This is a genomic window from Kitasatospora sp. NPDC022785, from assembly GCF_055561295.1.
The window spans coordinates 1,396-59,066 of record NZ_JBVHHB010000028.1; the positions used below are offsets into that span (position 1 = coordinate 1,396).

At 73.4% G+C, this 57,671-nt stretch carries 44 protein-coding genes and 1 tRNA gene (1 of these 45 running past the window's edge); 33 read left to right on the forward strand and 12 right to left on the reverse strand.

Going from position 1 to position 57,671, the window contains the following annotated elements; all coding sequences use genetic code 11:
• Positions 1 to 428 precede the first annotated feature (428 nt).
• Entirely contained in the window at positions 429 to 1,295 is an 867-nt protein-coding gene (locus ACZ3YO_RS32420; RefSeq protein ID WP_465576767.1) for a tetratricopeptide repeat protein, read from the forward strand.
• 145 nt (positions 1,296 to 1,440) lie between these two features.
• Here ACZ3YO_RS32420 and ACZ3YO_RS32425 read toward each other — a convergent pair whose 3' ends face one another.
• Positions 1,441 to 2,811, reverse strand: a complete 1,371-nt coding sequence (locus ACZ3YO_RS32425; protein WP_465576533.1) for a DUF1015 family protein — start codon at positions 2,809 to 2,811, stop codon at positions 1,441 to 1,443.
• Positions 2,812 to 2,904: 93 nt separating this feature from the next.
• Between ACZ3YO_RS32425 and ACZ3YO_RS32430 the strand changes: the two genes are divergently transcribed.
• Together ACZ3YO_RS32430 and ACZ3YO_RS32435 are read left to right on the forward strand one after the other, a co-directional pair.
• Positions 2,905 to 3,630, forward strand: a complete 726-nt coding sequence (locus ACZ3YO_RS32430) for a tetratricopeptide repeat protein (protein ID WP_465576535.1) — start codon at positions 2,905 to 2,907, stop codon at positions 3,628 to 3,630.
• Positions 3,631 to 3,642: 12 nt separating this feature from the next.
• Complete coding sequence (locus tag ACZ3YO_RS32435; RefSeq protein ID WP_465576538.1) at positions 3,643 to 4,686, forward strand: HAD-IIA family hydrolase; 1,044 nt, start codon at positions 3,643 to 3,645, stop codon at positions 4,684 to 4,686.
• A 56-nt stretch (positions 4,687 to 4,742) separates the two neighbouring features.
• On the opposite strand, the gene ACZ3YO_RS32440 is transcribed toward ACZ3YO_RS32435, so the two are convergent.
• Positions 4,743 to 5,090: an SCP2 sterol-binding domain-containing protein gene (locus tag ACZ3YO_RS32440; RefSeq protein WP_465576541.1), complete on the reverse strand. Its 348-nt coding sequence runs from the start codon at positions 5,088 to 5,090 to the stop codon at positions 4,743 to 4,745.
• Between the two features lie 159 nt (positions 5,091 to 5,249).
• Between ACZ3YO_RS32440 and ACZ3YO_RS32445 the strand changes: the two genes are divergently transcribed.
• The 4 genes from ACZ3YO_RS32445 to ACZ3YO_RS32460 all read left to right on the forward strand — a co-directional run bounded on the left by ACZ3YO_RS32445 (position 5,250) and on the right by ACZ3YO_RS32460 (position 8,332).
• Positions 5,250 to 6,248: a hypothetical protein gene (locus ACZ3YO_RS32445; protein ID WP_465576544.1), complete on the forward strand. Its 999-nt coding sequence runs from the start codon at positions 5,250 to 5,252 to the stop codon at positions 6,246 to 6,248.
• Positions 6,241 to 6,477 (forward strand): hypothetical protein, encoded by a 237-nt coding sequence (locus ACZ3YO_RS32450; protein ID WP_465576546.1) that lies wholly within the window; start codon positions 6,241 to 6,243, stop codon positions 6,475 to 6,477. Before ACZ3YO_RS32445 ends, ACZ3YO_RS32450 begins: the two co-directional genes overlap by 8 nt.
• Positions 6,478 to 6,530: 53 nt before the next feature.
• The gene (locus tag ACZ3YO_RS32455) at positions 6,531 to 7,337 is read left to right on the forward strand and encodes a TlyA family RNA methyltransferase (protein WP_465551446.1); all 807 of its coding nucleotides are present in this window, start codon (positions 6,531 to 6,533) and stop codon (positions 7,335 to 7,337) included.
• A 92-nt stretch (positions 7,338 to 7,429) separates the two neighbouring features.
• Positions 7,430 to 8,332 (forward strand): NAD kinase, encoded by a 903-nt coding sequence (locus ACZ3YO_RS32460; protein WP_396325819.1) that lies wholly within the window; start codon positions 7,430 to 7,432, stop codon positions 8,330 to 8,332.
• A gap of 33 nt (positions 8,333 to 8,365) precedes the next feature.
• On the opposite strand, the gene yczR is transcribed toward ACZ3YO_RS32460, so the two are convergent.
• Positions 8,366 to 9,877 carry a MocR-like transcription factor YczR gene (gene yczR, locus ACZ3YO_RS32465; protein ID WP_465576550.1) on the reverse strand — a complete coding sequence of 504 codons (1,512 nt, stop codon included), beginning with the start codon at positions 9,875 to 9,877 and terminating at the stop codon, positions 8,366 to 8,368.
• Between the two features lie 134 nt (positions 9,878 to 10,011).
• Between yczR and yczE the strand changes: the two genes are divergently transcribed.
• The 3 genes from yczE to ACZ3YO_RS32480 all read left to right on the forward strand — a co-directional run bounded on the left by yczE (position 10,012) and on the right by ACZ3YO_RS32480 (position 13,859).
• Complete coding sequence (gene yczE / locus ACZ3YO_RS32470; RefSeq protein WP_465576552.1) at positions 10,012 to 10,701, forward strand: membrane protein YczE; 690 nt, start codon at positions 10,012 to 10,014, stop codon at positions 10,699 to 10,701.
• A gap of 75 nt (positions 10,702 to 10,776) precedes the next feature.
• Positions 10,777 to 12,510 (forward strand): DNA repair protein RecN, encoded by a 1,734-nt coding sequence (recN, locus tag ACZ3YO_RS32475; protein ID WP_465576770.1) that lies wholly within the window; start codon positions 10,777 to 10,779, stop codon positions 12,508 to 12,510.
• 167 nt (positions 12,511 to 12,677) lie between these two features.
• A complete protein-coding gene (locus ACZ3YO_RS32480; protein ID WP_465576554.1) occupies positions 12,678 to 13,859 on the forward strand; it encodes a glycosyltransferase family 4 protein in 1,182 nt (393 codons plus the stop codon).
• 39 nt (positions 13,860 to 13,898) lie between these two features.
• Here ACZ3YO_RS32480 and ACZ3YO_RS32485 read toward each other — a convergent pair whose 3' ends face one another.
• Positions 13,899 to 15,896 carry a glycoside hydrolase family 15 protein gene (locus ACZ3YO_RS32485; protein ID WP_465576557.1) on the reverse strand — a complete coding sequence of 666 codons (1,998 nt, stop codon included), beginning with the start codon at positions 15,894 to 15,896 and terminating at the stop codon, positions 13,899 to 13,901.
• A 780-nt stretch (positions 15,897 to 16,676) separates the two neighbouring features.
• Between ACZ3YO_RS32485 and ACZ3YO_RS32490 the strand changes: the two genes are divergently transcribed.
• The 10 genes from ACZ3YO_RS32490 (at position 16,677) to ACZ3YO_RS32535 (ending at position 30,320) form a co-directional block, all read left to right on the forward strand.
• On the forward strand, positions 16,677 to 18,317 hold the full coding sequence (locus ACZ3YO_RS32490) for a CTP synthase (protein WP_396325824.1): 1,641 nt from the start codon (positions 16,677 to 16,679) through the stop codon (positions 18,315 to 18,317).
• A 92-nt stretch (positions 18,318 to 18,409) separates the two neighbouring features.
• The gene (locus ACZ3YO_RS32495) at positions 18,410 to 19,048 is read left to right on the forward strand and encodes an NUDIX domain-containing protein (protein ID WP_465576560.1); all 639 of its coding nucleotides are present in this window, start codon (positions 18,410 to 18,412) and stop codon (positions 19,046 to 19,048) included.
• A gap of 163 nt (positions 19,049 to 19,211) precedes the next feature.
• A complete protein-coding gene (locus ACZ3YO_RS32500; RefSeq protein ID WP_465576562.1) occupies positions 19,212 to 21,467 on the forward strand; it encodes an AAA family ATPase in 2,256 nt (751 codons plus the stop codon).
• A 261-nt stretch (positions 21,468 to 21,728) separates the two neighbouring features.
• The gene (gene ald, locus ACZ3YO_RS32505; protein ID WP_396325827.1) at positions 21,729 to 22,844 is read left to right on the forward strand and encodes an alanine dehydrogenase; all 1,116 of its coding nucleotides are present in this window, start codon (positions 21,729 to 21,731) and stop codon (positions 22,842 to 22,844) included.
• A 519-nt stretch (positions 22,845 to 23,363) separates the two neighbouring features.
• Complete coding sequence (locus ACZ3YO_RS32510) at positions 23,364 to 24,431, forward strand: ParA family protein (protein WP_374106126.1); 1,068 nt, start codon at positions 23,364 to 23,366, stop codon at positions 24,429 to 24,431.
• On the forward strand, positions 24,428 to 25,108 hold the full coding sequence (locus ACZ3YO_RS32515) for a hypothetical protein (RefSeq protein WP_465576566.1): 681 nt from the start codon (positions 24,428 to 24,430) through the stop codon (positions 25,106 to 25,108). Before ACZ3YO_RS32510 ends, ACZ3YO_RS32515 begins: the two co-directional genes overlap by 4 nt.
• Positions 25,109 to 25,497: 389 nt before the next feature.
• Positions 25,498 to 26,484: a segregation and condensation protein A gene (locus ACZ3YO_RS32520; protein ID WP_465576569.1), complete on the forward strand. Its 987-nt coding sequence runs from the start codon at positions 25,498 to 25,500 to the stop codon at positions 26,482 to 26,484.
• A gap of 347 nt (positions 26,485 to 26,831) precedes the next feature.
• Positions 26,832 to 27,425: an SMC-Scp complex subunit ScpB gene (gene scpB, locus ACZ3YO_RS32525; protein WP_396325842.1), complete on the forward strand. Its 594-nt coding sequence runs from the start codon at positions 26,832 to 26,834 to the stop codon at positions 27,423 to 27,425.
• A gap of 64 nt (positions 27,426 to 27,489) precedes the next feature.
• Positions 27,490 to 28,962, forward strand: a complete 1,473-nt coding sequence (locus ACZ3YO_RS32530; protein ID WP_465576572.1) for a pseudouridine synthase — start codon at positions 27,490 to 27,492, stop codon at positions 28,960 to 28,962.
• A 374-nt stretch (positions 28,963 to 29,336) separates the two neighbouring features.
• The gene (locus ACZ3YO_RS32535) at positions 29,337 to 30,320 is read left to right on the forward strand and encodes a TrmB family transcriptional regulator (protein WP_465551393.1); all 984 of its coding nucleotides are present in this window, start codon (positions 29,337 to 29,339) and stop codon (positions 30,318 to 30,320) included.
• 153 nt (positions 30,321 to 30,473) lie between these two features.
• Here the strand turns inward: ACZ3YO_RS32535 and ACZ3YO_RS32540 are convergent, their stop codons facing one another.
• From ACZ3YO_RS32540 to ACZ3YO_RS32550, 3 genes are all read right to left on the reverse strand, one after another.
• Complete coding sequence (locus tag ACZ3YO_RS32540; RefSeq protein WP_465576576.1) at positions 30,474 to 30,836, reverse strand: DUF952 domain-containing protein; 363 nt, start codon at positions 30,834 to 30,836, stop codon at positions 30,474 to 30,476.
• A 103-nt stretch (positions 30,837 to 30,939) separates the two neighbouring features.
• Positions 30,940 to 32,487 carry a mucoidy inhibitor MuiA family protein gene (locus ACZ3YO_RS32545; protein WP_465576578.1) on the reverse strand — a complete coding sequence of 516 codons (1,548 nt, stop codon included), beginning with the start codon at positions 32,485 to 32,487 and terminating at the stop codon, positions 30,940 to 30,942.
• A 3-nt stretch (positions 32,488 to 32,490) separates the two neighbouring features.
• Complete coding sequence (locus ACZ3YO_RS32550) at positions 32,491 to 34,692, reverse strand: DUF4139 domain-containing protein (RefSeq protein WP_465576581.1); 2,202 nt, start codon at positions 34,690 to 34,692, stop codon at positions 32,491 to 32,493.
• Positions 34,693 to 35,112: 420 nt separating this feature from the next.
• On the opposite strand from ACZ3YO_RS32550, the gene ACZ3YO_RS32555 reads away from it, so the two are divergent.
• The 3 genes from ACZ3YO_RS32555 (at position 35,113) to der (ending at position 38,945) form a co-directional block, all read left to right on the forward strand.
• Complete coding sequence (locus ACZ3YO_RS32555; protein ID WP_465576584.1) at positions 35,113 to 36,198, forward strand: prephenate dehydrogenase; 1,086 nt, start codon at positions 35,113 to 35,115, stop codon at positions 36,196 to 36,198.
• A 332-nt stretch (positions 36,199 to 36,530) separates the two neighbouring features.
• Positions 36,531 to 37,244, forward strand: coding sequence for a (d)CMP kinase (gene cmk, locus ACZ3YO_RS32560; RefSeq protein WP_465576587.1), 714 nt, complete (start codon positions 36,531 to 36,533; stop codon positions 37,242 to 37,244).
• Positions 37,245 to 37,490: 246 nt separating this feature from the next.
• Positions 37,491 to 38,945 carry a ribosome biogenesis GTPase Der gene (gene der, locus ACZ3YO_RS32565; RefSeq protein WP_465551383.1) on the forward strand — a complete coding sequence of 485 codons (1,455 nt, stop codon included), beginning with the start codon at positions 37,491 to 37,493 and terminating at the stop codon, positions 38,943 to 38,945.
• Positions 38,946 to 39,133: 188 nt separating this feature from the next.
• Here the strand turns inward: der and ACZ3YO_RS32570 are convergent, their stop codons facing one another.
• Positions 39,134 to 39,883 (reverse strand): hypothetical protein, encoded by a 750-nt coding sequence (locus ACZ3YO_RS32570; RefSeq protein WP_465576591.1) that lies wholly within the window; start codon positions 39,881 to 39,883, stop codon positions 39,134 to 39,136.
• A gap of 204 nt (positions 39,884 to 40,087) precedes the next feature.
• Positions 40,088 to 40,954, reverse strand: a complete 867-nt coding sequence (locus ACZ3YO_RS32575) for a hypothetical protein (protein ID WP_465576593.1) — start codon at positions 40,952 to 40,954, stop codon at positions 40,088 to 40,090.
• Positions 40,955 to 41,694: 740 nt separating this feature from the next.
• On the opposite strand from ACZ3YO_RS32575, the gene ACZ3YO_RS32580 reads away from it, so the two are divergent.
• From ACZ3YO_RS32580 to ACZ3YO_RS32610, 7 genes are all read left to right on the forward strand, one after another.
• The gene (locus tag ACZ3YO_RS32580) at positions 41,695 to 42,489 is read left to right on the forward strand and encodes a transglycosylase family protein (protein WP_465576596.1); all 795 of its coding nucleotides are present in this window, start codon (positions 41,695 to 41,697) and stop codon (positions 42,487 to 42,489) included.
• Positions 42,490 to 42,873: 384 nt separating this feature from the next.
• Positions 42,874 to 43,242 carry a transglycosylase family protein gene (locus ACZ3YO_RS32585; protein WP_465576599.1) on the forward strand — a complete coding sequence of 123 codons (369 nt, stop codon included), beginning with the start codon at positions 42,874 to 42,876 and terminating at the stop codon, positions 43,240 to 43,242.
• A gap of 49 nt (positions 43,243 to 43,291) precedes the next feature.
• Entirely contained in the window at positions 43,292 to 43,975 is a 684-nt protein-coding gene (locus tag ACZ3YO_RS32590; protein WP_465576775.1) for an alpha-ketoglutarate-dependent dioxygenase AlkB family protein, read from the forward strand.
• A 227-nt stretch (positions 43,976 to 44,202) separates the two neighbouring features.
• Positions 44,203 to 45,063: an acyl-CoA thioesterase gene (locus ACZ3YO_RS32595; protein WP_396323578.1), complete on the forward strand. Its 861-nt coding sequence runs from the start codon at positions 44,203 to 44,205 to the stop codon at positions 45,061 to 45,063.
• Between the two features lie 225 nt (positions 45,064 to 45,288).
• The gene (locus tag ACZ3YO_RS32600) at positions 45,289 to 46,080 is read left to right on the forward strand and encodes a DUF1684 domain-containing protein (protein ID WP_465551372.1); all 792 of its coding nucleotides are present in this window, start codon (positions 45,289 to 45,291) and stop codon (positions 46,078 to 46,080) included.
• 306 nt (positions 46,081 to 46,386) lie between these two features.
• Positions 46,387 to 47,697, forward strand: a complete 1,311-nt coding sequence (locus ACZ3YO_RS32605; protein WP_465576603.1) for an MFS transporter — start codon at positions 46,387 to 46,389, stop codon at positions 47,695 to 47,697.
• Positions 47,698 to 47,831: 134 nt separating this feature from the next.
• A tRNA-Pro gene (locus tag ACZ3YO_RS32610) sits at positions 47,832 to 47,905 on the forward strand.
• A gap of 353 nt (positions 47,906 to 48,258) precedes the next feature.
• Here the strand turns inward: ACZ3YO_RS32610 and ACZ3YO_RS32615 are convergent.
• Positions 48,259 to 49,344, reverse strand: a complete 1,086-nt coding sequence (locus ACZ3YO_RS32615; protein WP_465576606.1) for a tyrosine-type recombinase/integrase — start codon at positions 49,342 to 49,344, stop codon at positions 48,259 to 48,261.
• Positions 49,345 to 50,207: 863 nt separating this feature from the next.
• Between ACZ3YO_RS32615 and ACZ3YO_RS32620 the strand changes: the two genes are divergently transcribed.
• From ACZ3YO_RS32620 to ACZ3YO_RS32630, 3 genes are read left to right on the forward strand one after another with little or no spacing between them, the layout of a single operon-like run.
• Positions 50,208 to 50,390: a transposase gene (locus ACZ3YO_RS32620; protein WP_465576609.1), complete on the forward strand. Its 183-nt coding sequence runs from the start codon at positions 50,208 to 50,210 to the stop codon at positions 50,388 to 50,390.
• A 27-nt stretch (positions 50,391 to 50,417) separates the two neighbouring features.
• Complete coding sequence (locus ACZ3YO_RS32625; RefSeq protein ID WP_465576611.1) at positions 50,418 to 50,558, forward strand: hypothetical protein; 141 nt, start codon at positions 50,418 to 50,420, stop codon at positions 50,556 to 50,558.
• Positions 50,555 to 50,911 carry an IS3 family transposase gene (locus ACZ3YO_RS32630; RefSeq protein WP_465576614.1) on the forward strand — a complete coding sequence of 119 codons (357 nt, stop codon included), beginning with the start codon at positions 50,555 to 50,557 and terminating at the stop codon, positions 50,909 to 50,911. The genes ACZ3YO_RS32625 and ACZ3YO_RS32630 overlap by 4 nt, the downstream gene beginning before the upstream one ends.
• A gap of 95 nt (positions 50,912 to 51,006) precedes the next feature.
• Here the strand turns inward: ACZ3YO_RS32630 and ACZ3YO_RS32635 are convergent, their stop codons facing one another.
• Together ACZ3YO_RS32635 and ACZ3YO_RS32640 are read right to left on the reverse strand one after the other, a co-directional pair.
• Entirely contained in the window at positions 51,007 to 54,054 is a 3,048-nt protein-coding gene (locus ACZ3YO_RS32635) for a pPIWI_RE module domain-containing protein (RefSeq protein ID WP_465576617.1), read from the reverse strand.
• An 81-nt stretch (positions 54,055 to 54,135) separates the two neighbouring features.
• Positions 54,136 to 57,671, reverse strand: partial view of a pPIWI_RE_Z domain-containing protein gene (locus ACZ3YO_RS32640; protein ID WP_465576620.1) — the 3' portion only. The gene runs 232 nt beyond the window's last position; the window shows 3,536 of its 3,768 coding nt (coding positions 233–3,768); the start codon falls outside the window, past its right edge; its stop codon occupies positions 54,136 to 54,138.

A 57,671-nucleotide genomic window follows, 5' to 3' on the forward strand; every position in this document is an offset into this window, starting at 1 on the left:
GCCGTGACGACCGTCCCTCCGGTGGCGGTTACAACCGTGACCGTGACGACCGTGGTGGTTTCCGTCGTGACGACCGTCCGTCGGGTGGCGGCGGCTTCCGCCGTGACGACCGTCCCGGTGGCTTCAACCGTGACCGTGACGACCGTCCGCGTCGTGACGACCGCCCCTCCGGTGGCGGCTTCCGCCGTGACGACAGTCCCTCCGGTGGCGGTTACAACCGCGACCGTGACGACCGCGGTGGCTTCCGTCGCGATGACCGTCCGTCGGGTGGCGGCTTCAACCGCGACCGTGACGACCGCGGCGGCTTCCGCCGTGACGACCGTCCGCGTCGTGACGACCGCCCGTCGGGCGGCTACAACCGCGACCGCGACGACCGCGGTGGCCGGGACTACGACGACCGCCGGGGCAACTACGAGCCCGTCAAGCGTCTGCCGATTCCGGAGGACGTCACCGGCTTCGAGCTGGACGCGGACGTCCGCCAGGAGCTCAAGAGCCTGCCCAAGACGCTCGCCGACGATGTCGCCCGCAACCTGGTGATGGTCGCCCGTCTGCTGGACAGCGAGCCGGAGGAGGCCTACCAGTTCTCGCGCGTCGCGCTGCGGCTGGCCTCCCGCGTGGCCGCCGTCCGTGAGGCGGCCGGCTTCGCGTCCTACATGACGCAGCGCTACTCCGAGGCGCTGACCGAGTTCCGCGCCGCCCGCCGGATGACCGGCCGGGCGGACCTGTGGCCGGTGATGGCCGACTGCGAGCGCGGTCTGGGCCGTCCGGAGCGGGCGCTGGCGATGGCCGGCGAGCCCGAGGTGAAGCAGCTGGACAAGGCCGGCCAGGTCGAGATGCGCCTGGTCGCGGCCGGTGCCCGCAGTGACATGGAGCAGTTCGACGCGGCCGTCGTCACCCTGCAGAGCCCCGAGCTGGCCTCCAGCTCGGTGCAGCCGTGGACCGCGCGTCTTCGGTACGCCTACGCCGAGGCGCTGATCGCGGCCGGCCGTGCCGACGAAGCCCGTGAGTGGTTCGCCAAGGCGGCCGAGGCCGACAGCGAGGGTGCGACCAACGCCTCGGAGCGACTGGCCGAGATCGACGGTCTGGAGTTCGTGGACGCGCTCGACCCGGAGCTGGACGAGGACACCGAGCAGGTCGAAGCCCCGGCGAAGCCGCGTGGCGGCGGTGTGGCGGACGAGCGGGAGATCTTCGAGGACGAGGAAGACGTCGAGGAGTTCTACGACGAGGACGACCTGGAGATCGACGAGGACTTCGACGGCGTGGCGCCGGAGCGGTCCACCGACGCCAAGGCCTGAAGCCCTGAGGCCTGAGGCCTGAGGTCGAGCGGTACTGACTGAGTGAGGCCCTGCCTCGCCCCGGGATCTCCCGGGGCGAGGCAGGGCCTCACTGCTTTCTGAGCGGCTTAGGACCGGCTCGGACCGGCTCGGACCGGCTTTCGGGTCAGCCCAGTTCGAGGCTGCGCAGGACCAGCCCGGTGGCCGGCTTCGGGCCGAAGGAGGTGGACTTGCGCGGCATGGTGACGCCCTGCTCGGCGAGCCGGCGGACCACGCTCTCGCGCACCGGGTGCAGCAGGACCGCGGTGCCGCCGCTGCGGGCGGCCTCACGCTCGGCGGCCACGGCGGTGTGCAGGTAGCCGATGTCGTCCGGGCCGTCGGGGACGCGCCAGGTGTGGTCGAGCAGGGTGGCATGCAGGACGGTCGCGTCCAGGTGGCGCCACTCCTCCGGCCGGTCCTGCGGCACGGTGGCGTCGAGCAGGTCCTCGTCGGGTTCGCCGACCAGCCAGAACACGCCCGCGCCGCCGGTCAGCAGGAAACTGCTGCCGCCGTGCCGCTTCTGCTCGGCGAGGGACTGCAGCGCCGTGTCCAGCGGGCCGGGCACCTCCTTGACCTGCCAGCGGTCGCCGAGCTTCTCCAGCGCCTCGGTGACCGGCAGCCGGTACAGCACCCGGTGGATCGCCCGGACCTTCAGCGGGTAGCGGGCGGTGTCGACCAGCAGCACCAGGCCGCGGTCCCACGGGCTGCGCGGCAGGTGCCGGTGCTCGCGCTGGAGCCGCAGGTACATCTCCCAGCGGTGGTGGCCGTCGGCGATCAGCGCCCGGCAGGTGGCCAGGTCGCGGCCGATCTCGGCGATCTCGGCGGGGTCGGTGACGGCCCAGAGACGGTGGTGGGTGCCGTCGGTGGTGGTCGTGGTGAGCAGCGGCTCGCCCTGGACGGCGCGTTCGACCACGCCGGCCGCGCCGCCGTTGCCCCGGTAGGTGAGCAGCAGCGGTTCGAGATTGGCGCGGGTGGTGCGCATCAGGCCGACCCGGTCGGCGACCGGCCGGGGCATCACGTCCTCGTGCGGGAGGACGACGCCGGCCTCGCTTCCGCTGACGGCGAGGGCACCGATCAGGCCGCGCTGGAGCAGCTCCGGGGAATCGCCGCCGGCGGGCACGCGCTGCTCGTAGACGTACAGCGCGGGCTCCGGGTCGGCGGCCAGGACGCCTTCGCGCTGCCAGTCGCTCAGCAGCCGGGCGGCGTGCCGGTAGCGGGTGTCGCGGTCGGGGCGGTCGCCGGCGTCGTCCGGTTCGGGGCGCGGCAGGATCAGCCGGACCACGTTGTGCGGGTCGGCCGTCTCCAGGTCGAGCCGGCGGCCGGGGTCGACGACGTCGTACGGGGGCGAGGTCACCGCGGCCAGGGTGCCGACCCGGTCGGGGACGTATCGGAGGCCACGGAAGGGGGACAGGGACAGACCTGCGGTGGCGACGTGACCGGGATCGCCGGGGCCGCCCTGCGGAGACTCCGCTCCGCTTTCTGCACTGGGGGTGCTCATTCTGGGCATCGTAACCGGGTACGCGTTGTTCAGAGATCGGAACACCCGTGCTGGTCGGTGGGGCGGGTGTCGTGACCGAGGGCGAGGTACGGCGTGAGCGAGCGCAGCGGCGGGCAGGAGCGGGTGGACGGCGGCAGCGGGGGCGCGGAGGGCTCCCCGGGCGGATTCGCGGGCGATGAGGGATCCGACGGGGGCGGGGTCCCGGCGCAGGGACAGGCGGGGGAGCCCGTGGGGGACGTGTACGAGTGGTTCCGCCGGGGCGGGAAACTGCTGGCGCAAGGGCACCCGGCCGCCGCCGAGCAGCTGCTGGCACGGGCGGCCGCGGCGGAGCCGCACTCGCGCAGCATCCGGGAGACGTTGGCGAGAGCGCAGTTCGACGCGGGTTCGTACGCGGCGGCGCTGGAGAACTTCCGGGCCGTCGCCCTGGCCGATCCGTCGGACGACTACGCTCAGTTCGGGTGGGGCGTCGCGGCCGCGCGGCTGGGCGACTTCGAGACGTCCGCCGAGCACCTGGCGTTGGCCGTGGCGATGCGACCGGAGGCCGACCACTACCGGGCCGCGCTGCGGCAGACCCGGGCGACCCTGGCGGCGCGCGCTGGCGCGTTCGGACCGCTGCTGCCCGGGGCACCGGGGTACCTGGAGCCCCCGCGGGCCGGTGACGGCTCGCAGGCCGTGCCCGGCCCGGACGACTCGGGTGGCTCGGGCGGCTCGGGCAACCCGAACGACTCGGGCGGCCCGGACGCCACGGGCGGGCGGCGCGGCACGCATGGCACGCATGGCACGGATGACACGGATGACGGCGATCGACGCAGTGAATGAGGTAGAGCAGGCATGACCGAGACGGCCACCACCGCGCGACGGACCGCCCCTGGCGGGAGCGGGCTCCCGCTGACCGAGGCGTACGACACGGCGCTGCTGGACCTCGACGGTGTGGTGTACGCCGGGCCGCACGCGATCGAGCACGCGGTGGCGTCGCTGGCCTCCGCGCGGACGGCCGGGATGCGGCTGGCGTACGTGACCAACAACGCCTCCCGCCCGCCCCGGGTGGTGGCCGCGCACCTGACCGAGCTGGGCGTGCCCGCCGAGCCCGCGGACGTGATCAACTCGGCGCAGGCGGCCGCCCGAGTCGTCTCCGAGAAGGTCCCGGCCGGGTCGAAGGTGCTGGTCGTGGGTGGTCCGGGCCTGGAGGAGGCGCTGGCCGAGCGTGGCCTGGTGGCCGTCCGGACGCTGGCCGAGGAGCCGCTCGCGGTGGTCCAGGGCTTCGACCCCTCGGTGGGGTGGCAGCACTTGGCCGAGGCGTCGTTCGCGATCCAGAGCGGGCTGCCGTGGGTGGCGTCCAACCTGGACCTGACGGTGCCGCAGGCGCGCGGCATCGCGCCGGGCAACGGCACGCTGGTCGCGGCGGTGCGGGCGGCGACGGGCGTGGAGCCGGAGGTGGCGGGCAAGCCGCTGCCGCCGATGCACCGGGAGACGGTGCTGCGGACGGGGGCGCGGCGGCCGCTGGTGGTCGGGGACCGCCTGGACACCGACATCGAGGGCGCGTTCAACGGCGGGGTGGACAGCCTGCTGGTCTTCACCGGGGTGACGACGGCCGCGCAGCTGCTGGAGGCCCCGGTGGAGCATCGGCCGACCTACCTGTCGGCGGACCTGCGCGGGCTGCTGGCCCCGCACCCGGAGGTGGCCGGGCAGCCGGGCGGCGGCTTCGGCTGCGGCGGCTGGGTCGCGGCGGTGCAGGACGGCGAGCTGCGGTTCGCGGCCACCGGCGAGGACCGCTGGGACGGGCTGCGGGCGCTGTGCGCGGCGGCCTGGACGGCTCTGGACGCCGACGGCGGGCCGGCGGACGGCCGGAAGGCGCTGGCCGAGCTGGGCTTCTGAGGGCCGTCCGGCAGATGCCGGGCCCCTGAGGCCGCGGCTGGGGCCCGGGGGCCGGGTCAGAGCAGGGTGCGCAGCCGCAGCAGGTCGCGGAAGCCCGCCTCCAGCTTGACCCGGCCGCCGGCCCAGGCGGACGCGAAGTTGAGCCGGCCGTCGACCATGGCGACCAGGTCGTCGCTGCTCATGGTGAGCCGGATCTCGGCCTTCTCCGTGGGGGCGCCGGGGGCCTCGGTGATGTCCTCGATGCGGCCGCCGCGCAGCCGGCCGGTGAAGGTCAGGTCGAGGTCGGTGATCCGGCAGGTGAGCGAGCGGTCGAGGGCGGCGGCCTTGCGGACGTCTCCGGTTGACTTCGCCATGTTCCGGCTGAGCTGTTCCAGTGCCGCGCGGCACTCCTCGGCGTTGGCCATGGCGGCTGGTCCACTCCCTGTACGGCGGCGACTGCGGTGACTGCGGGGTCACGGTACCGCAGGAGGGTTTTGGCGGTAGCGTCGTCTGTGGGGTGCCCGGAACGGTCCGGGCACCGACGGCGACGAAGCAATGCGCGCAGGCGCTAAGGAGGCACCCGGATGCTGCCGAAGACGGTGCGGGGAGCGGTGGAGGTCGCCGCCGGGCTGGTGGAGGAGGTCGGCAAGCGGGTCGTCGGGACGGCGGCCGGGTTGCTGGAGAAGGGCGGGCTCGACGTCGCCGAGCTCGAGCGCCGGCTGGGTGGGCAGTTCCCGCCGTCCGCCGAGTCGCTGCAGACGCTGGCCGAGGAGGCGTTGACCGCCGGGCGGGCCGGGGTGGACCTGGCCGTCGGGGTGGCGCGTGGCGAGGTGGAGAAGGCCTTCGAGCGGGTCGGTGACCAGGTGACCAAGGTCGGCGTGGTGCTCGCCTACCTGGAGAGCAAGCTGCGCGAGGTCGAGGAGGAGGGCGTCGCGCCCGCGCCGAAGCCGGGGGCCGGGGCGGAGGAGCCCGGGCCGGCGCCCCGGGCCGACGGGCTGTTCGGGCAGGGCTGGGAGCGTGAGGACGAGCCGGCGGCGCCCGCGGCCCGGGCGGTCGGTGAGCCGATAGTGGCCGAGCGGGTTGAGGTCGACGCGCCGGTCGAGGTCGATCCCCCGGTGCCGCCGGTGCGTGCGGGGCGGGCGGTGCAGGAACCGGTGGCGGAGAGGCCCGCGAGGAAGGCCCCGGCGAAGCCTGCGGACGCCCCCGAGCCCGCGTCCAGGGCCACGTCCAAGGCCGTGTCCAAGGCTGCGTCCAAGACGCCCTCGAAGCCCGCCCCGAAGCCCGCCCCGAAGCCCGCGGCGAAGCCCGCCCCGAAGCCCGCGGCGAAGAAGGCGACCGCGAACAGGACGACCGCGACGAAGGCGACCGCGAAGAAGGCGGCCACGAAGAAGGCGGCCACGAAGAAGGCTGCCGCCGACAAGACCACGGTCCGGAAGCCGGCCACCAAGGCCGCGGCCACGGAGAACGCGGCCACCAAGGACGCGGCGGCCAGGAAGGCCGTCACCAGGAAGGCGGCGGTGAGGAAGACCGCGGCCGTCAGGAAGACCGGCGGCGCGAAGAAGCCCGAGCAGTCCGATGCCTGACCTCGACCCGGCCGTCGCGGCTCTCGCCCCCGCCGCGGGCACGCCCGGCGCCGTGGGTGAACCGCTCCCGCTGGGCGTCGAGCTCACCCCGACCGGCCACCCGGCCGTGGACGCCGGGCTGGCCCGGCTGGAGGCGCTGGACGGGGTACCGACCGACGCGCACGTCGCGGTGTACGAAGATGTTCACCAGCGGCTGACCGACACGCTGGCCGCGCTCGACCGGGAATGACCCGCCGGGGATGACCCGCAGAACCACCTGTAGGAGCTGAAACACCAGTGGCAGTGGCACGACGCCGTCTCGACGCGGAGCTGGTCCGCCGCAAGCTGGCCCGGTCGCGCGAGCACGCGTCCGAGCTGATCGCGGCCGGCCGGGTGACCATCGGCGGCACCACCGCGACCAAGCCGGCCACCCAGGTGGAGACCTCGGCGGCGGTCGTGGTGGCCAAGGACGAGAACGACCCGGACTACGTCTCGCGCGGCGGCCACAAGCTGGCCGGCGCCTTCGCCGCCTTCGTGCCGCAGGGCCTGGTGGTCGAGGGCCGCCGGGCGCTGGACGCGGGCGCTTCCACGGGCGGCTTCACCGACGTGCTGCTGCGCGCCGGGGCGGCAAACGTGCTGGCGGTGGACGTCGGCTACGGGCAGCTGGCCTGGTCGCTGCAGAGCGACGACCGGGTGACGGTGATGGACCGCACCAACGTGCGCGAGCTGACCGTGGACCTGATCGGCGGCACGCCGGTCGACCTGGTGGTCGGCGACCTCTCGTTCATCTCGCTCGGCCTGGTCCTGCCCGCGCTGGCCGGCTGCGCCGCCGAGGACGCCGACCTGGTGCTGATGGTCAAGCCGCAGTTCGAGATCGGCAAGGAGCGGCTCGGCAGCGGCGGGGTGGTGCGCAGCCCGCAGCTGCGTGCCGAGATGGTGCGCCAGGTCGCCGGGCAGGCCTGGGAGCTCGGGCTGGGTGTGCGGGCCGTCACGGCGAGCCCGCTGCCGGGGCCGTCCGGGAACGTCGAGTACTTCCTCTGGCTGCGCCGGGACGCCGAGCAGTTGGACCCGGCGGAGGCGGACCGGGCCGTCGCGGAGGGCCCCCGATAGGGTGCTCTGCGGACGTCCGGTCCGTCATGCTGGGTGACGCGGCCGAACCGGGCCAAGGGCGACCCGGCAGCCGTAGGGAGAGGGCAGCGGGCATGAATGATGAACGTACGGTCTTCCTGATCGCGCACACCGGCCGGGAGGCGGCGCTGCGCAGTGTCGAGGGGCTGGTGCACGGCCTGCTGAAGGCGGGGATCAGAATCCGGCTGCTGGCGGCCGAGGCGGTGGACCTGGATCTGCCGGACGGGGTCGAGCGGGTGGCCGGGGGGCCGGGTGCGGCGGACGGTTGTGAGCTGATCCTGGTCGCGGGCGGGGACGGGACGCTGCTGCGCGGTGCGGAGCTGGCGCGCGAGCACGGGCTGCCGATGCTGGGCATCAACCTCGGCCGGGTGGGCTTCCTCGCCGAGGCCGAGCGGGACGATCTCGCGGTGGTGGTCGAGCGGGTGGTCGACGCCGACTACGAGGTCGAGGAGCGGATGACCCTCGACGTGATCGTCCGGACCAACGGTGATGTGGTGCACCACGACTGGGCGTTGAACGAGGCGTCGATCGAGAAGGCGTCCCGGGAGCGGATGCTGGAGGTGGTGACCGAGGTGGACGGCCGCCCGGTCTCCAACTTCGGCTGTGACGGGGTGGTCTGTGCGACGCCGACCGGCTCGACGGCGTACGCGTTCTCCGGCGGCGGGCCGGTGGTCTGGCCGGAGGTGGAGGCGCTGCTGATGGTGCCGATCAGCGCGCACGCGCTGTTCGCCCGGCCGCTGGTGACCTCGCCGGACTCGGTGCTGGCGGTGGAGGTGCAGCCGAAGACCCCGCACGGGGTGCTCTGGTGCGACGGCCGTCGTTCGGTCGAACTGCCCGCCGGGGCACGGGTGGAGGTCCGCCGGGGCCAGACGCCGGTGCGCCTGGCGCGGCTGCACCGGGCGCCGTTCACCGACCGTCTGGTGGCCAAGTTCGCGCTGCCGGTGACGGGTTGGCGCGGGCGGGCGGAGACGCACTGAATCCACCGCAGGCCACGGTGAACTGACTCTTCGTCAGACCGCCAGTGGCTGGCTGTCGTCGGCGGCCTCGCTCCACCGGCCGCCGGCGGCCGCCCGGGTGGCGAGCGCCGCGAGGCGTTCGACGGCGGCCGGCACGGCCGGGGCCGGCAGGGTGAGCGGGATCCGGATGTGGTGCTCGAACGCGCCGTCCGAGCCGAAGCGGTTGCCCGCGGCGATCCGGACGCCACCGTGCTCGCCCGCCAGGGCCAGCGCCGCGCCGGAGACGCCGCCGGTGGAGACCCAGAGCACGAGCCCGCCGGGCGGGGCGGCGTAGCGCCACTCGGGCAGGTGGGCGGGCAGTGCGCGGGCGAAGGCGTCGGCGGTGGCCCGCATCCGGTCCAGCTGATGGGCGCGGACGGCGGCCAGCGGCTCGCCCAGCAGCTCGGCGGCGATCAGCTGGTCCAGCACCGGGGCGCCGACATCGCTGTAGACGCGCTCGGAGGCCAGCCGGCGGACCAGGGCGGGGGCGGCCCGGACCCAGCCGATCCGCAGGCCGCCCCAGAGCAGCTTGCCGGCCGAGCCGACCGTGACCACCTGGGCCGAGCGGTCCAGCGCGGCCATCGGGCGGGGGAGTGCGGCGTCGTCCGGGACGCCCCAGCCGAGTTCGGCGGTGGTCTCGTCGACCAGCACCACGGTGCCGGCGGCGCGGGCGGCGGCCAGCAGTTCGCGGCGCTGCTCCTCGGAGACGAGGGCGCCGGTCGGGTTGTGGAAGTCCGGGATCACGTAGGCGACCTTGGGCGCGGCGCCGTGCAGCACCCGCCGCCACTCGGGGAGGTCCCACTCGGGCTGCCGGGCCGCACCGCCGGGCCAGGCGTACGGGACGGGGACGAGGCGGGCCTCACCCCGCCGCAGTGCTTGCAGCGTGTGTGCGTAGCTGGGCGCCTCGACGGCGACCCGGTCGCCGCGGCCGATCAGCGCCCGCTGGACGAGGTGCAGGCCGCCCATCGCGCCGATGGTGATCAGGATCTGGTCGGGGGTGGTGGGTAGTCCGCGCTCGGTGAAGCGGCGGGCCACCGCCTCGCGCAGCACCGGGACGCCGGTGGGGAAGTGGCCGTGCCCGGCGGCGTACGCGGGCAGCTGCTCGACGGCCCGGGCGGCGGCCGCGCCGAGGAAGGGCTGCGGGGCGGGCAGCGCGGCGACGCCGAGGTCCAGGGTGTGGCCCTGCTCGTCCGGCGGCACCGGCTGCAGTGCGTCGCCGGGCGGCGGCGCACCCTCGGGCAGGGCGGTCCAGCTGCCGGATCCGCGCCGGCTGCGCAGGTAGCCGTCGGTGCGCAGGGCCTCGTACGCGGTGGCCACGGTGGTGCGGCTGAGCCGCAGGGCGAGGGCCAGTTCGCGTTCGGCGGGCAGCCGGGCGCCGACCGGCAGTCGGCCTTCGGAGACCAGCAGCCGGATCTGCCCGGCCAGGGTGCGGTAGGCGGGCCGGCGGGAGGCCGGCTCGGGCAGCCGGGCGGTGGAGAGCAGCCGGGCGAGTGCGGCGGCGGTGACGGTGGTGTGCCAGTCGGCCATGCTGATCAGTCCACTTGCTTGGAATTGGCCCTGGAGTGGGCTGCATTGGCCTGCCCATCATGGCAGGGCGGCCATGGAGTCCGCCACCGCCGGCGGCGAGGCCCCGGGGTGCAGCACCACCCGCAGGAGACCCGATGGCCACCACCACCACGCCCACGCCCGTCCCCGCTCCCGTCACCGCCGGGACCTCCCTCGCCGTCCGCCTGCTCGGCGACACCCACGCGCTGGGCCGCCGGCTCCCGCAGCTCGCCGTCGGCCTCTGGCTGTACGGGACGAGCATGGGGCTGATGCTGCGCTCCGGGCTCGGTCTCGACCCCTGGGACGTCTTCCACCAGGGCCTCCAGCGCACCGCGGGCCTCTCGGTGGGCACCTGGGTCACCATCTGCGGCGCCCTCGTCCTGCTGCTCTGGATCCCGCTGCGCCAGCGCCCCGGCCTCGGCACCGTCGCCAACGTGCTGGTGCTCGGCGCGGCGATGGACGTCACCCTGGGGGTGGTCGGCACACCCGGCCCGCTGCCGGCCCGGATCGCCCTGATGACCGCCGCGATCCTGCTGAACGGCCTGGCCACCGGCCTCTACATCGGCGCCCGCTTCGGCCCCGGCCCGCGCGACGGCCTGATGACCGGCCTGCACCGGCGTACCGGCCGCTCGCTGCGGTTGATCCGGACCGGGATCGAACTGGCCGTGCTGGCCGCCGGTGTCCTGCTCGGCGGTACCGCCGGCGTCGGCACCGTCGCGTACGCGCTGGCCATCGGCCCGCTCGCACAGTTCTTCCTGCGGTGGTGCACCGTCCCCACCAGTGCGCAAACTTCCCGGAAGGGATGAACTTGCGGGCGCAGAGTTGCCGCTCGTCGCGCGGCGGGGGTGGAACCTCGTAAGGTCGTCACCGTGTTGGACGAGATGCGGATACGGGATCTTGGGGTCATCGACGACGCGGTGGTCGAACTGGCCCCCGGCTTCACCGCCGTGACCGGTGAGACCGGCGCCGGCAAAACGATGGTGGTGACCAGCCTCGGGCTGCTGCTCGGCGGCCGCGCCGACCCGGGCCTGGTGCGCAACGGCGCCGGGCGCGCGGTCGTCGAGGGCCGCCTCGAGCTGCCCGCCGGCTCCCCGGTGGCCGCCCGCGCGGTCGAGGCCGGCGCCGAACTGGACGACGGCGCGCTGCTGATCAGCCGGACCGTCTCCGCCGAGGGCCGTTCCCGGGCGTACGTCGGCGGCCGGGCCGTGCCGGTCGGGCTGCTGGCCGAACTCGGCGAGGACCTGATCGCCGTCCACGGCCAGACCGACCAGCAGCGGCTGCTCCGCCCGGCCCGCCAGCGCGGCGCCCTGGACCGCTACGCGGGCGAGGCGGTGGCCGAGCCGCTGGCCCGGTACCGCGAGGTCTACCGCCGGCTGCGCGAGGTCTCCGCCACCCTGGAGGAGCTGACCACCCGGGCCCGCGAGCGCGCCCAGGAGGCGGACCTGCTCCGCTTCGGCCTGGACGAGGTCGCCGCCGCCGAGCCGGTGGCCGGCGAGGACGCCGAACTGAGCGCCGAGGCCGAGCGGCTCGGCCACGCCGACGCGCTCTCCTCCGCCGCCACCCTCGCCCACGCCGCCCTGGCCGGCGACCCGGCCGACCCGGAGGCGCTGGACGCCGGCACCCTGCTCGCCCAGTCCCGCCGCGCCCTGGACGCCGTCCGCCACCACGACGAGCGGCTCGCCACCCTCGCCGACCGGCTGAACGAGGTCGGCTACCTGCTCGCCGACGTGGCCGGCGACCTGGCCGGCTACGCCGACGACCTGGACGCCGACCCCGTCCGGCTGGCCGCCGTCGAGGACCGCCGGGCCGTCCTGGCCCAGCTGCTGCGCAAGTACGGCGGCCCGGAGAACTCCCTGGCCGAGGTGCTGGCCTGGGCCGAGACCGGCTCCGCCCGGCTCCTCGAGCTCGACGGCGACGACGAGCGGATCGACGAGCTGGGTGCCCGGGAGACCGCGCTGCGCGCCGAGCTGGCCGAGCTGGCGGCCGAGGTCTCGGCCGCCCGGCACGCCGCCGCCGGCCGCTTCGCCGAGGCCGTCTCCGCCGAGCTGGCCGAACTCGCCATGCCGCACGCCCGGGTCACCTTCTCGATCAGCCAGGTCGACGACCTGTCCGGGATCGAGATCGAGGGCCGCACCGTCGCCTACGGACAGCACGGCGTGGACGAGGTCGAGGTACTCCTCGCCCCGCACCCCGGCGCCCAGCCCCGGCCGATCGCCAAGGGCGCGTCCGGCGGTGAGCTGTCCCGGGTGATGCTCGCCGTCGAGGTGGTCTTCGCCGGCGCCGACCCCGTCCCCACCTACCTGTTCGACGAGGTGGACGCCGGCGTCGGCGGCAAGGCCGCGGTCGAGATCGGCCGCCGCCTCGCCAAACTGGCCGAATCCGCCCAGGTCGTGGTGGTCACCCACCTCCCGCAGGTCGCCGCCTTCGCCGACCGGCACCTGGTGGTCGAGAAGACCAACGACGGCACCGTGACCCGCAGCGGTGTCAAGGTGCTGAACGACGAGGAGCGGGTGCGCGAACTCTCCCGGATGCTGGCCGGACTCGAGGATTCCGAGCTCGGCCGTGCCCACGCGGAGGAGCTGCTGGCCGCCGCCAGGGCGCCGCGCCACCGGTAGCCGGCGCCGGCGGCCCCCTGCGGACCGACGGCGACGCGCCCTGGTGGCGCCGACTGTCCAAGAGGGCCGCCGACCTGGCATGGTGGCGGCTGGACACTGGCTTTCCAGTCCCGAGCGTCGCTGGCGGGAAATCCTCGCACCGCGGCGCGCGAACCTGATCGAGTCGGATGCGAGACGACGTGGACCATTCCGCCGCCCGGGCCGCCGCGGCCGCCCCAGAACCGGGTCAGCTGCACGTGGTGCTCGTCCTGGCCGCCAGTACCGGCGGCATCGGTGCGCACGTGCGCTCGCTGGCACAGGGCCTGGTCGCGCACGGAGTGGCCGTGACGGTGTGCGCGCCCGCAGGCACGGACGCGCTCTTCGGCTTCTCCCGCACCGGCGCCAGATTCCACCTGGTCGACATCACCCCCACCGCGGGAGCCCGCAGCGACGCCGCCGCGATCGGCGAGCTGCGCCGGGCCTTCACCGGCGCCGACGTGGTGCACGCCCACGGCCTGCGCGCCGCGCTCCTCTCCGACCTGGCGCTGCGCACCGCCGGCCGCTTCCCGGGCCTGCGCCCGGAGACCCCGCTGGTGGTCACCTCGCACCACGCGCTGCTGGCCACCGGCATGGAGCGGCGGCTCCAGCGGCTGATGGAGCGCCGGGTGGCTCGCGCCGCCGACCTGGTGCTCGGCGCCTCCTCCGACCTGGTGGCCCGCGCCCGCGAGCTGGGCGCCACCGACGCCCGCCTCGGGCCGGTCGCCGCCCCGCCGATGCCGGAGGGCCGGCTGGAGCGGGCCGAGGCCCGGGCGGCGCTGCTCGGCGACGGCCCGGACCGCCCGCTGCTGCTGGCGGTCGGCCGGCTCGTCCCGCAGAAGGCCTTCGGGCTGCTGCTGGACGCCTGCCGGGAGCTGGCCGCGCTGGACCCGGAGCCGCTGCTGCTGCTCGCCGGGGACGGCCCGGAGGCCACCCCGCTGCGCGAGCGGGTGGCCGCCGAGAAGCTCCCCGTCCGCCTGCTCGGCTACCGCACCGACGTACCGGACCTGCTGGCCGCCGCCGACGTGGTGGTCGTCTCCAGCCGCTGGGAGGCCCGTTCCCTGGTGGTCCAGGAGGCGATGCGGGCCGGCGTGCCGGTGGTCGCCACCGCCGTCGGCGGCGTCCCCGAACTGGTCGGGGACGCGGCCGTGCTCGTCCCGCCCGGCGACGCTGCCGCGATCGGCCGCGCCGTGCGCGAGCTGCTGGCCGACCCGGCCCGCCGCGAACGGCTGGTGGCGGCCGGCCGGCAGCAGGCCGAGACCTGGCCGGACGAGGCCGCCACCGTCGCCCAGGTGCTCAGCACCTACGACGAGCTGGTCCAGCGCACCGGCTAGGTCCCGTCCGCCGGGATCGACCGGACGGGACCCGCCCGCTCAGACGGTGGCCTGCTCGGCCCGGTCGGCGGCCAGGCCGTCCGGCTGGGCGGAGAGGTAGGCACCGCCGCAAGCCGTGAGCCGCAGCGCGGTGTCGATCAGCGGGACGTGGCTGAAGGCCTGCGGGAAGTTGCCGACCTGGCGCTTCTCCCGCGGGTCCCACTCCTCGGCGAGCAGCCCGATGTCGTTGCGCAGGGCCAGCAGCTTGTCGAAGAGCTCGCGTGCCTCCTGCACCCGGCCGATCATGGCGAGGTCGTCGGCCAGCCAGAACGAGCAGGCCAGGAAGGCGCCCTCGTGGCCGGAGAGGCCGTCGACGTTGTTGCCGCTCTCGTCGTGCGTCGGGTACCGCAGTACGAAGCCGTCCTCGGTGGAGAGCTCGCGCTGGATGGCCTCGATGGTGCCGATCACCCGCTTGTCGTCCGGCGGGAGGAAGCCCACCTGCGGGATCAGCAGCAGCGAGGCGTCCAGCTCCTTGCCGCCGTAGTACTGCGTGAAGGTGTTGCGCTCCGGGTCGTAGCCCTTCTCGCAGACGTCCCGGTGGATGGTCTCGCGCAGCTCGCGCCAGCGCTCCAGGTGGCCGTCGGAGGGCGCGTCCTCGGGGGTCTGCTCCAGCAGCTTGATGGTGCGGTCGACGGCGACCCAGGCCATCACCTTGGAGTGGACGAAGTGCCGGCGCGGGCCGCGGACCTCCCAGATGCCCTCGTCCGGCTCCTGCCAGTGGTCCTCCAGGTACTCGATCAGGCGCAGCTGGAGGTGGTGGGCGTGGTCGTTGCGGACCAGGCCGGTCATGTGGGCCAGGTGCAGGGCCTCGACCACCTCGCCGTAGACGTCCAGCTGGAGCTGGCCGGCCGCGCCGTTGCCGACCCGGACGGGCTGGGAGCCCTCGTAGCCGGGCAGCCAGTCGAGCGAGGACTCGGTGAGCTCGCGCTCGCCGGCGATGCCGTACATGATCTGCAGGTTCTCCGGGTCCCCGGCGACGGCGCGCAGCAGCCACTCGCGCCAGGCCTTGGCCTCGTCGCGGTAGCCGGTGCGCAGCAGCGAGGAGAGCGTGATCGCGGCGTCGCGCAGCCAGGTGTAGCGGTAGTCCCAGTTGCGCTCGCCGCCGATGTCCTCGGGCAGCGAGGTGGTGGGGGCGGCGACGATGCCGCCGGTGGGGGCGTAGGTGAGGCCCTTGAGGGTGATCAGCGAGCGGATCACGGCCTCGCGGTAGGGGCCCTGGTAGGTGCACTGGCCGGCCCAGTCGTGCCAGAAGCCGGCCGTGGCGTCGAGCATCTCCTCGGCGTCCGGGGCGGTCGGCGCCTCCAGGTGGGAGGCCTGCCAGGTGAGCGCGAAGGCGATCCGCTCGCCGGCCGTGACGGTGAAGTCGGCGTAGGTGGTGAGGTTGCGCCCGTACGTCTCGGCCTCGCCGTCCAGCCAGACGGAGTCGGGGCCGGCCACGGCGACGGTGCGGTGGCCGCCGTCGGCCTGCTCGACCCGGTGCACCCAGGGGACGATCCGGCCGTAGCTGAACCGCATCCGCACCGCCGAGCGCATCCGGACCGTGCCGGACAGGCCCTCGACGATCCGGATCACCTGGGGGACGGAGTCCCGGCCGGCCAGCGGGCGCGGGGGCATGAAGTCGATCACCCGGACGCTGCCGCCCCGGCAGTCCCACTCCTGCTCCAGGATCAGCGAGTCGCCCCGGTAGCGGCGCCGGTCGGCGGGGACGGCCGGCGCGGCCGCGGTGGGCGGCGGGACGCGGAGGTCGCCGGTGTCGGTGAAGCGCGCGCGCGGTGCGGCCGGGGCCGGGGCGGCCGCCGGGGCGGGCAGCTCGGTGTCGACCACTTCGGCCGGGCCGATCCGCCAGAAGCCGTGTTCATCGGTGCCGAGCAGGCCGGCGAAGACCGCCGGCGAGTCGAAGCGGGGCAGGCACAGCCAGTCGACCGCCCCGTCCCTGCTGACCAGGGCGGCGGTCTGCATGTCCCCGATGAGTGCGTAGTCCTCGATACGGCCGGCCACGTGGATCTCCAGTTCGCAATGTGGTCACGACGCATCGGCGATCCGGGGAGAGCCAGCGGGTCTGCGGGGCCGGGGCCGCCCCCGGGACGTCCGGCCTGCCGATGGGTGCCGGCGGGCCTTGCTGGAGTGTCCGCGCGAGGCTCGGTCGAGACCCCGGAGTGGGTGGGGAGGGGCTCGAATACGGGGAGGTCCGGTCGCGCATCGGGGACCGAGAGGTTTCCTGACCCTCCCACGCCCTCCGCGTGCTCGTGCTGTCGGCGATGCGTCCGTGCAGCTTACGACGGACGAAAGGGGCGAAGCACGCGGGCGCAGCCCCGTGTGGCGCCACAATTCGGCGGAAATGCCGTGCATCGCGGGGGTGGCGGGCAGGATGGCCCGGAAGGATCACCACCGGGTGGCCCGTCGGGAGGGCTGGTCATGGCCCGGACGAGTGCCGCCGGGTGGCCCGCCCGGGCCGGTCGTGAAACCGGTGTGACCCATGCGCCGTATGGTGCGCCTGTTGTGCGCCCGGTGGTGCGCCGGGCGTGCGGTCCGAGGACACCGGGAGTGCCCGGAACGCGTCCCGGCCGGGTCACTGTTACCCTGGTATCCCGTGGACCGGTGGGATCAAACGCCCCGGACCAGCCGAACCGACGACCCCGCGAGCGACGTGCACCGCACCCCGCTCCGGTCGGTTCAGGCGAGCCGCGAGCCTCCCGCCCACGTCACCTTCGACACGCGACCCACGGGAGCCCCCTCTTGGCACAGCCCCATTCCGGCAAGGCATCGAACGGCCGCGCCGTGACGACCAAGCACCTCTTCGTCACCGGGGGTGTCGCCTCGTCGCTCGGCAAGGGCCTCACCGCCTCCAGCCTGGGCGCCCTGCTCAAGGCCCGCGGCCTGCGTGTGACGATGCAGAAGCTCGACCCGTACCTCAACGTGGACCCGGGCACCATGAACCCGTTCCAGCACGGTGAGGTCTTCGTCACCGACGACGGCGCCGAGACCGACCTCGACATCGGTCACTACGAGCGGTTCCTCGACACCAACCTGCACGGCTCGGCGAACGTCACCACCGGCCAGGTGTACTCGACCGTCATCGCCAAGGAGCGCCGCGGCGAGTACCTGGGCGACACCGTCCAGGTGATCCCGCACATCACCAACGAGATCAAGTCCCGGATCCGCCGGATGGCGACCGAGGACGTGGACGTGGTGATCACCGAGGTCGGCGGCACCGTCGGCGACATCGAGTCGCTGCCCTTCCTGGAGGCCGTCCGCCAGGTCCGCCACGAGGTCGGCCGGGACAACGTCTTCTTCGTGCACGTGTCCCTGCTGCCCTACATCGGCCCCTCGGGCGAGCTGAAGACCAAGCCCACCCAGCACTCGGTGGCCGCGCTGCGCAACATCGGCATCCAGCCGGACGCCATCGTGCTGCGCGCCGACCGCGAGGTCCCGCAGGCCATCAAGCGCAAGATCTCGCTGATGTGCGACGTGGACGAGGAGGCCGTGGTCGCGGCCATCGACGCCAAGTCGATCTACGACATCCCCAAGGTGCTGCACGGCGAGGGCCTGGACGCCTACGTCGTCCGCCGCCTGGACCTGCCGTTCCGCGACGTCGACTGGACCACCTGGGACGACCTGCTGCGCCGCGTCCACGAGCCGCAGCACATCGTCAAGGTCGCGCTGGTGGGCAAGTACATCGACCTTCCGGACGCCTACCTGTCGGTGACCGAGGCGCTGCGCGCCGGCGGTTTCGCCAACAACGCCCGGGTCGAGATCAAGTGGGTCACCTCGGACGACTGCACCACGCCCGAGGGCGCACAGGAGCACCTCGGCGACGTGGACGCGATCTGCATCCCCGGTGGCTTCGGCGACCGCGGGGTGGACGGCAAGGTCGCCGCGATCACCTACGCCCGCGAGAACAGGATCCCGCTGCTCGGCCTCTGCCTGGGTCTGCAGTGCGTGGTCATCGAGGCCGCCCGCAACCTGGCCGGCCTGCCCGAGGCCAACTCGACCGAGTTCGACGCGGCCGCCAAGTACCCGGTCGTCTCCACCATGGCCGAGCAGCTGGCGATCGTCGACGGCAAGGGCGACCTGGGCGGCACCATGCGCCTGGGCCTCTACCCGGCCAAGCTCGCCGAGGGCTCGATCGTCCGCGAGGTCTACGGCGGCGAGCAGTACGTCGAGGAGCGCCACCGCCACCGCTACGAGGTCAACAACGCGTACCGCGCCGACCTGGAGAAGACCGGCCTGCAGTTCTCCGGCCTCTCCCCGAAGGGTGACCTGGTCGAGTACGTCGAGTACCCGCGCGAGGTGCACCCCTACCTGGTGGCCACCCAGGCCCACCCGGAGCTGAAGTCCCGCCCGACCCGCCCGCACCCGCTCTTCGCGGGCCTGGTGAAGGCGGCCATCGAGATCAAGACGGCGGACGCCTCGGAGTAGGCCGTCACCGTTCACCGAACGGCGGCCCCGCGATTCCCGCGGGGCCGCCGTTCGGCGTTAGATTGTGTCGTACTGACGAAAAGGGGAGACTGATGGACGACCAGGGCATCTTCGACGTGGCGGAGGAGTGGGAGGTCCGGGAGAGCGACACGCCGTTCCAGGGCAAGGTCACCGGCGTGCGCACCGAGGAGGTCCGGATGCCCGACGGCAGCTGGGCCCGCCGCGACTATCAGACCCACCCCGGCTCGGTCTCCGTCCTCGCGCTGGACGACCAGCAGCGGGTGCTCATCCTGCGCCAGTACCGCCACCCCGTCCGCCAGCGGCTCTGGGAGCTGCCGGCCGGCCTGCTCGACGTGCCCGGCGAGAACCCGCTGCACGCCGCCCAGCGCGAGCTGTACGAGGAGGCGCACTGCAAGGCCGGGGCCTGGCGGGTGCTGGTCGACTTCTACACTTCGCCCGGCGGCACCGACGAGGCGCTGCGGCTCTTCCTCGCCACCGACCTCGCCGAGGCCGAGGGCGAGCGCTACGAGGCGCACGGCGAGGAGCTCGAGATCGAGACCGCCCGGGTGCCCGTCGCGGAGCTGGTCCGCCTGATCCACGCCGGCGAACTGCACAACCCCACCCTGATCACCGGCACCCTCGCCGTGCACGCGGCGCTCGCCGGCCCCGGCGGCCTGGACGCGCTGCGGCCCGCGGACTCGCCCTGGCCGGCCCGGCCCTTCGAGGCCTGATTCCGGGAGCCGCGCCCCGCGGTTGATCCGCAGGGGTGATTTACCGGTTCGTACGACCGGATGTCACCTCGGCCGAGCCGGACGGCCGAACTACGCTTCGCAGACAGGGCGCCCCTGCCGGGCCGCCTCCGCTGAGCACTGGGTGACGTCGGGAGTGGCACGGGTGGCGAGAAAGACGGCGACCATGGAAGCGGGCTCCGGCGCACCCGCCCCGGGCGTTCCCGGGTTGGACCGGCTGCCCGCCGGGCCTGCCCTGCTCGTCGGCAGGCGCGCCGAGCTGGCCGCGCTGCGGGCCGCCGCCGCGCGGCCAGCCGAGGGCCGCAGCCCCGTCCTGGTGCTGGCCGGCCGCCCCGGTTCCGGCCGGACCACACTGGCGGCCCGGTTCGCCGTCACCGTCGCCGCCGACTACCCCGACGGCGTGCTCTTCGCCCGCCTCTCCGCCCCCGACGGCGGCCGCGTGCCGCCCGCCCGGGCCGCCCGGCGGCTGCTGGAGCAGCTCGGTGCCGACGGTGCCGGCGTGCCGCTGCCCGGCGCCGTCGAGGACGGGAGGGACGAGCCCGCCTGCGTCGCGCTGCGCGAGGCGCTGGCCGGGCGGAAGGTCCTCATGCTGCTGGACGACGTCCGGGACGCCGGGCAGGTCTGGCCGCTGCTCGCGGACGAGCCGGGCTGCCTCGTCCTGGCCACCACCGCCGGGCCGCTCACCGGGATCGAGGACATCGACCCGGTCATCCTCGGCGGGCTCGACCGGCAGGCCTCGGGCGAACTGCTCGGCGACCTGGTCGGCGGCACCAGGATCAGCTGCGACCCGGTCGGCGGGGCCGACCTCGCGGAGGCCTGCGCCTCCCGGCCCGCGGCGCTGCGGCTGATGGCCGGGTGGCTGCGGGGAAACCCCGAGCTGGCCGTCACGGACGCGGCGCGGGAGCTGGCCCGGGCGGTGCGGGAGGCGGACGGGACGGTGGCAGGCCAGGCGGCGGGGACTGCGGCGGCCAAGGCGGCGGGAAAGGCGGCGCAGGGGGCGGGGAAGGAGGGGAGGCCGGACGGGATGGGTGCCCCGGCGAAGGACCTTGCGGCCGGCGGGCAGGACGCCCCGGTCAAGGACTCCCCGGCCATGGACGTCCGGGCGGGGAAGAACGGGAAGCGCCCGTCGGCGGAGGAGCGGGCCGGACGGGGGAAGCGGCCGGCCGCCGGGGGCGGGAGGTCCGCGGACGCCGAGGCCGGGAAGCCGGCCGACAAGCCCGTCGACAGGCCGCTCGACAAGTCACTCGACAAGCCGCTCGACAAGCCCGCCGTGCCGCCGACCGACCCGGCGGCCTGGGTGAAGCCCGGGCCCGAGCCCGCCGAACCCGTCCCCGTCCCGGACAACGACCCGCTGATCGGGGCGTTCACCCTCCTCTACGGGACGCTGCCGGCCGCCCAGGCCCGGATGCTGCGGTCGCTCACCCTCGCGCCCGCCCAGACGGCGGACCTGCGCACCGCCTCCGCCCTGGTCGGCTGCCCGGCGCCGGAGGCCGCCACGATGCTGGCCGCGCTCGCCGAGCGGGAGCTGCTCGGCGAGGAGGCGCCCGCCGCCGACGGCACCCCCCGTTACCGGGTACCCGGCCGGCTCTACCCCCGGCTGGTGCGGCTGCGCGAGCGCGAGGACCGGCCCGCCGCGGTCGAGCTGGCCAGGGCGCGGCTGCTGGAGCGGCTGGTCCGGCTCACCGAGGCGGCCCGCGCCCTGCTCGACCCGGCCGGCGGCCCCGCGCCGGACCCGCTGCCCGGCCCGCTGAGACTGCGCTCGGCCGCGCAGGCCCGGCAGTGGCTGCTCGGCGAGCGCGACGTCCTGCTCGGCGCCGTCGCCGACGCGATCGGCCAGGGAGACCTGGACGGCTCGGCCGGCCGGCTGGTCACCGCCCTGCTCCGGTCGCTGCCGCTGACCGGCGCCGCCGCCCCGGCCGATCTCTACCAGCTGCACGAGCTGGTGCTGACGGTGGCCGAGCGGCACGGGAAGCCCCGCCGTGCCGCCGCCGCGCTGCTCAACCTGGGGGACCTCCAGGCCGCCGCCGGCAGCTGGGAGCAGGCCGCCGGCCACTACCGGGCCGCCCTGGACCACGCCCGCTCCGCCGACGACGAGCCGCTCTGTGCCCGCGCGCTGGAGAGTGCGGCCGGCTGTCACCGGGCGCTCGGTGACGCGGTGCGCGCTGCCGACTGGTACGGCCGGGCGCTCGGCCTGCGGCAGTCCATGGGCGACCAGGCCGCCGAGGCCCGGCTGCTCGCCCGGGTGGCGGAGGCGCACACCGCGCAGCGCCGCTTCGAGGAGGCCGAGCGGGAGTACCGGGCGTCCCTGTCGGTGCTGCGCCGGCTGGGCGACGAACGCGGGCAGCAGGCGGTCGGCGCCTCCCTGGCGGACCTGCGGGAACGCCTCGACGCCGGGTGGTAGTGCGCGGTTCGGGAGTATCGTCAGAGATGCCCGGTTGAGACGCCATTGGTAGGAAGATCACTGGGGAAGCCTACGAACCTGCCAATGTGTCCGGCAGATTTATTCACTTTGGAAGGCTGACACGCCGCCTGGGCTTCATTACACTCGAACTCAGTCGCGCAGCGATCCGTGCCCCGGTGTCTTCCGGAGGTCTCCCCACGTGCGCGTCGCCCGCCGGTCTTCTCCGGTAGGGACCCCCATGGCAAGAGGACGTGTTTAGCCGTGAAGGTCGGCATCCCCCGCGAGGTCAAGAACCACGAGTACCGCGTGGCCATCACGCCCGCCGGCGTGCATGAGCTGGTCCGCAACGGACACGAGGTCTACATCGAGGACAACGCCGGTGTCGGCTCCTCGATCCCCAACGAGGAGTACGTGGCCGCCGGCGCCACCATCCTCCCCACCGCCGACGAGGTGTGGGCCACCGCCGACCTGCTGCTGAAGGTCAAGGAGCCCATCGCTGAGGAGTACCACCGTCTGCGCAAGGGCCAGACCCTCTTCACGTACCTGCACCTGGCGGCCGACCGCGCCGGCACCGACGCGCTGGTCGCGTCCGGCACCACCGCGATCGCGTACGAGACCGTGCAGCTCGCCAACGGCGCCCTGCCGCTGCTCGCCCCGATGTCCGAGGTCGCGGGCCGGCTGGCCCCGCAGGTCGGCTCGTACCACCTGATGCGCCCGGCCGGCGGCCGCGGCGTGCTGCCCGGCGGCGTCCCCGGCACCCACCCGGCCAAGGCCGTCGTCATCGGCGGTGGCGTCTCCGGCTGGCACGCGGCCACCATCGCCATCGGCATGGGTTACGAGGTGACCCTGCTCGACCGCGACATCAACAAGCTGCGCGAGGCCGACAAGGTCTTCGGCACCAAGATCAAGGCCATCGCCTCCAACTCCCTGGAGCTGGAGAAGGCCGTCCTGGACGCCGACCTGGTGATCGGCGCCGTGCTGATCCCGGGCGCCAAGGCCCCGAAGCTCGTCACCAACGAGCTGGTCTCCCGCATGAAGCCGGGCTCCGTGCTCGTCGACATCGCCATCGACCAGGGCGGCTGCTTCGAGGACTCGCACCCGACCACGCACGCCGAGCCGACCTTCCAGGTCCACAACTCGGTCTTCTACTGCGTGGCCAACATGCCGGGCGCCGTCCCGAACACCTCCACCTACGCGCTGACCAACGCGACGCTGCCGTACGTCGTCGAGCTGGCCAACCGTGGCTGGAAGGACGCGCTGCGCCGCGACCCGGCCCTGGCCAAGGGCCTGAACGTGCACGAGGGCCAGATCACCTTCGGTGCCGTCGCCGAGGCCTTCGGCCTGGAGTCGGTCTCCCTGGAGAGCATCCTCGTCTGATCTCGTCCTCCCGGGTCGGTACGGGTCCGCGCCCTCGCAGGCGCAGGCCCGTACCGACCGTGGCCGCTCCCCGCGGGGCGGCCCGCAGGCCCCCGACCCTCCCTCCTTCCCCGTCGGCGGACAGGAGGGGCCCCATCCTGGGGTCGGGGGCTTCGGCATGCCCGTGAACGGGTGGTTGCGTGGGTGGGTCGCTCTGTCGTCAATTTCTGTGGGTCGCGTCACCCGACCGCAGAAACGTTAGGGTCAAGGGCCCGCGCATCCCTTGACAGAGGGATGCCCGATAGTCGACACATCCTGCCCACTACCGTGGATTGTGTTGCTGCGAACGCCTTGAACGGCCTAGAGTCGCAAACCGTCGGCATGCTGCCACGCTGACGAATCGACATAGAGTCCTGGATGCCCAAGGAGGTAAGACGACTTGTGAATGAGTCGACATTTGCTCCCGGGGGTGGTCAGCCAGGACTGGCGGAGCACACCGCCGGCCAGCCGAGTGAGGAGTCCGGGGCCCGGCAGGCCACCGTGGGCTCGGCCGAGGTCGGCTCGGTCGCACTCCGTACCTTCGAAGCACGCCAGAACACAGCACAGGTGACCACGGTGACCGACTACGACGCCGATCTGCCGGCCCACGGCCTGGCCTACGGCGAGTTCGCCTACGGCGCCTACGACGACCCGGACGCCGAGTACGAGCCGGACCCGGAGTACGCCGCCACGCTGGCCCCCGACGCCGCGCGCCAGCGCCGCGAGCGGGTCGGCCCGACCGGCCGTCCGCTGCCGTACTTCCCGATCCCCGCGCCGGTGGCCGAGCACGGCCCCGCGCAGATCATCGCGATGTGCAACCAGAAGGGCGGCGTCGGCAAGACCACGTCGACCATCAACCTGGGCGCGGCGCTGGCCGAGTACGGCCGCCGCGTGCTGCTCGTCGACTTCGACCCGCAGGGCGCGCTCTCGGTGGGCCTCGGCGTCAACCCGATGGAGCTCGACGTCACCGTCTACAACCTGCTCATGGAGCGGGGCCTGACGGCCGATGAGGTGCTGCTGAAGACGGCCGTGCCGGGCATGGACCTGCTGCCGTCCAACATCGACCTCTCCGCCGCCGAGGTGCAGCTGGTCAGCGAGGTGGCCCGGGAGTCCGCGCTGGCGCGCGCCCTGAAGCCGCTGCTGCCCGACTACGACTACGTCATCATCGACTGCCAGCCCTCGCTGGGCCTGCTGACGGTCAATGCCCTGACGGCCGCTCACAGCGTCATCGTCCCGCTGGAGTGCGAGTTCTTCGCCCTGCGCGGCGTCGCGCTGCTCACCGAGACCATCGAGAAGGTCTGCGAGCGGCTCAACCCCGAGCTGCGCCTGGACGGCATCCTGGCCACCATGTACGACTCGCGCACCGTGCACAGCCGCGAGGTGCTGGCCCGGGTCGTCGAGGCGTTCGGCGACCACGTCTTCCATACCGTCATCGGGCGGACCGTGCGCTTCCCGGAGACCACCGTCGCCGGCGAGCCGATCACCACGTACGCGACCAACTCGGTCGGTGCCGCCGCCTACCGTCAGCTCGCCAGGGAGGTGCTCGACCGGTGCCGCCCCGCCGAGTGAGTCTCCCGGGTGCCGACGAGCTGTTCCGGACCACCGGGGGGATGGCGCTGTCGCCGTCCCTCGCGCCGCGTCCGGCCGCCGAGGCTCCCAGACCGGAGACCGCACGGACCGTCAACGGTGCCGGCGGCACCGGCGCCGGCGCGGACGGTGCCGAGGACGCCGAGGGCGGCGCCGAGGAGCGCCGGCCGTCGACGGTCGGCGCGCCGGGCGTCTCGGGCGGTATGCCGGGCACGGCGCCGGCCGGAGTGTCGGTACCCGGTCCGGCGCAGCCGGGCGGTGCCCAGGGAGCCGGCCAGGGAGCCGGTGCCGGGCAGGCGGGTGCGGCGGGTGCCGCGCAGGCCGGGAAGACGGTGCAGGGCGGCCGGGCCGCCGCGCCGGGGCCGCGCCAGCACGCGGGTGCCGCCGAGGAGCAGGCGGGCGGCGCGGGACGCCCCCGTCCGCGTGGCCGGGCACCGCGCCGCCCGAGCGGGCGGGAGCGGCACGACGAGAAGATCACCGTGTACGTGTCAGCCGAGGAACTGATGGACCTCGAACACACCCGCCTGGTGTTGCGCGGGGAGCACGGGCTCGCGGTGGACCGCGGCCGGATCGTCCGGGAGGCCATCGCGGTGGTGCTGGCCGACCTGGAGCAGCGGGGCGAGGCGAGCATCCTGGTGCGGCGGCTGCGCGGGCGCTGATGCGCGAGCGCTGAGCCGGCGCCTACGGGTGCCGAGCGGGCGCCGAGTGGGTGCCTGAGCGGCGCTTGCGGGTGGGCGCGGGTGCTGTTGGTGCTGTGGCGGGTGGCTTTGTGCCTGCGGGTGCTGTGCGGCCGCTTGAGGGCTCTTTGCGGGGGCGCTGAGCCGCCTGCAGGGGTCGGGCTGCCCTGGGGGCGTCTGTCGGGCGCTGGGCCCTGCGCGCCAGGTCCGGTGCGCTCTCTGCTCTCTGCTCTCTGCTCTCTGCTGCGGCGGGCGGTGGCGCCCTGCGGCTGCGCCCCGCGGTCGGACCCGGGTGTGTGCCGAGGTTGCGGGCGGCGTGTCGGTGGCCCCGGCGTGGGGCGGGCGGCGCGGCCGGGTGAAGATGGACCGTCATGCCGAGCAGCCCCGAACCCTCCGTCGCCGCCGCCGGGACCGTCGGGCCCGCCGATGAGTCGCGGGGCGGCTTCCGGGTGCGGCTGGACAACTTCGAAGGCCCCTTCGACCTGCTGCTGAGCCTGATCGCCAAGCACCGGATGGACGTCACCGAGGTGGCGCTGGCCACGGTCACCGACGAGTTCATGGCGTACATCCGGGCCATGGGCCCGGATTGGGAGCTGGACGCCGCGACCGAGTTCCTGGTCATCGCCGCGACCCTGCTCGACCTCAAGGCCGCGCGGCTGCTGCCCGCCGCCGAGGTCGAGGACGAGGAGGACCTCGCCCTGCTGGAGGCGCGCGACCTGCTCTTCGCCCGGCTGCTGCAGTACCGGGCCTACAAGCGGGCGGCCGCCGTGTTCGGCGAGCGCTGGGCCGCCGAGCTGCTCCGGCGGCCGCGGACCGCCGGGCTGGAGCCGGAGCACGCGCAGCTGCTGCCCGAGGTCGTGATCAGCATCGGGGCGGAGCGGTTCGCGCAGCTGGCGGCGAGGGCCATGGCGCCGAAGCCCGAGCCGGTCGTCTACGTCGACCACATCCACACCCCGCCGGTCAGTGTCCGTGAACAGGCCGGGCTGGTGGTCGGGCTGCTCACCGAGCTGGGCGAGGCCTCGTTCCAGCGGCTGGTCGAGGACGCGCCGGACAACCTGGTCGTGGTCGCGCGGTTCCTCGCGCTGCTGGAGCTGTACCGGGAGCGGGTGCTCGCCTTCGAGCAGCCGGAGGCGCTGGGGGAGCTGCTGGTGCGGTGGGTGGCCGAGGCGGACCGGGGCGCGGTCGAGGTGACGGACGAGTTCGACCGGCCGGCGGGCGAGCAGCCGGGCGGGCCGGGACGGGGTGGGTCGGAGCCGGGTGGGCCGGGGCGGGGCGGGCCGGAGCCGGGTGGGCCGCGGGGGGATGGTCTGGAGCGGGTCGGGCTGGAGCGGGTCGGGCCGCAGAAGGAGGAGCGATGACGTCCGGGACGGATGCCGGAGGGCGGCCGGCGCGGCGTCCGCTCGGGGTGCCCGGGCGGCCGCGGGTCGAGGAGTGGCTGGAGCCGGCGCCGGGGCTCGGTGTGGTGATGCCCGGTGACGCGGTACCCGGTGACGCGGTACCCGGTGACGGGGTGCTCGACGAGGGTGGGCTCGACGAGGTGGTGGCCGGGGGGTCGGCGGCCGGTGGGCCGGTAGCCGGCGAGCAGGCTCGGGTCGAGATGCTGGTCGTGCACCAGAAGTCGGCCCCGACGACTTCCGGTGCCGGCGAGGTTCTGTCCGAGGAGGAGCCCGGCCTCGGGCTGAAGGCGGAGCTGGAGGCGATTCTGATGATCGTCGACGAGCCGGCCGGCGAGGCCCACCTGGCGTCCGTGCTGGAGCGGCCCCGGGCGGACGTGGCCGAGGCGCTGCGTGAGCTCTCCGCCGAGTACACCGCCCAGGGCCGGGGCTTCGACCTGCGGCTGGTCGCCGGCGGGTGGCGGTTCTACAGCCGGACCGAGTGCGCGCCGGCCGTCGAGCGGTTCGTCCTGGACGGCCAGCAGGCCCGGCTCTCCCAGGCCGCGCTGGAGACGCTGGCGGTCGTCGCCTACCGTCAGCCGGTGTCCAGATCGCGGGTCTCGGCCGTCCGTGGTGTGAACTGTGACGGCGTGATGCGTACCCTGGTACAGCGAGGACTGGTGGAAGAGGCCGGATCCGAGCCCGAAACAGGTGCGATCCTGTATCGGACGACGAACTACTTCCTGGAACGGATGGGGCTCCGCGGCCTGGATGAGCTGCCGGAGCTCGCTCCCTTCCTGCCCGAGGTCGACGACGTGGAAGCGGAGTCCCTGGAGGGCACGATGATCGCGGAGGCGGTCGCCGCCGCTGCCGTGCAGGCCGCGGGCGGCAGTGGCGAGGCCGATCGGGCTGCGCCTGATCGGTAGGGGGCGGTGAGGTCGGCCGAAACGACCGCACAGCCCAGACGGAAAACGACGTACGGACACTTTGATGCGTAGCAGTGGCAACGGCAGGAACAGCAGCGGCGGCGGCAGCGGTCGTGGCGGACAGGGCGGGGGCCGGGGCGGCAGCGGCTCCTACGGGGGCGGAAGCGGCTCCGGCCGCGGTGGCTCGGGCTCGTACGGCGGTGGCTCCGGCTCCTCGCGCGGTGGCTCGGGTTCGTACGGCGGCGGGTCGGGCTCCTCGCGTGGCGGGTCGGGCTCCGGCTCCTATGGCGGCGGTTCGGGTTCGCGTGGCGGCTCGGGTTCGTACGGCAGCGGTTCGGGTTCGCGTGGCGGCTCGGGTTCGTACGGCAGCGGTTCGGGTTCGCGTGGCGGCTCCGGCTCCTACGGCGGTGGCTCGGGTTCGCGTGGCGGCTCCGGTTCGTACGGCGGCGGTTCCGGCTCCGCGCGGGGCGGGTCGTACGGCGGTGGCTCGGGTTCGCGTGGCGGCTCCGGCTCCTACGACCGCCGGGACGACCGGCGTGACGACCGCCGCTACCCGGACCGCCCGCTGCGGCCCGAGGAGCGTCGCTACGACCGCCCCGAGTACGGCGGCGGCCCCAACGCCACCCCCGCCCGTGGCGGCTACACCGGCCGTCGTCCCGGCCCGGCCCCGCGTCCGCGCCGTGAGGGCCAGGGCGCCCCGGGCGACCCGCGCCGTCAGCCGCAGCGTTCGCGCGAGCTGCAGGCCAAGATCGAGGACGCGGTGCTGGCCCGGCACGACAAGCCGGCCGTGAAGCTTCCCAAGACCTTCGGCGAGCCCGAGGGCGAGCGCCTGCAGAAGGTGCTGGCGCGTGCCGGTATCGGCAGCCGTCGGGCCTGCGAGGAGCTGATCGAGCAGGGCCGCGTCGAGGTCAACGGCAAGCGGGTCACCGAGCAGGGCAAGCGGGTCGACCCGGAGAAGGACGAGATCAAGGTGGACGGCCTGACCGTCGCCACCCAGTCGTTCCTCTTCTTCGCGCTGAACAAGCCGGCCGGTGTGGTCTCCACCATGGAGGACCCGGACGGCCGCCAGTGCCTCGGCGACTACGTGACCAACCGGGAGACCCGGCTGTTCCACGTCGGCCGCCTGGACACCGAGACCGAGGGCATCATCCTGCTCACCAACCACGGCGAGCTGGCCCACCGTCTCACCCACCCGCGGTACGGCGTGACCAAGACCTACCTGGCCGCCATCCAGGGTCCGATCCCGCGCGACCTGGGCAAGCGGCTGGCGCAGGGCATCGAGCTGGAGGACGGGTTCGCCCGCGCCGACAGCTTCAAGGTGGTCTCCAACGTCGGCAAGAACTACCTGGTCGAGGTGACCCTGCACGAGGGTCGCAAGCACATCGTCCGTCGGATGCTGGCCGAGGCCGGGTTCCCGGTCGAGAAGCTGGTCCGCACCCACTTCGGTCCGATCGCGCTGGGCGACCAGAAGTCCGGCTGGCTGCGCCGTCTGACCAACCCCGAGGTCGGCCAGCTGATGCACGAGGTCGGTCTGTAGACCGGTCGGCATATTTAGGTGGACCGGTCGGCATATTCTGCGGGCCGTCCGCCGTCCGGCGCCTGCCTCGTGTCTGTAGACCCGGTCGGCATAGATCGGTAGACCGGTCTGCATATTCGGGCGCTTCGGGCGACGCCGCCGCGGCGCTGCTGTGCCTGTGGCGTCATGCCGTGTCCTGAGGGCCTCCCCGCCGAGTGGCGGGGAGGCCCTCACGCCGTTCGGCGGGTTCTGCTGTGAGCCAGGACGCATCGCCTGGTCATCGCCTTGTCAGCGTCATGATCCGTGGCCGAGGATTGCCACCTGACCACGACCCGCCGGGTGGCGGGACTGCGCCACTTCGGCGCGGACGAGGGGCGAGACGGGGGAGCGGCGTCGTGTCCGATGCACCACTCAGCGCACTGGGACTGGCCGTGCCGGACGGACAGGTCTACGCGGCGCTGGTGGCCAATCCGCAGTCCACGGCGGAGGACCTCGCGGCCGGCTGCGGGCTGACCCTCCAGCAGAGCATCCGCGCGCTGGACCGGCTGGCGCAGCACGGCATGGCGACCCGGGCGCCCGTGGACCGGCACCGGTTCCTGCCGGTCGCCCCCGACGTCGCGATCGGTACGCTGATCGGCCACCGGGAGTCCGAACTGCGGCACGCCCGGGCCGAGATGCACCGCCTGATGGACGCCTTCCGGGAGGCCTCGCGCTACACCGACCCGGCGCATTCGGTCGAGGTCCTGACCGGCGGCGAGGCGATCGCCCAGCGGCTGGAACACATCACCGAGACCAGCCAGTACCAGGTGCGCGGCTTCGACTGCCCCCCGTACATCCAGGACCCGGTGGCCAACATCCCGTTGCAGCGGCAGCGGATGAAGGAGGGGCTGCGGTTCCGGACCATCTACGACCGGGAGGCCGTCGCCTGGCCGGGCCGGTTGGAGAAGAACATCCTGGTCGGCGTCGCGGACGGGGAGGAGGCGCGGGTCCGGCCGGTGCTGCCGATGAAAATGATCATGTCGGACGACCGGATGGCGATCATCCCGATCAGCGTCGGCGACAGCGTGCTCGACGCCGCCTACGTGATCCACCCGTCCGCACTGCTCCAGGCGCTGGACACGCTCTTCGAGGCGGAGTGGGAGCGCGCCGTCCAGCTCCAGGCCGCGCTCGGCGCGGCCGAGGGGGCGCTGGAGCCGGAGGCCGACCACCGCAAGCTGCTGGGCCTGCTGGCGGCCGGCCTCACCGACGAGTCGATCGCCCGCTCCCTCGGCTGGAGCGCCCGGACCACCCAGCGCCGGCTGCAGAGCCTGATGCGCGAGCTGGGCGCCACCACCCGCTTCCAGGCCGGCATGGCGGCCCGGGAGCGGGGCTGGCTCTGAGGACGGGCGAGTCCCGGGCGGCGGGTCCCCGGGGCCGGGTCCCGGGCGTCGGGTCCCGGGCGTCGGGTTCGGGTACGGGGCCGGTTCCGGGGTGGAGCCGGTTCCGGAGGGAGTCGACTGAGGGCGGGGCCGGGTTCGGACGGAGTGCGCCGGTCAGCTCCAGGGGGTGAGGCTCGCCCAGCGGCCGTCCGGTCCGCGCTCGACCTTCTCCAGGCCGACCACGGCGGACCGGTTCAGCCGGCCGTAGATGTGCGGGAACAGCACGCCGGGCGTGGCACCGGGCGGCGGTGCGCCGTTCGAAGCCTCCCACTTGACCATCGGCTCCACCAGCGCCTCCTCGATCAGCAGCACCATCAGTGGCTCGCGGGCGTCGGCGAAGAAGGCGTTGGCCACTGCGAGCGCCGTCTGCTCGTCCGCCGAGCAGTGGATGAACCCGTCGGTGAGCAGCGAGGCGGTGGCGTACGGCCGGCCGGGGTCGGCCAGCCAGTCGTCCAGGGGGGCGAGGTGCAGGATCATGTTCCTGTTGTACCCGAGCTTCCGGTCGGACCAGGGTTTGTACCCGGGCTTGTGGCCGGGCCAGTTCCTGAGCGGCCGTCAGGACGGCGGGTCGTGGCAGCGGTCACAGGCCCGCCACCTTCGCGGACGCGGAGACCTCGTAGACCAGCGTGACGGTCCGGCGTGCACCCGGGCCGAGCGGCAGGTCCCAGCGGACGATGCCCTCGGCGTCGAAGGCGTCCGGGGCGGGGGAGCACTCCTCCTTGCGCAGCCGCACCTCGACCGCCGACACCTCGGAGACCGGGACCCGTTCGCGGACCGTGACCAGCTGCTCGTCCCGCTCCTCGGGGCCGGAGAACCGCGAGAGGTGCAGCCGCACCGTCCGGGTGGTCACCGAGCGCTGGGTGAGGCCGGCGGTGGCTTGACGCTCCTCGGTCTCACGGACCACCCGGTATCCGTCCGAGCTGCCGAACGCCAGCTCGGCGTCTGCGCCCACGGCCGTGAAGGACAGCTCGCCGCGGCCGGTGAAGCCGCTGCCGCGGACCAGCTCGACCGGCCCGGCGAGCAGCGCGTGCCCGGCCGCGTTGCGGAACCGGACCACCTGGGTGACCAGCGGGGACAGCTCCGGAGCGCACGCGTACTCGCTGCTCGCCGGAGCCGTGAAGGAGCCCAGCGGGACCCGGTGCGCCCGGCCGTCCGACGGCACGGTGGCCGGTGCGGGGGCGCGCAGCACCCGGACCTCGCCCCCGTCGTCCACCCCCGGCACCGCCTCGGACGGGCCGAGCGTGCTGATCGCCTCCTCACGCAGCTCGACCTCGACCGTGCGGCGCTCCTCGGCGCTGCGCTCGCGCAGCGTCAGCACGTCCTCGGTGAGCGAGGGCGGGGCGGTGGCCAGGGCCGAGCGGGCGGTGGAGAGGGTGAGGCGGGCGCCCGTCCAGTCCTCGCCGGTGCGCTGCCACACCACGGCCTCGGACTCCAGTCGCAGCGCGCCGTCGGCGAGGGTGGCGCGGTAGGAGGGCCGCCAGACCGCGCACGGCACCAGGTGGCTGACGGTCAGCCGGACCGGGCCGGCGTCGCCCGCCTCGACGGTCAGGTCCAGGTGGGCGACCAGTTCGGCCGGCTCCTCCTCGGCCTGGTCGAGCGCGTTGTGGGCCTGCGAGCGCTGCTCTTCCAGGTCGCGCAGCCGGGAGCGGACGGCCCGCAGCTCCTCGCCGTACCGCTCGCGCTCGGCGTCCACCCGGTCCAGCTCGCGCGCCCAGCGGGCCCGCTCGACCTCGCCGATGCCGGCGCCCTCGCCGACCTCGCGCAGCAGGTCGGCGGAGAGCTGGGCGAGCAGCGCGAGGCGGGCCTGGATGCGTTCGTGCAGCTGGTCCTCGCGGCGGGCCTGCTCGTCGAGCTCGTGGACGCGGTGGCGCAGTGCGGAGTCGTCCGGGCCGGGTGGCAGCGGGGCGCGCGGGGTCCAGGCGCGCACGATGCGGGCGTCCAGGACGCGGGTGGCGGGGTCGCCGGTCTCGGCGCGCAGGGTGCGGTCGACGGCGAGGGCGGTGATCGGGCCGAGGCGCAGCCGCTGGACGCCGGCGGCGAGGTCGAGGGTGACCGTGCGCTCGACCTGGCTGCGGTCCTCCAGGCAGGTGACGGCGGTGACCGGGAGGGGGATGGTCTCGCTGCTCATCGTTCAGTTCCTCCGGCTTCCGCCGACGATGGCCTTTCCGGCCGGGATTCTGATCTGGTAGCCGCCGTCGAGCTCGGCCCGGCCGCCCGGTGGCAGTTCGACCCGCCAGAGCCGGGTGCTGGGCGGGCACTCCGGGGACGGCACGGCGGGTGCGTGCCAGTCGGCCCGCTCCTCGATCCGGATGTCGGCCTCGCGGCTGACCGGTACGCGCTCGCGGACCTCGACGGTGACGGCCTGGCCGAGCCGGTTCGCCAGCTCCACGTGCACGCGGTGGTCGAGCACGGTGCTGTTGTTCAGCATGCCCGCCGTGGACTCGCGCAGCTCGGTGCGGCGCGCGACCTCGATGCTCTCGGTGACGCCGGTGCCGAGCCGTTGCGTGCCGCCCGGCGCGAGGGTGGGCAGCGCCGCGGTGAGCAGGAACTCGCCGTCGACGGTGACCTCGACCGGCCCGGCCAGGACGGCCTGCGCGGTCCGGTTGGCGAGCACCAGCGTGCCGTACACCGTCTCCTCGACCGCCGGGACGGTGACGTACTCGGCGTGGACGGAGAGCGGGATCTCGCCGACGGTGACGGTGTGCCAGGTGCTGTCGGACGGGATGTCGGCGGGGGCGGCGGCGTCGAAGCGGTGGTCGAAGGAGCCGGCCGAGACGCGCGGCGGCACGGCGTGACGGGGGAGCGGCAGGGTGGTCACGGCCCGGGCGGCGGTGGCGGCCGGGGACGGGGCGCCGCCGGGACGGCCGGCGGAGGGCGGGCGGAGGGTGCCGCGGTGGTCGGCGGACGCCTCGGGTCCGGCCAGGACCAGGGCGGGGTAGTCGAGGAGCGCGGCGTCGGGGGCCGGGGGAGCGAACGGGGACTGCGCCCCGGTGTCCGCCTCGGCTTCGGCGCCCGCCAGGGCTTCGGCGCCCGCCAGGGCCTCGGTGGTCCAGGCGGGGGCGGCGGCCCGCGTGGTGCGGGCCCGGCGGGCGAGGGGGGGCGGGGCCGACGCGGCCGCCGGCGGGGCCGGCATCGGGGCCGGCATCGGGCCGCCGGGCTGCGGAGGCGGGGGCGGCGCGCCGTACCCGGCGAAGCCGGGGGTCGGCGGACCCGCCGCCTCGACGGCCCGGCGGCCACCCGGGCGCGCGGGGCGGGGTGCTGCCTGGGCGACGGGCATCGCGGGACTCGGCGGGGCGCCTCCGGCGACGGCGAGCGGGCGCCGGGGCGCGGGGCGGGGGCCGGCCGCCTCGTAGTCCGCGAAGAGGTCCGAGAGGCCGGCCGGGGGTTCGCGCCAGCCCGAGGGCGGAGCGGGGGGCTGGCTGCGGCCGATCCGGAGCGAGCGCAGCCGGGGAAGGTCGGTGCGGCGGTCGAGGTCGGCGGTCGAGAGGGCGAGGCGGACGCCGGTCCAGTCCTCGCCGGTGCGCTGGGCGACGGAGGCGCGCAGGACCAGCTGCCCGGTGTCCGAGCCCTGCCGGTACGACAGGCGGTAGGCGGGTACCCAGCGGGCGGCGGGGACGCCGTACTCGAGTTCGATGTCGAGTTCGGTGTGGAGTTCGGTGGGGGTTGGGGTGGGGGCCCCTGCGTCGGGGGTGGGCGGGGTGAGGGTGAGCAGGACGGTCACGGAGGTCTCCACGGGCTGGGCCGGCCCGGCGGTGGACGAGCGCTCCAGCCGGTCGGTGAGCAGCGCCGTCTCGTGTTCGGCGAGTTCGAGCTCCCGGGCCAGCTCCTCGGCCCGCAGGTGGAGCCGGGTGAGGCGGTCGTCGACGAACTCGGCCAGCTCCAGCCAGGCGTCGGCCGGGGTCCGGCGCAGTGGCTCGTCGCGTCGTCGCTGCGGCGGCACGGCGCGCAGCGCGGCGGTCTCGGCGATCGCGGTGAGGACCAGCCGGTGCCGCTCGCGGACCGCGTGCTCCTGCTCCCTGGCCTCCTCCAACTGCCGCTTCAGTTCGGGCAGTTCGGTGGGGCTTCGGAGTTCGGCGACCGGTTCGAGCCGGGCCTCGGTGACGGCGGCGCCGGGCGGGCCGTCGATCACCCGGGCCTGCAGCGACCGCCCGTCGATCACCCGAGGCAGACCGGTCAGCCGGAGCCGCCCGTCCGGTGGCAGGGTCACCCGGGCCCGCCGGCGGCAGACTGCGCCGGAGGCGTAGACCACGACGGAGTCGAGCACCGACGGGTGGGCCGGGACCGCCGGTCCGTCGGAGTGCTCCCTGTCGTCCGTGCTGTGCTGATCGTTCACCCGGTCTACCCCTTCGTTCGCGCCGCTCGCGCCGACTCGCGCGCTGCCGCCCCCTGAGCGGTCAGTCTGCCTCGCTTCGGCGTGGGCGTCCTCGGATTTCGCCCGTGCGTCCGGGCCCGTGTCCGGGCCCGGTTCTCCGTCCGTGCCTGCGTCTGCGTCCGTGCCTACGTGTGTGCCTGCCTCTGTGTCTGCCCCTGGGCCTGTCCCCGGGCCTGTCCCTGGGCCGGCGTCCGTGCTGGGTGAGGTCCTGTGCGAGCGGTCCTGTGCGAGCGGTCCTGTGCGTGAAAGGGGACGGGGACGCGATCGGAACGGTTGCGGACGGCCGGTGGGCACTGCCGGGCCGTGGCCGCAAGGGCGGTGGGGATGCGAGAGGATGGGCGCGCACGTCCAGGCCAGCCCCGTGAGGAGAGCCAACCCGTCATGCGCACTGCCGTCGTCGTCGGTACCGGACTCATCGGCACGTCCGCCGCGCTCGCCCTGACCGGCCGCGGACTGACCGTCCATCTGGAGGACGCCGACCCGGACGCGGCCCGCACCGCGGCCTCGCTCGGCGCCGGCACCACCGAACCCGCCGACGGCCCGGTGGACCTGGCGATCATCGCCGTGCCGCCCGCGCTGGTCGGCAAGGTGCTCGCCGACTGCCAGCGGCGCGGCCTGGCCCGCTGGTACACGGACGTCGCCAGTGTGAAGGCCGGGCCGCGTGCCGAGGTCGCCGCGCTGGGCTGCGACACCGTCCACTACATCGGCAGCCACCCGATGGCCGGGCGCGAGCGCTCGGGCCCGCTGGCCGCCCGCGCCGACCTGTTCGAGGGTCGGCCCTGGGTGCTCACCCCCACCACCGACACCGACACCGAGACGCTCAACGCCGTCCTGGAGCTGGTCGCCCTCTGCGGCGCTATGCCGATCGTGATGGACGCCGCCGCGCACGACCGCGCCGTCGCGCTGGTCTCGCACGCCCCGCAGCTGGTCTCCTCACTGGTCGCCGCCCGGCTGGAGAACGCCGACGAGACGGCCATAAGGCTCTCCGGCCAGGGCGTCCGGGACGTCACCCGGATCGCGGCCTCCAACCCCGGCATGTGGGTCGACATCCTCTCCGCCAACGCCGGCGCGGTCGCCGACATCCTGGAAGAGGTCGCCTCCGACCTCGGCGACACCGTCACCGCGCTGCGCGCGATGCAGGCCAACGGGGAGGGCGAGCGTCAGGCCGGCGCGGCCGGGATCGAGGCCGTGATGCGCCGCGGCAACACCGGCCAGGCCCGCATCCCCGGCAAGCACGGCGCGCCGCCCACCCGGTACGAGACGGTGGCCGTCGTGCTCGGCGACCAGCCGGGCGAGCTGGGCCGCCTCTTCGGCGAGGTCGGCGCGGCGGGCGTCAACATCGAGGACGTCGACATCGAGCACTCGACCGGCCAGCAGGTCGGCTTCGTCCAGCTGTCGGTCGCCCCGTCGGCGGTGAAGCCGTTGACGGCGGCACTGCGGTCGAGCGGGTGGAGCGTCCGGGACTGAGCCGGGCCCGGGCGGTGCGCGGCGCCGGGGTGACCGGTGCCGCCGGGGTCGCGGCTGATCCATGGCGGCGAGCGGTTGCGGTCGGTGCGGTCGGTGCGGTCGGTTCGATGGGGTTCGGACGGTTCGGACGGTTCGGACGGTTCGGCGGGTGTGGCGGGTTCGGCCAGGGGCTTGCTCGGGGCTTGCCGGGGCGTCGGGCGGGCCCGGAGAACGGGCGGGGCTGGGTCCGGCGGCAGTCCATTAACCTTGAGGGAGACATTCCCCGGTTTTCGCGCTGCGCGGATTCACGCCGCGCAGGTGCCGGGCCCCAGGATCAGAGAGAGGTTCGCCCCGTGGACACTGCCGACCGAGCGCACGCCCCGGTCGTCGTCGCCATCGACGGACCCTCCGGCTCCGGCAAGTCGACCGTCTCCCGGGCGGTCGCCGCCCGGCTCGGGCTGAGCTTCCTGGACACCGGTGCGATGTACCGGGCGATGACCTGGTGGATGCTGGCCAACGACATCGACGTCCACGACGCCGAGGCGGTGGCCGTCGCGTGCGGCAAGCCGGTGATCGTCTCCGGCACCGACGCGGACGGTCCGACGATCACCGTCGACGGGCAGGACGTCTCCGGTCCGATCCGCGGCCCCGAGGTCACCGCGCAGGTCAGCGCCGTGGCCGCGGTGCCGGCGGTGCGGGCTCGGCTGGTGGAGCTGCAGCGCGGCTGCGCCGAGGTCGCCGAGCGCGGCATCGTCGCCGAGGGCCGGGACATGGGCAGCGTGGTGTTCCCGGAGGCCACCGTCAAGGTCTTCCTGACCGCCTCCGAGGCGGCCCGCGCCGAGCGCCGGGCGGCCGAGCTGCGCGCCAAGGGGGTCGACGAGGCCACCATCACCGCGATGGCTGCCGACCTGGCCCGCCGGGACGCTGCCGACTCCTCGCGGAAGACCGCCCCGCTCACCCAGGCCGCGGACGCGGTGCTGGTGGACACCAGTGAGCTCACCCTGGAGCAGGTGATCGGCACGATCGCCGCGCTGGTGGAGGAACGGGCCGGGCTCTCGGCGGTCTGACCGTGGGATCCGGCTGTGAGGTCGGGCCGTGGGATCCGGCAGTGAGCTCCGGCCAAGGGCACCGACCGACGGCTCCGGCTCTCGGTCCGGCCTGTGGGCCGGACCGCGGCATGATCAACTGACCGCCGCGCCAAAGCGGGGCGCCACCGAGGCGCTTCGTTCGTAGTACTCGCGCTGCCCCGACCGGGGCAGGTACGCACGGCACGCCCCTGGGAAGGGCCGGGCCGGGAAATGGAAAACACGAACATGACCGCAGAGCACTCCGCCACCGGACACGGTGAGCTGGACGCCGCCGAGTACGCCGAGTTCATGGCGCTCGCCGCCGAGGAGGGTTTCGACCCCGAGGACGTGGACGGCCTCGGCGACGGCAGCCACGTGCCGCTGCCGGTGCTGGCCGTCGTCGGCCGCCCGAATGTCGGCAAGTCCACCCTGGTGAACCGCATCATCGGCCGCCGTGAGGCCGTCGTCGAGGACAAGCCGGGCGTCACCCGCGACCGCGTCAGCTACGAGGCCACCTGGAACGGCCGCCGCTTCAAGGTGGTCGACACCGGCGGCTGGGAGATCGACGTCCTCGGCATCGACGCCATGGTCGCCGCCCAGGCCGAGCTGGGCATCGAGACCGCCGACGCGGTGCTGTTCGTGGTCGACGCCACGGTCGGCGCGACGGACACCGACGAAGCCCTGATCAAGATCATCCGCCGGGCCGGCAAGCCGACCGTGCTCTGCGCCAACAAGGTCGACGGCCCGTCCACCGAGGCCGAGGCCGCCTACCTCTGGTCCCTTGGCCTCGGCGAGCCCTACCCCGTCTCGGCCCTTCACGGCCGTGGCTCCGGCGACCTGCTCGACGCCGTGATGGCCGCCCTGCCCGTGGCCCCGCCGCAGCTCTTCGGCGACCTCGCCCCCGGCGGCCCGCGCCGCGTCGCGCTGATCGGCCGGCCGAACGTCGGCAAGTCCAGCCTGCTGAACAAGGTCGCCGGCGAGGAGCGGGTGGTCGTCAACGAGCTGGCCGGCACCACCCGTGACCCGGTCGACGAGATGATCGAACTCGGCGGCAAGACCTGGAAGTTCGTGGACACCGCCGGTATCCGCCGCCGGGTCCACCTGACCGCCGGCGCCGACTTCTACGCCTCGCTGCGCACCTCCTCCGCGCTGGAGAAGGCCGAGGTCGCGGTCGTCCTGATCGACGCCAGCGAGACCCTCGCCGAGCAGGACACCCGGATCATCTCGATGGCCGTCGAGGCCGGCCGCGCCGTCGTCGTCGCCTACAACAAGTGGGACCAGCTGGACGAGGAGCGCCGCTACTACCTGGAGCGCGAGATCGAGCGCGACCTCGTCCAGGTGCAGTGGGCCCCCCGGGTCAACGTCTCGGCCCTCACCGGCCGGCACATGGAGAAGCTCGTCCCGGCGATCGAGACCGCGCTGGAGGGCTGGGAGACCCGCATCCCGACCGCCCGGCTGAACGCCTTCCTCGGCGAGCTGGTCGCGGCTCACCCGCACCCGATCCGCGGTGGCAAGCAGCCGCGCATCCTGTTCGGCACCCAGGCGGGCACCCGGCCGCCGCGCTTCGTGCTGTTCGCCTCGGGCTTCCTGGAGGCCGGCTACCGCCGCTTCGTCGAGCGCCGGCTGCGTGAGGAGTTCGGCTTCGTCGGGACGCCGATCTCGATCTCGGTGCGGGTGCGCGAGAAGCGCAAGAGGAAGTAACGGGAAGACGCGTAGGTCGTGGGGTGCGCCGGAGCAGCGGAAGCCGTGACGGGGCGCGCACATGACGCAGAGAGGCCCTGCCACTTCGGTGGCGGGGCCCTCTCTGCGTCGGGGTGCGGGTCGGGGGTTGCGGGCTCTGGGTGGCGTTGTGGCGTTGTGGTGTGGGCGCGGCGGGCTCGGGGCTCGGGTCAGTGGTGGTCGCTGCTGCGGCCCGGGGGGAGCGAGAGCAGGTTGCGGTGGCGGCCGACGGTGGCGGGCCCGCTGCCGGTGCCCATCGGGGCCGGGGTGGCTGCGGGCATCGGGTGCGGGACCGGCCCGAGGTAGCCGGCCGCCACCCAGCCCTGGCCGTTGGTGAACTGGGCGGCAGGCTGGGCGGGTTGGCCACCCTGGGTGGGGTGTCCGGGCTGCGCGGCCGGTCCGCCCGGGTGGCCGTGGGTGTCGTGCCGGCCGGCCGGGTCGGCGTGGCCGGTTCCGTCGCTGGTGGCGTTGGAGGTGCCGGAGGCGTTTGAGGCGTTGGCCGGGGTGTGCTGGGCGCCGCCGTGCGGGGTGTGGGCGGCGGGGTGGCTGCTGTGGCCGCTGTGGCCGCTGTGGGCGGTGAGGCCCGGGCCGGTCTGCTGGTTCGGCATGAACTGGGGGATGCCGAGGGCCTGGCCCGCGTACGTCTGGAACGCCTGCTGCTGCGGCGGGTACGGCCGAGGGTCGGCGAGCATCGGATAGCCGTTGTCCCGGACGGCGAACCCGGTGAACCTCAGGTTCTCCTCGCCGGAGCGGTCACCGGGCAGTGCCCGGAACAGTCGCCGGTACTCGGAGTACAGCTCGTCATAGATCGGCGTCGCCGAATGGGGGTGCTCCGCGTCGTACGACGGGCGCATGCCCGGGATCGCACGGGGGACGGTGGTGGACCGGCGGTGGGAGGCGGAGACGTCGTAGCTGTACACACAGGGGCCAACGAGTGAACCCGCCCGGGGATGCGGGTGGGCCTGCCCGGCCGGAGGCCGGCCGCATCGATCGGGGTGTCGATCGGTGCGGCCGGCCGGCCGGCCGTCGGCGGGGGTCGGGGGCCGGGGTCGGGGGCCGGGGTCGGGAGGGCTCGCAGCGGTTCAGGCGCGGATGCGGTGCGGCGGGCGCGGTGCGGGCGCGGCTCAGGTGCCTGCGAGCGGGAGGGAGGCGGCGACGACCTGGCCGAGGGCGACGGCACGCTCCAGCGCCTGACGGAGCAGGTCCTCGCGCGGCTGCCTGCCGACCATGCCGGCCGGGACCGCGTACATCGTCACCTCCGTCAGCTGGTTGGCGGCGAACCGCCAGGCGTCGGTGACCTGGAGCGGCTGGTGCGCCTGCCACCAGCCGGTGCTGCCGCCGGCCGCCGCCGGCTGGAGGATCGCGTGCAGCTTGCCCATCGCCACCAGCACCGACCAGCCGGCCAGCTGGTCCGGCGTCTTGTTGAGGTCGGTGACGGGCTGGAAGCCGGCGTCCTGGAGGAGGTCCAGGAACTCGTCGGTGCCGGAGGTGTTGCCCGGACGGCCGACCGGCCCGGTGGGCTCGACGACGAGCGAGGCGTGACCGGTGTCCCCGTGCAGGACCAGGCCGCAGGTGATGCCGAGGATGGCGGCCTGGCCGGGCGCGCTGGGCTGGGCGGGGGCGGGCTGGCCGGCGCCCGGGACTGCCGGGGCTGCCGGGCCCGGTACGACCGGGGTCGGGGCGAGGGCCGGCGTGGCTGCGGGGGTGTCGCCCTGGGCCTGGCTGATGCTGCGCACCGCGCCGACCAGTTGCTCCTCGGCGACCGGCACCACCTGGGAGGGGATGCAGCGGGCGTGGGCGAAGGCGAGCACCGCCGTCTCCTCGCCGACGAACAGCACGGTGCTGGTGGGCTCCTGGAGGGAGTCGCCGGGGGTGCGGCAGGAGGTGCACTCGTAGCTGTCGGGTGCGTGGGCGCCGCCGAGCAGGCGGTCGGCCTCGTCGTCGCCGATCTCGGATCGGACCTCGTCGCTGACGTCGAGCATGCGCGGCACTGGGACTCCTCGGGTGTCGGGTTTGTCGCGGGCGGGGGTGGGGGCGGAGGTGGGGGCGGGGTGGTGCGAACGGGGCGGTGGGTGGGGCCGGGGCGGGTGGGCGAAACGGGTCGGTCTGTCAGGGCGGTGTGTCGGCTCGGTTCTCGGAGCCGTCCTCGGGACCGTCCAGGACTGTTCGGGACTGTCCGAGTGGCCGATTCCGGCCGCCTTTACCAACGGACCCCTGTGGCAGGGGTCACGGGTGGGCGCCGAGGCTGACGGGAATTGCCTCTGAATCGATCGCACTGCGTGTTCTGGTGCTCGCAATCTGTCGATGTCGATGACAGGCCTGCCGGAATGAAGCGGTGAGGTGGGTCACGGCTCGGAGATGTTTGATCTAGGAAATGACGGTTAAATCGGACATTTAGGGCACGATTGCATGGTCGTTACCGTGGGTAACGCCTGCCTGAGCTGGGCAGACCGCCGGTTGTTTGGTTCCCCGGCTGCCGACTCGTAGCTTCATTGGCGGTGCAACGAGCACCACCCGGGTTCACCCCCGACGCACAGCCCGCCGGTTCACCCGGCGCCGGCAGTGCCCGCCGATGCGACCGCTCGAACAGGTCCCCGGTGCGTGGCGGGTGGCCAGGGCGGCGCGGCACGTCCGACACGTGCCCGGCCGCCCGACGGACGCGGCGAGCGAAATCGACCCCCTTCGAGGGCTTGGTTCCGCATGCCCGCCCGGGGCTGTCGAGAGGAACCCCATGACCTTCCGTAACGAGTCCGCCGCTGCCACCACCTCCACCGTCACCAAGCGCAACCGCGTTCGGATGGCTGTCGTGGCGGGCGCCGCTGTCGCGGCCCTGCCGGTGGCCGGCCTCGTCACGGCCACCTCGGCCTCCGCCGCCTCCGTCTCCACCTGGGACGCCGTCGCCCAGTGCGAGAGCGGCGGCAACTGGGCCATCAACACCGGCAACGGGTTCTACGGCGGTCTGCAGTTCACCTCCAGCACCTGGGCCGCCTTCGGCGGCACCGCCTTCGCCTCGCAGGCCAACCTGGCCACCAAGGCGCAGCAGATCTCCATCGCCGAGAAGGTCCTCGCCTCGCAGGGCCCGGGCGCCTGGCCCGTGTGCTCCGTCAAGGCCGGTCTGACCAAGGGTGGCGCCCCCGCCGCCGTCGACACCTCCGCCGCCGCGAAGCCGGCCGCCCCGGCTGCCACCGCCGCGCCGAAGGCCGCGCCGGCCCCCAAGGCCGCCGAGGCTCCGAAGACCGCCGCCCCGAAGGCCGCCGAGGCCCCGAAGGCTGCCGTCGCCGCGCCGAAGTCCTCGGACTCCGCCAAGTCGTGGAAGTCCGACAACGCCGCGAAGTCCGGCAAGGCCGCGACCTCGAACGACGCCCAGCCGGTCGCGGGTGGCAACTACACCGTCAAGTCCGGTGACACCCTGAGCACCATCGCGGCTGCCAAGGGCATCGACTGGCACACCCTGTACAACAACAACACCAAGGTCATCGGCGGCAACCCCGACCTGATCTTCCCGGGCCAGACCCTGACTGTCTGATCCGTCTGATCCGCCTGATCCGTCTGATCCAGCCGATCGAGGTCGGCCTGGACCGGGGTCGGCTTGGATCGGGCTCGGCCTGGACCGGGGCCGGACTGATCGCGGGTCGGACTGAAGGCGGGTCCGTGTGACCCCGCGTCATTCCGCCCAGGATCCGACGGACCCTGGGCCGGCCCACTACTGGTCCGGTCGACCCCGGGGCCGACCGATTCGTTGGTGGCGCGCCACTCCGGACGTACTGTCCGCCCGGCCGCTTCTCCGCTGTGCGGGGGAGCGGCCGTCGGCGTGTCCGGCGTGTCGGGACGGGCCGGGGCGGTGCGCGCCTAGGGTCGGCTGCTGTGCCTTCTCAGCGTTCATGGGATCAGCCGTGAATCCTTCGTACGTATGGGCAGTCCGGCGCGGGTCTTCACCGCGCTCGCCGCTGTCCTGATACTGACCGTAGGCGCGGTGTCCGGTCGGCAGGCCCAGGCCGCCTCGACCGTCGCGGACCTGGTCTGGGACGACCTCGCCGAGTGCGAGAGCGGTGGTGACTGGCAGGCGAACACCGGCAACGGCTATTTCGGCGGGCTGCAGATCTGGCCTCCGACCTGGGAGGAGGCGGGCGGTCTGCGGTACGCCGACCGGCCCGACCTTGCGAGCCGGCGCCAGCAGACCACCGTCGCCGAGGAGATCCTCCGGATGCAGGGGTGGGATGCCTGGCCGGTCTGCGCCCGGGAGATCGGGATGATCGGCGAGGCGCCGGAGGAGCGGTGAGCGGTGGCGGGTCCCGCTTGTCGGAGGGGTGCGCGAGGATGGTGGGGTGATCCAGGGCGAGCTGTTCGGCGAGGGCTCCGGCGCCGGCACGTCACGTGAGCGGTCCGAGCCCGCGCCCGGCGCCGTGCTCGTCCCCGGCTGGCTGGACGCCGCCGCCCAGCTGCGCCTGGTCGCCGCCTGCCGGGAGTGGGCCCGCCCGCCGGCCGGTCTGCACACCGTCCGGATGCCGACCGGCGGCCTGATGTCCGTGCAGATGGTCAGCCTGGGGTGGCATTGGTTTCCGTACGGCTACCGCCGGACCGCTGCCGACGGCACGCCGGTCAAGGCGTTCCCGCCGGAGCTCGGCCGGTTGGCCCGCCGGGCCGTCGCGGACGCCTACGGCGGGGCGGCCGGCGAGATCGCGGGTGCGGCCGGCTACGAGCCGGACATCGCCATCGTCAACCACTACCCGCACGGCGCGAAGATGGGTCTGCACCAGGACCGCGACGAGCGGACCGACGCCCCCGTGGTGTCGCTGTCGCTCGGCGACACCTGCGTCTTCCGGCTCGGCAACACCGAGACCCGAACCCGTCCGTGGACCGACCTGGAGTTGCAGAGCGGCGACCTGCTGGTCTTCGGCGGCCCGTCCCGGTTCTCCTACCACGGCGTGGTGCGCACCCTGCCCGGCACGGCGGATCCGGCGCTCGGCCTGACCGGGCGGCTCAACATCACCGTCCGCCGGTCCGGTCTCTGAGCGCTTGCGGGAACGGTCCGCCGCCCGCCGTCGGCCGCCCGCCGCCCGCCGTCGGCGTTCGAGAGAGTGGGACCTCGTTCGAGTGAACGGTGGAAGGTGCCCCCGGTGTCGGGAATGCCCGGGCTCGCTGGAGAATTCGATGGGGCGGGAGAATTCGAGAACACGGGCGTCGGCGGCCAGGCGGAAGACCTCCGTCCGGACCGGCCGTCCGGAGAGGAAGTGCACGCATGGGTACCCCCGTCGACGAGCTTGTCGAACTGCTGGACCTTGAGCAGATCGAACTGAACATCTTCCGCGGGCGCAGCCCCGAGGAGGCGCTCCAGCGGACGTTCGGCGGCCAGGTCGCCGGACAGGCGCTGGTTGCGGCGGGGCGCACGGTGGACGGCGAGCGCCCCGTCCACTCGCTGCACGCCTATTTCCTGCGCCCCGGCGTGCCCGGCGTGCCGATCGTCTACCAGGTGGACCGGATCCGGGACGGCCGCTCCTTCACCACCCGCCGGGTGCTGGCCATCCAGGGCGGCCGGTCGATCTTCGCCCTCACCGCCGACTTCCACCTCCCCGAGGAGGGCGGCATCGAGCACCAGTACCCGATGCCCGAGGTCGCCGCCCCCGAGGACCTGCCCAGCGCGCTGGAGGAGGTCGGCTCCCGCCTCGGCGAGCTGCCCCCGTTCATCAGCCGCCGGCAGCCGTTCGACATCCGGTATGTCGACCGGCTGCGCTGGAGCAAGGAGGAGCTGGCCGGTGTCGAGGCCCGCAGTGGCGTCTGGCTGCGGACCAACGGCGCCCTGCCCGACGACCCGCTGATCCACGTCTGCGCCCTCACCTACGCCAGCGACATGACGCTGCTGGACGCCGTCCGCGCCCCCGTGGAGCCCCTCTGGGGCAGACGCCACTTCGACATGGCCTCGCTCGACCACGCCATGTGGTTCCACCGGCCGTTCCGGACCGACGACTGGCTGCTCTACCAGCAGGAGTCCCCGATCGCGCACGCCGGCCGCGGCCTGGCACGCGGGCAGATCTACGACCGCAGCGGGCAGCTGGTGGTCTCCGTGGTGCAGGAGGGCCTGTTCCGGCCGCTCAAGGGCTGATCCCCGGCCGGGATGATCTGCTGCCGTGATCGGTGTTGAGGTGGTGACGGACGCGTGAAGGCGTCGACGGACACGTCGAGGCGTCGTCGGAGGCGTCGAGGCGTCGTCGGAGGCGTCGAGGCGTCGGGCGTCGGGGCGTCGGGGCGCCGTCGGACGCGTCGAGGTCGATGGTGTTGTCGGACAGGGACGGCCTGCGGGTCGTGGACCGGAGCGGGAGGTACGCCGATGACGGCGACAGCCGCGGAGGAATGGAAGCACTGGAGCGACAACCGGGCGGCGGCGGTGAGCACGCCGCACGGCCAGCTGGCTCTCACCGGTACGCACTGGCTGGAGCCCGAGCCCACCGAGGTCCCCGGCCTGCCCGGCCTCTGGTGGGCCGACGCCGAGGGCGCCCGGGTCCGGGCGGCGGCGGCCGACGGGATCACCGTCACCGGTGCGCCGGCTCCCGTCGACGGTGAGGCGCTGCTCCGACCGGACACCGACCCGGCCGCCGACACCGCCTCGCTGGGCGAGTTGCGCCTCGCCCCGATCGAGCGCGAGGGCGAGCTGGCCCTGCGGGTCTTCGACCCGGCCGCACCGCGCCGGGCCTCCTTCGCCGGCATCTCCGCGTACCCCTACTCGCCGGAGTGGGCCGTCCCGGCGGTCTACACCCCGTTCGAGGGCGGCGACGATCAGGTTGTCGTCGTCCCCAACGCGGACGGCAAGGACCGCCCGCTGGCCGTCACCGGCCGGATCGCCTTCACCGTCGCGGGCGAGCACCGGACCCTGACCGTCAGCCACGCGGGCAACCGCCTCACCGGCGTCATCGCCGACGCCACCAGCGGGACGGACACCTATCGCTTCCGCTTCATCACCCTGCCCGCCCCGGAGGCGGACGGTCACACGGTGTTCGACCTCAACCGCGCCTACCTGCCGCCGTGCGCCTTCTCGGATCACTTCATCTGCCCCTTCCCGCCGCCGGGCAACCGGCTGGACTTCGCGGTCGAGGCGGGGGAGAAGCAGGTGTTGACCCGGTAGGGGCGCTGGGGGCGGGGCCTGGGGTCGGGGGTCGGGTCGCGGTCGGGCCCTCAGTCGGGGCTGCGGTGAGCGCTGTCGTGGCGGGCTGTTGCCGGAGCCGCCCCGGAGCCGCCCCGGTGGCGGGCCGAGCGGTGGGCAGGGTGAGTATGGGGGACTGTGTCGACCAATCATCCTGCCAATTCGGCGGCCGGTCCCGCTTCGTCCGGCGCCGGGCCTGTCCCGTCCGGCGCCGAGCCTGTCCCGTCCGGCGCCGAGCCTGCTCTGTCCGAGCCCCCCGGGTCCAAGCCTCCTGTGTCCGAGCCTCCTGTGTCCGCCTCTGCCTCGTGCCGCAGTGCCGAGGCTCCCGCGTCCGAGCCGGAGGCCTCCGCCCCGCCGTGGTACCGCCGGGTCACCCGCGGGGCCTTCGCCGACCTCAGCCCGCTGCGCGACAACGCCGACTACCGGCGGGTGTGGTTCGGCCAGGCCGTCTCGTCGATCGGCCAGCAGATGACGGCCGTCGCCGTCTCCGTCCAGGTCTACGACCTGACCGGCTCCAGCTTCGCCACCGGCCTGGTCGGGCTCTTCTCCCTCTTCCCGCTGATCGCCTTCGGCCTCTACGGCGGCGCCATCGCCGACACTGTGGACCGCCGCCGCCTCGGACTGATCGGGTCCGCCGGGCTCGCGGCCGTGTCCGCCGTCCTGGCCGCCCAGGCACTCGCCGGACTCGGCCTGGTCGCCGTCCTCTACGCGGCCGTGGCAGTCCAGGCCGGCTTCTTCGCGCTCAGCTCGCCCGCCCGCTCGGCGATGATCCCGCGCCTCGTCCCGAGCCACCAGCTCCCCGCCGCCAACGCCCTGAACACCGTCAGCATGAACCTCGGCCTCACCGTCGGCCCCATGCTCGGCGGCGTCCTCATCGGCGGCTACGGAGCCCAGGCCGCCTACCTGGTCGACACCGTCGCCTTCGCCGCCACCCTCTACGCGATGTGGCGCCTGCCCGCCATGCGCCCCCTCGCTGAACGCAAGGGCCGCGCCTCCGTCCTCGACGGCCTGCGCTTCCTGCGCGAGCAGCCCAACCTGCGCACCAGCTTCCTCGCCGACTTGGCCGCGATGATCTTCGGCATGCCGCGCGCCCTCTTCCCGGCCATCGCCGTCACCTTCTATGGCGGCGACGCCCGCACCGTCGGCCTCCTGGTCTCCGCCCCCGCCGTCGGTGCCCTGATCGGCGCCCTCTTCTCCGGCTGGGTCAGCCGGGTCAACCGCCAGGGCGTGGCCGTCCTCGCCTCCGTCGCCGCCTGGGGCCTCGCCATCGCCGCCTTCGGCCTGGTCCGCAACCTCTGGCTCGGCCTCCTCTTCCTCGCCGTCGCCGGCTGCGCCGACACCGTCAGCATGATCTTCCGCAACACGATGATGCAGGTCGCCGCCCCCGACGAGATGCGCGGCCGCCTCCAGGGCATCTTCGTCGTCGTCGTCGCCGGCGGCCCCCGCCTCGGCGACTTCGAGTCCGGCGCGGTCGCCTCCCTCACCAGCCCGGCGGCCTCCGTCATCAGCGGCGGCCTCGCCTGCGTCGCCGCCATCGTCCTCCTCGCCGCCCGCCGCCCGGCCTTCCTCCGCTACGACGCCCGCCAGCCCACCCCCTGACCCCGCGCCCCACCAAACCTGGCAGCGAGCACCCCCCGACGTGCTGTATTGTTTTCCACGTCGCCGGGACACCGGGGACAAGGTCGAGAAGCCCACAGCAGAGCCCCCCAGGCTCCGCCAGGGCGCCGAGACCACGGGACGTGGCGCAGCTTGGTAGCGCACTTGACTGGGGGTCAAGGGGTCGCAGGTTCAAATCCTGTCGTCCCGACTTGCATCACTGCAGGTCAGAGGCCGTTTCCGCCGGATGGCGGGGACGGCCTTCGTGGTTGGTGGTCGCAGTGTGGTCGTGAACGCCCGTTCACGTCGCGCTCGGAGGCACTACCTGCACTCGGGAGCTCCCTCAGGGTGGCTGGCTCGTCCTTCGCTGGCGAGTTGAGCGCAGCTGACAGGCTGTTCGGACGCGGTTCGGCCTCGGAGTGACGTTGATTCTTTCTGTGGGCGGGGCATGCCTGTGAGACCCGCGGCATCCGTTTGTGGGCGGTTGCTTGAGTGGACGTCAGCTGTGGACCGGCTGCCCGGTGTTCTGTGTACCCCTGGCAGTGGGACGTGGCTGTAGCGCCGTCAGGCGGCGTGGCTGAAGAGCGGGTTCGGTGCCGGGCCGCTGAGGGCGAGGACGTCAACGCCGCGCGCGCGGGCTTCGACGAGGCAGAGCCTGGCTTCGATGGTGTGGACCGCGGCCATCGCCACTTCCCAGGTCAGGTGGCCGTAGATGTTCGCAGTGGTCGAGAGCGTGGAGTGCCACAGCGTCTTGGAGATGACCGCCATGGAGACGTTGCCCTCCAGGGCGAGGGGCGCGGCAAGGTGCCGCAGGTCGTGGATGGTCACGTGGGGCAGGCCGGCCTGCTTGCGCAGCTCGTGGAAGCGCTGGCGGACCGCGGCCGGGTGAAGGGGCTTGCCGTCCGCGCCCTGGAAGACATGGTCGTTGCCGGTGGAGGTACTCCTGGCCATAGCGCGCTGGAGGGCGGCGGCGACGCGCTCCGACAGGGGCACCCAGTTGCGGCTCTTCTTCGTCTTCGGTGCGGTCAGGACGAGTTCGTGGTTGTCGATGGCGGAGAGGGTGTGGCGGATATACATGACGCGGTCGTCGATCCGCACGCACTGGCGTTGAAGCCCGAGTGCCTCGCCCTTGCGCAGGCCGGTTCCGATGATGACCTCGAAGAGGTCGGCGAAGGCGGGTTCGACGTCGCGGCAGTGGGTGAGGAAGGTGACGGCCTGCTCGGCGCTCCAGGGGACGCGTTCGTCGGGGCGGGGCCGGCGCATGGGCAGGGGCTGGGCCGCGTTGTAGGGGGGCCGGTGGGTGCGGACGGCGGTGCCCAGGGCGCTGGAGAGAGTGGCCAGGCAGTGGTAGACGGCTTGGCGGCCGCGGCCGGACTCGAGCTGCTCGTGCGCGTAGGCGGCGATGTGGTCGTGGGCGAGCTCCTCCAGGCGTATCTTGCCGAACACGGGGATCAACTCGCAGAGCACGTAGGTACGGTAGCGGGCGAACGTGGTGGGCTTGAGCAGGAACTCCATCGACTTCAGCCACTTGGAGAGATAGGCGGCCACCGTCTCGTGCGGGTCGGCGTCGAAGCCCAGCTGACGGCCTTCGAGGAAGCGGCGCAGCGCGCTCTCGGCGGTGAAGTCGTCCTCGAAACCGCCGCGCCGCACCGTGCGCCTGCGACCGCTGAGCGAGGGGATGTCGACGGCGAAGGTCCACGTGCCGTGCCCCTCCTCGACCAGGCGCGGGCATCCGGCGCCGAGCTAGCGCCGAGCCGTCGCGGCACCCGCACCGACGGTAGACCCGACCCCGCCGCCGCCCCGAACTGCGCACCACTTTCTCCTGCCTCCTGTGGTCCTGACGTTCTCAATCAGCCCGCGAGGCTACAGATTTCACGTCTGGATGGCCGACCGCGACCACCATGCGATCACCAACACGGAATTCGTGGCCTGACCTGCGATTTCCGGTGAGCACCCGCACCTGGACTTGATGGCTGTGCCTCGTGCAGTGCGGCGTGGTTTCTGGCAGGTCAACGCTGGCGCCCTGTCACCCTCGGTGGTTGATGTCGCCTACGAAGGCGCGCCCTGGCCGATTCTCGTTACGCTGCGTTGTCGGCGTTGGTACAGCGCCGCTAGGCGTCGGCGTTCCGTACGGGCCCGAGCCCATCCGGAGCCACGCCTCGATCTGGGCAGGCCATTGAACAAGCAGTCGGTGGCGGCTATGACGCCACCATCGCCAGTGAGGGAATGTAGAGGAGTGGGCGAGGCAGACTCCGACGATCAACGATTCGATATTGATATTGCCCAGTCTGAAATGGCTCGCCCGTTGCAGCGCCACGTGAGGTTGTCTACCTTCACTTCTCGCGCCAGAAAACGCGCATCGGCGATCGCCGCCCAGCACTGCACAGTTGTGCTTGTGATCGAGCAGCCTGTGCGACAGTGAAAGCTTCCGCGGCTCGGCCTTCGCCCTGATGGGGGGACACGCTGATACTGGATTGCTTGATCCGGAGGAAGCGAGAACACCGCCGATAGCGATGAAGGACTACTCGGACGAGTTCAGGGCCGATGCCGTGGCCCTGTACGAGTCCACGCTCGGAGCGACGTACAAAGACATTGCCGCTGACCTGGGCATCAACAGGGCAACGCTGCGTGAGTGGGTGCTGCGGGACCGCGAACGCCGCGGCGTCGTCCCCACAGTCCCCAGGTCGGGCGGATAGGCGGCGGCTCTGGCAGGACAGTCGGCCGTGGCCGCCGATCCGACCGAGCGGACCCGGCAGTTGGAGGCCCGTGTGGCCGAGCTCGAGGCCAACGAGCGGAAGCTGGCCACCGAGCGGGACATACTGCGCAGGGCGGCCAAGTATTTCGCCGGCGAGACGAACTGGTGAGCCGCTTCCAGTTCGTCCACGACCACAGGGACGCCTACGAGGTGAAGCGGCTGTGCCAGGTCCTGGACGTCAACCGCTCCAGCTACTACAAGTGGCTCAGCGGTACTGATGCCAGAGCCGTCCGCAGGTACCAGGACGAGGTCCTGGCCGAACGGATCCGCCGGATCCACGCCGATTCCGGCGGCGCCTACGGCTCGCCCAGGGTGACCGCGGAACTGCGCGGGACCGGGACTCGGATCAACCACTACGAAGCCCTACCCGCCCGCTCGGAAGCCGTGATCCATGTCGCGATGATCGGCCTCATGACCCGCTGCCTCACCAGTGAAACCATCCCGACCGGGTGCGGAACCTGAACCCCGTCATCACGGCGAAACGCCCAGTCAGAACACAGGTCTCGTGGATACTGTGTCCTCTATCGTCAGGCACTGCGTAGTTGTCGACCCCCTCGTCAGCCGTGGGCCTTCTCGGCCTCGTCGTCCGGCGTCGTGGATAGTCCGGCCGCGTCGGCGAGGTCTGGGTCCTCCCCGATCTGGTCTCCGGCGGGTGTGTCCGACTCCTCGTTCAAAGTCCGGTCGCCGTCGGCGAGTGTCGGGAGGACGTATGCCTGGGCCAGCCCCGCGAGGTGGAGGGGGAGGGGGAGAGACAGGGCGGCGGCGTAATCCGGGGCCTGGCGGAGCTGGTGCATGGCGAGGGCCAGCGCCTCGGGGTCGTCGGACTTTTCCAGTACGGGGGCCGCGGAGTCGTCGTCCTCGTGGCAGCCCAGTACCGCGATCTCCACCAGCGTCGGGTTCCAGGCGCTGGTGCCCGCCTGCGAGGTGAGGTTGCCTGCCGCGTTGACCCGGGTGGCGAGGCGGTCGAGTGCGGGGGAGATCGCATGGGTTCCGGGGCGTTCGGTGGTGCTGTAGAAGACCCGCTCGCGCGACGAAGCCCCGTCCCCGTACCGCTGTTGGGGATTCTGTGCCCAGAAGCCGGCCGGCTGCCCGTGGGGCTTGCCCGGGTCGGCCAGGCCCCACCACTGGGCGCTCTCGCGACCGCCGCACCCGCGCACGCGTACGAGGCGGAGTTCGTCGTCCAGTCGGCCTGCTGGGGCGTGGCCGGGCTTGATCAGGTCACGTTCGGTCTGGCCGTCTTGGAGCCATGGCCAGTGCAGTCGGCTGTTCTGAGCATGGGTGATCAGTGCGGTTGGTTGCCCTCGAAGGGAGTGCAGCACGCGTTGGAGGAATGCCGCGGTCTCCCTGCGCTGTTGGGCGAGGTTGCTGCGCCACTGCTTGCCGGTGACCCGATGGGCATCGGGGCGTGCGTCATCGTCTGAAGTCTCAGGTTCCGTGAACGCTTCGGGGCTGATCTCCGCCTGTTTCACCAGACCGAGGAGGAACTGAGGGTAGGGCACCCATTCCCCTGCGGTGTCATCCCAGCCGCGTACGGCTGCAAGGCCTTCCCCGGCCGGGAGCGGGGTGACGAGGACGGCCACAGGCATGTGCTTGGGCAAGCGGGTCGGGCCGTCCTTGCGACGTTTCACCATCCACACCGCCGCGTATTGCAGCGAGTCCGGAAGATCGTCACCGAGGGTGTGCTGGGGCAGGACGCGGACACCGAGCTGGCGCAGTCCGTCGAGCCACGAGCTGTACGTGCGGTGGTCGAGGCTTTCCGCATTATCGATCTGCCGATCGGTGGACGGGGTGACGACGAACTGAGTCAGCAGGCCTGCGTCGGCGCACCCGAGGCGGATGGCGAACTTGGGGTCCGTCGACGCCGGGCGGAATGTGCTGCGGTGTGCGACTTCTACGAGGGCGAGTTCGGGGCGGGAGGGGTCCGCGCCGTCCGCGCGGAGCCAGGCGCGCAGGGCACGGCGCCGTTCAGCGACGGCAGTCGCGAGCGCCGCGCCTTTGCCCTTGACTGCCGGGTCGGGCACGAGTCGATCGCCCAGTCCGTCGGCGAGGGGCAGGCAGCGCAGCCGGAGTGTGACCTCCGCCGTCCGCCACTCCAGGACGACCGGTGCTCCGGGTGTGGCCTCGTCGAAGTCCCGGTCCGCGACGTGGGCGGCACTGGCACCGCCGTCGCCGTCGAGGCCCAAGGCCTTGGCGAACTGTTCCACTGCCTCGCCGCGTACCTCGGGCGACTGCCACAGCAGCCGGGCCTCCACCACGGGCGGGCCGGCCTGCTCCGGGCCGTGGGAGGCGATCCGGGCCTGCGCCGCGAGTGCCACGCGCCGTGCCTGGGTCTCGCGCAGCAGCTCGGCCTTCTTGGCCTCGTCGGTCCTGGGCTTGGGCCGCCGGTTCTCCGGCGCGCCGATGCCCTTGCTGCGTCCGCGCGTGAGGTCGGGTACCCGGGCCAGTGTTTCAGGGAGGGCCTGCTCGGCCCATTCGGTGAGCTGGGCCCGCTGGTTGGGCATGAAGCCGGTGCCGATCTCGTGCTTGCCCATTCTGGTGCTGTGCACCACGGCGGCGCGCACGCCGCGGCCCTCGCCGATCCAGGAGACCGGTTCGGTGAGGAGCTGTTCGGGGTCGGGGAAGTTGCCGGCGAGGCTGAGTCCGCGCAGGATGCCGGCGGTGTCGTTCTCCGACCAGACGAAGGTGTCGGCGGCCCGGTCGCGGCGCAGGCGTGCCAGTGCGTAGCGTTCGGTGGCCGGTGCGCCGGGCAGCCAGGGGATGGTGGGTCGCAGGTAGACCGTAGTGGCCTCCCGATAGGGCAGGTTAAGGTGTTTGGTGGTGGTCCGAGGGTGGGTCGCCCAGCGGCGTACACCCCAGTGCAGGTGGAGACGCGGCCTGGGGTCGAACGGCGTGGTGTGCAGGGAGATGTTCAGGAGGACGGAGAACCACCATTCCTTGCGTTTGACGGTCCGACACAGGGGCTGCGACATGAGCTCCGCGCCTTGGTCGCGAGGTCCGCGGGGTAGTGCCCGGAACCGCAGCTCCCCGCCCTCGAACGGGAAGGGGTCGAGGGTCAGGATGCGGCGTGCCAGGGCGTCGGTGGCGAGTTGGAACTGGCGCGGTTCCGGGGCGGCAGTGCCGCCCCGGGTGGTCGGGGTGGTGAGGAGTTCGACGCCTCTGGCGGGCTGCCACTTAGGCAGGTTCTGCTTCAGCTCGGTGCTGCTCGCGAGCAACAGCGAGCGGAACCTGGGATCCTGTGCGGAGTCCTTGGGGCCGAGGGTACGCAGCCAGGCGTCGAGGAGTTGCTGCATGGAACGGCCCGGGAGGGGGTCGGGCGCCGAGGCCGGTACATACATCCAGAAGTCCTCGGCGGCCTGCGGCCCCGGATCCACGGGGATCCGCGGCCGGGGGCGGACGATCACGTCGGGGGCGAGGGTCTGGAGCACACCGTCGAGTCGGCGGGTGGGCAGCGTCGGCTGCCGCTTCTCCTCGTCCCGCCCGTGGTTGTGCAGTTCGAGGAGTCCGGCGTGCCAGTGTTCGGGGAAAGGGAGTGCGTGGAAGTCCTCGGTCCAGGGGGTGCCCTCCTCGGCCAGGTGGTACGCGGATCGGCGGATGTTCTTGTACATGTAGGTTCTCCCTGCGATGTCCGTACGTGGCGGGTGCGGTTGCCCGCTAACAGTGCTGCCCAGGGCGGTGGTTGGCGTGCTTCAGTCGACCGATCGCGGGCCGGGTGATGTCCCCATGGCGCACAGTGCTTCGTACAGCGGGCGGTAGAGCAGCTTGACGAGTGCGGCGTCGGCGGGATCGGTGCGCGCGCCGTACCCGACGGTGCCAGTGTCCGTGTCGGTGTGCGCGAAGTACGGCGCCAGAACGTCCCGTAGCCTGACCAGCAGCCCGGGGTCGCCTGCGCGGCGTGGGCGCCGGTTCTGGCCGGTGAAGGGTGCCTGTGCCTCGGCAAGTCGCGGTGCGAAGGCCGCGTCGACGAACACGACGCGGGCGGGTACGCCACCGCGGACGAGACGCCCGATGACCTGCCAGATGGTGACGAGCTGGTCCCAGACGAAGGACTTCTTCTCGTCATCGGAGAGCGAGGAGTAGATGTAGGGCCGTGACAGTACGTGCCGCCACACGCCGCGCGCGGTGGTCCTGAAAGCACTGCCTGCCGCGTTGAGGTCCCCCGCCTGGTTGACCATGTCGCTGAACGTCCCTTCGCCCGGCAGCTTCAGCTGACCGCGTACGAACCGCGTCGCCCAATCGTTGATGGCGAAGACCGCCAGGGAGAGGTCGTCAGGGCGGGGGTGCGGACGGACCAGGAAGAACACCGTTCCGAACGCCGCCACCTTCTCCTCGCCGGGCCGTTGGGGGGCGGTGAGGATGTTGTGTCCTCGTTCCACGGCGAGGAGGGGCGCCACGAGCAGTTCGGCGTCCGGGTCGTCGGCGAAGGACGCGAGGTCCCCACGCCGGACCGCTCCCGCACCTGATCCCGTGCCCGGCGCCTGGCTCCCCGTCGGCGCCGCCCCGTCGACGGCGGCCTCCAGTTCGGCGTCGTCGGCGACCAGAACGCGTACCCGGCCATGCCAGCGCGGGATCTCGTTCAGGGCTGTGGCGGCCACCTTGGCTTCCGTGTAGCTGCCCACCAGAAGCAGAGCACGCTTGCGGCGCTGGTCGGGGATTCGGGCGAGTTCGCTCTGGAGAGGGGAGGAGTTGCCGTCGCTCCGGGACCGGGCGAGCTGGTCGATCATCAGGCGCAGGACATCCTCGCGCTGGTCGGGGTCCTGGCCGGAGAGCCGGATCGGCTGTCCTGCGGCGTCGTAGAGGAACTCGGTGCGGAACACGGTCTCCCGGATGGCGGCGAGAGCCTTGCGCTGCGGTTTCAGTACGGCACGGACGGGGGCGAGGACATGGGCCCGGGTAGAGGTGCCGGCCCAACTGGTGCCCGACATCAGCAGCACGTGTGGGCCTGCCTTGCCGAGGCCTGGGTCGGCGCCGAGCTGGGGAAGTCCCAGGAGCAGTTCCCGGCCCACGCCCGCGCAACGGAAGAAGCGCAGGGTGCCGGTGCGATGCCCGTCCTTGTCGCGGGCGGCGGCCCGTTCGTCCACCAGGTACTGGAAGCCCAGGACGTTGCCCATGGGCGCTTCGGGCAGAAGTGGCGCGTAGTCGAGGGGCGGGCGGCGGGTCAGCTCGTGGGCCGCGGAGTCCAGCCGTAGCGCTGCCTCCACCTGAGGCCACAGGAATGTCACCCGGTCCAGGCGTTGGTGCAGGGCGGCGAGGACGAGGGTGAACTCCAGCCGCCGTGCGTTGAGTTCCCGCCACTCCGCGGTGAGTGGTACGTCCTCGGGGGCAGGCTTCTTGCCTCGCTCGGCGGGCACGGGGCGCTGTTCCGGGCCCGGCGCTCCGACGAGGAAGGAGTCGAGGAGCGCGCGGACACGGCGCCGTGTCTGTTTCTCGTCGAGGGTGTGCAGGACGTCGTGGGCGAGGGCAGCGAGCTCGTCGGCGGGGGTTCCATAGGGGCCGCGTCCGCCGAGCGGATCGTCGCGGAACGTGTCGAAGAACCCGGTGATCTCCGTGCGTCGCTGCGCCCAGGGAGCGTCGGGGACAGGGGAGTCGCCATCGGCCCCGAGCCCTTCCTCATCCTCGTAGAGTGCGCTCTCGTCCTCGACGTCCCCTTCGCTCGTGCTGTCCGGGCGCCCGGCGGCCTGGCCTCGCGTCAGCGGGTACCAGGCGTGCAGCAGCTTCTCCTGGAGCGTCCACGCACTGAAGTAGTCGATCTGCGCCCAGTCCCGCATCGCTCCATCGTCGATGAGCATGGCGTACAGCCGGTCCGCGGCGGAACCAACGACGTCCAGGGCGGCGGACCACCGTTCCACGTCCTGGTCAGAGAGCTGCAGCCGTCCCTGCCGGGCGAGTTCGGCGATCTCGTGGGTCTGCAACTGGTCGAGCCAGGAGTCGGAGACACCAGTGGTGACGAGGGTGGCCGACGGGGCGAACATCTGGTCGAGCTGCATCTGTACGCGGTCGGCCTCGTCGACGACGACGATGTCGCTGCGCAGGCAGGCCAGCTCCAGATAGCGCAGGCGCTCGGCGTTGAGCTGACGCGGAACCGCGGTCTGGACGAGACTGGCCGGGTTGGCCACCCAGATCAGCGCGTCCACGAGGTCACGCGCGGCGGAGTGTCGGGGGCAGACGCTCCACAGCGGGCAGGCGTGCGGGGTGCCCAGGCCCTCTTCGTCGGCCTCGGTGTCGTCCGTGGCGCCCTCCCTGTCGACGGAGCCTCGGGCTCGTTCGAGCTCGCGTACCGCCCGCTCGGCCGCGGGCTCCTCGGCGGTCTCCTGGCGCCGAGCGGGGTGAAGGGCACCGCACGGCGCGTCGGTGTAGCGCAGCGGCTCGGACGTGTCGAGTGCGCGCAGGGCGTCCAGCGGGCAGGCGGTGCTGAGGTGGGCGAAGACGGGTCCGGTGTGAGCCAGCAGGGAGTGTTCTCCCCGTGCGGCGAGTCTGCGGTGCAGCCGCTGGGTGTGCTGGGGCCGCGTCGTGCCCCCCTGCACCAGGGCTGCGCTCAGGCCGAGCGTGCGGAACAGCTCGGTCAGTGTCAGCTGTTCGGCCACATCGCCGACGATGAGAGTGATGCGCAGGCCGTTGTGGTACGCCCAGATGGCGAGCAGGGTCATCAAGGTCGACTTGCCGGCGCCGACCATACCGACGAGGTGGGTGAGACGATCGAGCGGTAGCGCGGACGCCGATTCGAAGGCTGTCCCGTCCGGGGTACGGGTGTCGAGGTCGAGCTGGGCGAGACGCTGCTCCCAGTTCCCCGCCTTGAGCCCCCGCCGCTGCTCCTCCGCGTCCATCCACCGTGCGATGTAGGCCAGTTCGTCGAGTGGCACGTCGAGGGGGCCTGCGGTGGCCGGGCGTTCGGCGGTGAGGGGGTGGCCGGGGAAGGGGTCACGCACGAGATCGGCGGGGACCGTGACGGAAGTGCGCCGGTGGCGGCGATCCATAAAGCGGTGTTCGCCCGCCTCCGCCGGGGGAAGCACCTTCGTGGCGAAGCCGGGGAGGTTCGCGAGCGCGTCGTCGTAGGTGGTGAAGCGGTCGGCCGCCACCTTGAGGGGGACCCGATGGGCGGGCTCCCCGGCCGCTGGGACGCGGTACGCGCGCAGCCGTTCGGGCAGTTCCAGGTAGGCGTCCAGGCTCTGCTGCCACATCCGGCCGCGGCGCATCGGCCAGAGCAGGTGCCGGGCCGCGGCCAGCG

What these genes read in the sequence shown, in the direction of transcription:
- ACZ3YO_RS32425 (WP_465576533.1), bottom strand. Translation starts at nt 2,811, where the DNA reads ATGAGCACCCCCAGTGCAGAAAGCGGAGCGGAGTCTCCGCAGGGCGGC.
- ACZ3YO_RS32435 (WP_465576538.1), top strand. Translation starts at nt 3,643, where the DNA reads ATGACCGAGACGGCCACCACCGCGCGACGGACCGCCCCTGGCGGGAGC.
- ACZ3YO_RS32440 (WP_465576541.1), bottom strand. Translation starts at nt 5,090, where the DNA reads ATGGCCAACGCCGAGGAGTGCCGCGCGGCACTGGAACAGCTCAGCCGG.
- ACZ3YO_RS32445 (WP_465576544.1), top strand. Translation starts at nt 5,250, where the DNA reads ATGCTGCCGAAGACGGTGCGGGGAGCGGTGGAGGTCGCCGCCGGGCTG.
- ACZ3YO_RS32450 (WP_465576546.1), top strand. Translation starts at nt 6,241, where the DNA reads ATGCCTGACCTCGACCCGGCCGTCGCGGCTCTCGCCCCCGCCGCGGGC.
- ACZ3YO_RS32460 (WP_396325819.1), top strand. Translation starts at nt 7,430, where the DNA reads ATGAATGATGAACGTACGGTCTTCCTGATCGCGCACACCGGCCGGGAG.
- yczR (WP_465576550.1), bottom strand. Translation starts at nt 9,877, where the DNA reads ATGGCCGACTGGCACACCACCGTCACCGCCGCCGCACTCGCCCGGCTG.
- yczE (WP_465576552.1), top strand. Translation starts at nt 10,012, where the DNA reads ATGGCCACCACCACCACGCCCACGCCCGTCCCCGCTCCCGTCACCGCC.
- recN (WP_465576770.1), top strand. Translation starts at nt 10,777, where the DNA reads ATGCGGATACGGGATCTTGGGGTCATCGACGACGCGGTGGTCGAACTG.
- ACZ3YO_RS32480 (WP_465576554.1), top strand. Translation starts at nt 12,678, where the DNA reads ATGCGAGACGACGTGGACCATTCCGCCGCCCGGGCCGCCGCGGCCGCC.
- ACZ3YO_RS32495 (WP_465576560.1), top strand. Translation starts at nt 18,410, where the DNA reads ATGGACGACCAGGGCATCTTCGACGTGGCGGAGGAGTGGGAGGTCCGG.
- ACZ3YO_RS32520 (WP_465576569.1), top strand. Translation starts at nt 25,498, where the DNA reads ATGCCGAGCAGCCCCGAACCCTCCGTCGCCGCCGCCGGGACCGTCGGG.
- scpB (WP_396325842.1), top strand. Translation starts at nt 26,832, where the DNA reads ATGATCGTCGACGAGCCGGCCGGCGAGGCCCACCTGGCGTCCGTGCTG.
- ACZ3YO_RS32530 (WP_465576572.1), top strand. Translation starts at nt 27,490, where the DNA reads ATGCGTAGCAGTGGCAACGGCAGGAACAGCAGCGGCGGCGGCAGCGGT.
- ACZ3YO_RS32540 (WP_465576576.1), bottom strand. Translation starts at nt 30,836, where the DNA reads ATGATCCTGCACCTCGCCCCCCTGGACGACTGGCTGGCCGACCCCGGC.
- ACZ3YO_RS32545 (WP_465576578.1), bottom strand. Translation starts at nt 32,487, where the DNA reads ATGAGCAGCGAGACCATCCCCCTCCCGGTCACCGCCGTCACCTGCCTG.
- ACZ3YO_RS32555 (WP_465576584.1), top strand. Translation starts at nt 35,113, where the DNA reads ATGCGCACTGCCGTCGTCGTCGGTACCGGACTCATCGGCACGTCCGCC.
- der (WP_465551383.1), top strand. Translation starts at nt 37,491, where the DNA reads ATGACCGCAGAGCACTCCGCCACCGGACACGGTGAGCTGGACGCCGCC.
- ACZ3YO_RS32580 (WP_465576596.1), top strand. Translation starts at nt 41,695, where the DNA reads ATGACCTTCCGTAACGAGTCCGCCGCTGCCACCACCTCCACCGTCACC.
- ACZ3YO_RS32585 (WP_465576599.1), top strand. Translation starts at nt 42,874, where the DNA reads ATGGGCAGTCCGGCGCGGGTCTTCACCGCGCTCGCCGCTGTCCTGATA.
- ACZ3YO_RS32595 (WP_396323578.1), top strand. Translation starts at nt 44,203, where the DNA reads ATGGGTACCCCCGTCGACGAGCTTGTCGAACTGCTGGACCTTGAGCAG.
- ACZ3YO_RS32600 (WP_465551372.1), top strand. Translation starts at nt 45,289, where the DNA reads ATGACGGCGACAGCCGCGGAGGAATGGAAGCACTGGAGCGACAACCGG.
- ACZ3YO_RS32620 (WP_465576609.1), top strand. Translation starts at nt 50,208, where the DNA reads ATGAAGGACTACTCGGACGAGTTCAGGGCCGATGCCGTGGCCCTGTAC.
- ACZ3YO_RS32635 (WP_465576617.1), bottom strand. Translation starts at nt 54,054, where the DNA reads ATGTACAAGAACATCCGCCGATCCGCGTACCACCTGGCCGAGGAGGGC.